General features: G+C 39.4%; 52 protein-coding genes and 1 riboswitch (2 of these 53 running past the window's edge). Of the genes, 10 read left to right on the top strand and 42 right to left on the bottom strand.

The features are described 5' to 3' along the window. A protein-coding gene (locus ACYVQ1_RS02990) for a zinc-ribbon domain-containing protein (RefSeq protein WP_461249768.1) crosses the window boundary here: on the top strand, positions 1 to 2,084 show its 3' portion. Its footprint begins 193 nt before the window's first position; only the last 2,084 of its 2,277 coding nucleotides appear in the window; the start codon falls outside the window, past its left edge; the stop codon is at positions 2,082 to 2,084. A 321-nt stretch (positions 2,085 to 2,405) separates the two neighbouring features. Next, on the top strand, positions 2,406 to 3,476 hold the full coding sequence (gene xerS, locus ACYVQ1_RS02995) for a tyrosine recombinase XerS (protein WP_070847814.1): 1,071 nt from the start codon (positions 2,406 to 2,408) through the stop codon (positions 3,474 to 3,476). Between the two features lie 162 nt (positions 3,477 to 3,638). On the opposite strand, the gene ACYVQ1_RS03000 is transcribed toward xerS, so the two are convergent. The 20 genes from ACYVQ1_RS03000 to pcrA all read right to left on the bottom strand — a co-directional run bounded on the left by ACYVQ1_RS03000 (position 3,639) and on the right by pcrA (position 23,689). Continuing rightward, positions 3,639 to 6,179 carry a M1 family metallopeptidase gene (locus ACYVQ1_RS03000; protein ID WP_461249769.1) on the bottom strand — a complete coding sequence of 847 codons (2,541 nt, stop codon included), beginning with the start codon at positions 6,177 to 6,179 and terminating at the stop codon, positions 3,639 to 3,641. Positions 6,180 to 6,312: 133 nt separating this feature from the next. Next, positions 6,313 to 6,966 carry a phosphate signaling complex protein PhoU gene (gene phoU, locus ACYVQ1_RS03005; RefSeq protein WP_004182526.1) on the bottom strand — a complete coding sequence of 218 codons (654 nt, stop codon included), beginning with the start codon at positions 6,964 to 6,966 and terminating at the stop codon, positions 6,313 to 6,315. Between the two features lie 28 nt (positions 6,967 to 6,994). Continuing rightward, entirely contained in the window at positions 6,995 to 7,753 is a 759-nt protein-coding gene (gene pstB / locus ACYVQ1_RS03010; protein WP_002890956.1) for a phosphate ABC transporter ATP-binding protein PstB, read from the bottom strand. A 12-nt stretch (positions 7,754 to 7,765) separates the two neighbouring features. Then, entirely contained in the window at positions 7,766 to 8,569 is an 804-nt protein-coding gene (pstB, locus tag ACYVQ1_RS03015) for a phosphate ABC transporter ATP-binding protein PstB (protein ID WP_003092580.1), read from the bottom strand. A gap of 10 nt (positions 8,570 to 8,579) precedes the next feature. After that, positions 8,580 to 9,464, bottom strand: coding sequence for a phosphate ABC transporter permease PstA (pstA, locus tag ACYVQ1_RS03020; protein WP_013990602.1), 885 nt, complete (start codon positions 9,462 to 9,464; stop codon positions 8,580 to 8,582). Beyond that, the gene (pstC, locus tag ACYVQ1_RS03025; protein ID WP_002890959.1) at positions 9,454 to 10,368 is read right to left on the bottom strand and encodes a phosphate ABC transporter permease subunit PstC; all 915 of its coding nucleotides are present in this window, start codon (positions 10,366 to 10,368) and stop codon (positions 9,454 to 9,456) included. The genes pstA and pstC overlap by 11 nt, the downstream gene beginning before the upstream one ends. A gap of 2 nt (positions 10,369 to 10,370) precedes the next feature. Beyond that, a complete protein-coding gene (locus tag ACYVQ1_RS03030; protein WP_461249770.1) occupies positions 10,371 to 11,246 on the bottom strand; it encodes a phosphate ABC transporter substrate-binding protein PstS family protein in 876 nt (291 codons plus the stop codon). Positions 11,247 to 11,371: 125 nt separating this feature from the next. Then, the gene (locus ACYVQ1_RS03035) at positions 11,372 to 12,682 is read right to left on the bottom strand and encodes an RsmF rRNA methyltransferase first C-terminal domain-containing protein (protein ID WP_461249771.1); all 1,311 of its coding nucleotides are present in this window, start codon (positions 12,680 to 12,682) and stop codon (positions 11,372 to 11,374) included. 80 nt (positions 12,683 to 12,762) lie between these two features. Next, positions 12,763 to 13,530 carry an inositol monophosphatase family protein gene (locus tag ACYVQ1_RS03040; RefSeq protein WP_461249772.1) on the bottom strand — a complete coding sequence of 256 codons (768 nt, stop codon included), beginning with the start codon at positions 13,528 to 13,530 and terminating at the stop codon, positions 12,763 to 12,765. Then, complete coding sequence (locus tag ACYVQ1_RS03045) at positions 13,520 to 13,801, bottom strand: UPF0223 family protein (RefSeq protein ID WP_461249773.1); 282 nt, start codon at positions 13,799 to 13,801, stop codon at positions 13,520 to 13,522. Before ACYVQ1_RS03045 ends, ACYVQ1_RS03040 begins: the two co-directional genes overlap by 11 nt. After that, positions 13,794 to 14,207 (bottom strand): Spx/MgsR family RNA polymerase-binding regulatory protein, encoded by a 414-nt coding sequence (locus ACYVQ1_RS03050; protein ID WP_004182520.1) that lies wholly within the window; start codon positions 14,205 to 14,207, stop codon positions 13,794 to 13,796. Before ACYVQ1_RS03050 ends, ACYVQ1_RS03045 begins: the two co-directional genes overlap by 8 nt. Before the next feature lie 69 nt (positions 14,208 to 14,276). After that, a complete protein-coding gene (locus tag ACYVQ1_RS03055) occupies positions 14,277 to 15,188 on the bottom strand; it encodes a bifunctional riboflavin kinase/FAD synthetase (protein WP_461249774.1) in 912 nt (303 codons plus the stop codon). Continuing rightward, on the bottom strand, positions 15,185 to 16,066 hold the full coding sequence (truB, locus tag ACYVQ1_RS03060) for a tRNA pseudouridine(55) synthase TruB (RefSeq protein WP_461249775.1): 882 nt from the start codon (positions 16,064 to 16,066) through the stop codon (positions 15,185 to 15,187). Before truB ends, ACYVQ1_RS03055 begins: the two co-directional genes overlap by 4 nt. 119 nt (positions 16,067 to 16,185) lie before the next feature. Further along, positions 16,186 to 17,532, bottom strand: a complete 1,347-nt coding sequence (locus ACYVQ1_RS03065) for a DUF438 domain-containing protein (RefSeq protein ID WP_461249776.1) — start codon at positions 17,530 to 17,532, stop codon at positions 16,186 to 16,188. 1 nt (position 17,533) lies between these two features. Further along, entirely contained in the window at positions 17,534 to 17,767 is a 234-nt protein-coding gene (locus tag ACYVQ1_RS03070; RefSeq protein ID WP_064524432.1) for a DUF1858 domain-containing protein, read from the bottom strand. Positions 17,768 to 17,855: 88 nt separating this feature from the next. Continuing rightward, on the bottom strand, positions 17,856 to 18,476 hold the full coding sequence (locus ACYVQ1_RS03075) for a restriction endonuclease subunit S (protein WP_461249777.1): 621 nt from the start codon (positions 18,474 to 18,476) through the stop codon (positions 17,856 to 17,858). A gap of 126 nt (positions 18,477 to 18,602) precedes the next feature. Further along, on the bottom strand, positions 18,603 to 19,097 hold the full coding sequence (tpx, locus tag ACYVQ1_RS03080) for a thiol peroxidase (protein WP_064524427.1): 495 nt from the start codon (positions 19,095 to 19,097) through the stop codon (positions 18,603 to 18,605). Positions 19,098 to 19,161: 64 nt separating this feature from the next. Then, a complete protein-coding gene (locus ACYVQ1_RS03085; RefSeq protein ID WP_461249778.1) occupies positions 19,162 to 19,917 on the bottom strand; it encodes an HAD-IIB family hydrolase in 756 nt (251 codons plus the stop codon). Positions 19,918 to 19,978: 61 nt separating this feature from the next. Continuing rightward, a complete protein-coding gene (locus ACYVQ1_RS03090) occupies positions 19,979 to 21,259 on the bottom strand; it encodes an O-acetylhomoserine aminocarboxypropyltransferase/cysteine synthase family protein (protein ID WP_037597805.1) in 1,281 nt (426 codons plus the stop codon). Positions 21,260 to 21,379: 120 nt separating this feature from the next. Then, the gene (gene pcrA / locus ACYVQ1_RS03095; RefSeq protein ID WP_461249779.1) at positions 21,380 to 23,689 is read right to left on the bottom strand and encodes a DNA helicase PcrA; all 2,310 of its coding nucleotides are present in this window, start codon (positions 23,687 to 23,689) and stop codon (positions 21,380 to 21,382) included. Between the two features lie 305 nt (positions 23,690 to 23,994). Continuing rightward, positions 23,995 to 24,101: riboswitch (glycine riboswitch) on the top strand. Between the two features lie 95 nt (positions 24,102 to 24,196). Here pcrA and ACYVQ1_RS03100 point away from each other — a divergent pair. The 3 genes from ACYVQ1_RS03100 (at position 24,197) to ACYVQ1_RS03110 (ending at position 28,123) form a co-directional block, all read left to right on the top strand. Beyond that, a complete protein-coding gene (locus ACYVQ1_RS03100; protein ID WP_461249780.1) occupies positions 24,197 to 25,540 on the top strand; it encodes an alanine/glycine:cation symporter family protein in 1,344 nt (447 codons plus the stop codon). A gap of 127 nt (positions 25,541 to 25,667) precedes the next feature. Continuing rightward, entirely contained in the window at positions 25,668 to 27,038 is a 1,371-nt protein-coding gene (gene mnmE, locus ACYVQ1_RS03105; protein WP_461249781.1) for a tRNA uridine-5-carboxymethylaminomethyl(34) synthesis GTPase MnmE, read from the top strand. Positions 27,039 to 27,214: 176 nt separating this feature from the next. Further along, positions 27,215 to 28,123 carry an AraC family transcriptional regulator gene (locus ACYVQ1_RS03110; RefSeq protein ID WP_461249858.1) on the top strand — a complete coding sequence of 303 codons (909 nt, stop codon included), beginning with the start codon at positions 27,215 to 27,217 and terminating at the stop codon, positions 28,121 to 28,123. 35 nt (positions 28,124 to 28,158) lie between these two features. Here ACYVQ1_RS03110 and nt5e read toward each other — a convergent pair whose 3' ends face one another. The 18 genes from nt5e to ACYVQ1_RS03200 all read right to left on the bottom strand — a co-directional run bounded on the left by nt5e (position 28,159) and on the right by ACYVQ1_RS03200 (position 48,962). Next, on the bottom strand, positions 28,159 to 30,405 hold the full coding sequence (nt5e, locus tag ACYVQ1_RS03115) for a cell surface ecto-5'-nucleotidase Nt5e (RefSeq protein ID WP_461249782.1): 2,247 nt from the start codon (positions 30,403 to 30,405) through the stop codon (positions 28,159 to 28,161). Positions 30,406 to 30,515: 110 nt separating this feature from the next. Next, entirely contained in the window at positions 30,516 to 31,169 is a 654-nt protein-coding gene (locus ACYVQ1_RS03120; protein WP_247916015.1) for an amino acid ABC transporter permease, read from the bottom strand. Positions 31,170 to 31,227: 58 nt separating this feature from the next. Then, positions 31,228 to 32,076, bottom strand: coding sequence for a transporter substrate-binding domain-containing protein (locus ACYVQ1_RS03125; protein ID WP_022496381.1), 849 nt, complete (start codon positions 32,074 to 32,076; stop codon positions 31,228 to 31,230). 104 nt (positions 32,077 to 32,180) lie between these two features. Further along, positions 32,181 to 33,632, bottom strand: coding sequence for an amidase (locus ACYVQ1_RS03130; RefSeq protein WP_461249783.1), 1,452 nt, complete (start codon positions 33,630 to 33,632; stop codon positions 32,181 to 32,183). Positions 33,633 to 33,717: 85 nt separating this feature from the next. Next, positions 33,718 to 34,347, bottom strand: a complete 630-nt coding sequence (gene pyrE / locus ACYVQ1_RS03135) for an orotate phosphoribosyltransferase (RefSeq protein WP_002885126.1) — start codon at positions 34,345 to 34,347, stop codon at positions 33,718 to 33,720. A gap of 87 nt (positions 34,348 to 34,434) precedes the next feature. Further along, positions 34,435 to 35,130, bottom strand: coding sequence for an orotidine-5'-phosphate decarboxylase (pyrF, locus tag ACYVQ1_RS03140; RefSeq protein ID WP_461249784.1), 696 nt, complete (start codon positions 35,128 to 35,130; stop codon positions 34,435 to 34,437). Positions 35,131 to 35,330: 200 nt separating this feature from the next. After that, the gene (gene csm6 / locus ACYVQ1_RS03145) at positions 35,331 to 36,611 is read right to left on the bottom strand and encodes a type III-A CRISPR-associated CARF protein Csm6 (protein ID WP_461249785.1); all 1,281 of its coding nucleotides are present in this window, start codon (positions 36,609 to 36,611) and stop codon (positions 35,331 to 35,333) included. Between the two features lie 14 nt (positions 36,612 to 36,625). Next, positions 36,626 to 37,786 (bottom strand): type III-A CRISPR-associated CARF protein Csm6, encoded by a 1,161-nt coding sequence (gene csm6, locus ACYVQ1_RS03150; protein WP_461249786.1) that lies wholly within the window; start codon positions 37,784 to 37,786, stop codon positions 36,626 to 36,628. Continuing rightward, complete coding sequence (gene csm5 / locus ACYVQ1_RS03155) at positions 37,783 to 38,856, bottom strand: type III-A CRISPR-associated RAMP protein Csm5 (RefSeq protein ID WP_461249787.1); 1,074 nt, start codon at positions 38,854 to 38,856, stop codon at positions 37,783 to 37,785. Before csm5 ends, csm6 (ACYVQ1_RS03150) begins: the two co-directional genes overlap by 4 nt. 2 nt (positions 38,857 to 38,858) lie before the next feature. After that, complete coding sequence (csm4, locus tag ACYVQ1_RS03160) at positions 38,859 to 39,758, bottom strand: type III-A CRISPR-associated RAMP protein Csm4 (protein WP_461249788.1); 900 nt, start codon at positions 39,756 to 39,758, stop codon at positions 38,859 to 38,861. 1 nt (position 39,759) lies between these two features. Continuing rightward, complete coding sequence (csm3, locus tag ACYVQ1_RS03165; RefSeq protein WP_461249789.1) at positions 39,760 to 40,422, bottom strand: type III-A CRISPR-associated RAMP protein Csm3; 663 nt, start codon at positions 40,420 to 40,422, stop codon at positions 39,760 to 39,762. Then, positions 40,422 to 40,814: a type III-A CRISPR-associated protein Csm2 gene (csm2, locus tag ACYVQ1_RS03170; RefSeq protein ID WP_002890992.1), complete on the bottom strand. Its 393-nt coding sequence runs from the start codon at positions 40,812 to 40,814 to the stop codon at positions 40,422 to 40,424. The genes csm3 and csm2 overlap by 1 nt, the downstream gene beginning before the upstream one ends. A 3-nt stretch (positions 40,815 to 40,817) precedes the next feature. Next, positions 40,818 to 43,094, bottom strand: coding sequence for a type III-A CRISPR-associated protein Cas10/Csm1 (gene cas10 / locus ACYVQ1_RS03175; RefSeq protein WP_461249790.1), 2,277 nt, complete (start codon positions 43,092 to 43,094; stop codon positions 40,818 to 40,820). Then, positions 43,075 to 43,806: a CRISPR-associated endoribonuclease Cas6 gene (cas6, locus tag ACYVQ1_RS03180; protein WP_461249791.1), complete on the bottom strand. Its 732-nt coding sequence runs from the start codon at positions 43,804 to 43,806 to the stop codon at positions 43,075 to 43,077. The genes cas10 and cas6 overlap by 20 nt, the downstream gene beginning before the upstream one ends. 1,943 nt (positions 43,807 to 45,749) lie before the next feature. Then, entirely contained in the window at positions 45,750 to 46,079 is a 330-nt protein-coding gene (gene cas2, locus ACYVQ1_RS03185; protein ID WP_461249792.1) for a CRISPR-associated endonuclease Cas2, read from the bottom strand. Continuing rightward, positions 46,079 to 47,083 (bottom strand): CRISPR-associated endonuclease Cas1, encoded by a 1,005-nt coding sequence (gene cas1 / locus ACYVQ1_RS03190; RefSeq protein WP_461249793.1) that lies wholly within the window; start codon positions 47,081 to 47,083, stop codon positions 46,079 to 46,081. The genes cas2 and cas1 overlap by 1 nt, the downstream gene beginning before the upstream one ends. Positions 47,084 to 47,222: 139 nt before the next feature. After that, entirely contained in the window at positions 47,223 to 48,179 is a 957-nt protein-coding gene (locus ACYVQ1_RS03195) for a dihydroorotate dehydrogenase (protein ID WP_461249794.1), read from the bottom strand. A 9-nt stretch (positions 48,180 to 48,188) separates the two neighbouring features. Beyond that, on the bottom strand, positions 48,189 to 48,962 hold the full coding sequence (locus tag ACYVQ1_RS03200; protein WP_461249795.1) for a dihydroorotate dehydrogenase electron transfer subunit: 774 nt from the start codon (positions 48,960 to 48,962) through the stop codon (positions 48,189 to 48,191). On the opposite strand from ACYVQ1_RS03200, the gene ACYVQ1_RS03205 reads away from it, so the two are divergent. Further along, positions 48,961 to 49,176 carry a hypothetical protein gene (locus ACYVQ1_RS03205; protein WP_461258404.1) on the top strand — a complete coding sequence of 72 codons (216 nt, stop codon included), beginning with the start codon at positions 48,961 to 48,963 and terminating at the stop codon, positions 49,174 to 49,176. The genes ACYVQ1_RS03200 and ACYVQ1_RS03205 overlap by 2 nt on opposite strands. 125 nt (positions 49,177 to 49,301) lie before the next feature. On the opposite strand, the gene ACYVQ1_RS03210 is transcribed toward ACYVQ1_RS03205, so the two are convergent. The 3 genes from ACYVQ1_RS03210 to ACYVQ1_RS03220 all read right to left on the bottom strand — a co-directional run bounded on the left by ACYVQ1_RS03210 (position 49,302) and on the right by ACYVQ1_RS03220 (position 51,381). Further along, positions 49,302 to 49,850: a DJ-1 family glyoxalase III gene (locus ACYVQ1_RS03210; RefSeq protein WP_461249796.1), complete on the bottom strand. Its 549-nt coding sequence runs from the start codon at positions 49,848 to 49,850 to the stop codon at positions 49,302 to 49,304. A gap of 134 nt (positions 49,851 to 49,984) precedes the next feature. After that, a complete protein-coding gene (locus ACYVQ1_RS03215) occupies positions 49,985 to 50,785 on the bottom strand; it encodes a TraX family protein (RefSeq protein WP_461249797.1) in 801 nt (266 codons plus the stop codon). Between the two features lie 104 nt (positions 50,786 to 50,889). After that, positions 50,890 to 51,381, bottom strand: coding sequence for a hypothetical protein (locus ACYVQ1_RS03220; RefSeq protein ID WP_461249798.1), 492 nt, complete (start codon positions 51,379 to 51,381; stop codon positions 50,890 to 50,892). Positions 51,382 to 51,674: 293 nt separating this feature from the next. Between ACYVQ1_RS03220 and ACYVQ1_RS03225 the strand changes: the two genes are divergently transcribed. From ACYVQ1_RS03225 to ACYVQ1_RS03235, 3 genes are all read left to right on the top strand, one after another. Further along, on the top strand, positions 51,675 to 53,333 hold the full coding sequence (locus ACYVQ1_RS03225; RefSeq protein WP_461249799.1) for an Rqc2 family fibronectin-binding protein: 1,659 nt from the start codon (positions 51,675 to 51,677) through the stop codon (positions 53,331 to 53,333). A 173-nt stretch (positions 53,334 to 53,506) separates the two neighbouring features. Further along, a complete protein-coding gene (locus ACYVQ1_RS03230) occupies positions 53,507 to 55,051 on the top strand; it encodes a hypothetical protein (protein ID WP_461249800.1) in 1,545 nt (514 codons plus the stop codon). A gap of 50 nt (positions 55,052 to 55,101) precedes the next feature. Continuing rightward, complete coding sequence (locus ACYVQ1_RS03235) at positions 55,102 to 56,451, top strand: MATE family efflux transporter (protein ID WP_461249801.1); 1,350 nt, start codon at positions 55,102 to 55,104, stop codon at positions 56,449 to 56,451. Between the two features lie 34 nt (positions 56,452 to 56,485). Here ACYVQ1_RS03235 and ACYVQ1_RS03240 read toward each other — a convergent pair whose 3' ends face one another. Then, positions 56,486 to 57,454, bottom strand: coding sequence for an ABC transporter substrate-binding protein (locus tag ACYVQ1_RS03240; protein WP_461249802.1), 969 nt, complete (start codon positions 57,452 to 57,454; stop codon positions 56,486 to 56,488). 214 nt (positions 57,455 to 57,668) lie between these two features. Here ACYVQ1_RS03240 and ACYVQ1_RS03245 point away from each other — a divergent pair, with 214 nt between their 5' ends. Beyond that, positions 57,669 to 57,671: the start of a DEAD/DEAH box helicase family protein gene (locus tag ACYVQ1_RS03245; RefSeq protein WP_461249803.1), read on the top strand. It continues 2,712 nt past the right edge of the window; 3 of the gene's 2,715 nt are visible here — the first part of the coding sequence; it begins with the start codon at positions 57,669 to 57,671; its stop codon lies off the right edge, out of view.

Below are 57,671 nucleotides of genomic sequence, written 5' to 3' on the forward strand. Positions count from 1 at the left end.
GTCCTGTATGTGAGCTTGGAAAAGTGTTCATAAAAGGGGAAAACTCTATATCTGCAAGGATTCCTAACTTTCTAAGGTACATAAACTTTCATTATGAAAATATAGAAACCATTCAGGAAGAGATTGATAATTTATCTTTTTCTTCAAAGAGGTTATTTCACTTCAAATGTCCTACCTGTCATGTTGGTTGGAAAGATGTAGCAAACACTTCTAAATTAATCAATAAACATAATCAAGAGCTTATTCATGTCGGATGTAATGAAAGTACACATTTTGTACCTTACACTAAAGCATACCCTAATCTTCGGAAAATTTATCTTCCAGGGGAGCAAAACGATGTAGAGTTTAATGATTTGAAGTTAAGTGACAATGTTACAATCCCTAGAAATTGGAAATGCGACAAATGTGACCATATCTTTAAGTTGTCTATTGATCAGCTAATTTCAAGAATCAAAAGATATAGTTTCTATTGTACTAACTGTAAAGCTACATTCGATACCCCAATTAAAGTGAAAGCGAACCCCCTATTACATACAGATAGAAATCTTTTTAAGCAATTTATTCCAACTCATGTAAAAAGTAATATGATTGATAGTTTATCCAACATCTTAGTAAGATGGCAGTGTTTTAAATGTCATGGTCAATATGAATGTAGTGTTGTCAAAAGGCATCTTGAAGGCTGCCCTTATTGTGATAATAAATTGATGTTAAAAGGATATAATACTTTACAAGAAACTCATCCTTATTTAGAGAAATTTTGGGATAAAAGTAATGATAAACCTATTTCTGAATACTGGTATAAGTCTTCTAAATGCATAAATTGGAAATGCCCTTGCTGCAAAGTCAGTTTTTATTGTAGTCCAATTGAAATGATTTTAAGAACCGACTTAGAGAATAGTAATTTTCAAACTTGTCCTAATCGTTGTGATTGGGATACACTTGTTTTTAACAATGATATACTCTATAATTTCCCAAAATTACAGGAAGAATGGAGCGATAAAAATGGATTGCCTGTTCATTTAGCATTGAGCCACATTGAAACAAAAAAATATTGGTGGAAGTGTTCTGTTTGTCAAGGTGAATACCTTTGTTCAATTCCAATAAGAAAAGAAGTAATAGATAGCTGTCCATATTGTAATGATGAACAAGCATTAAAAGGTTATAATACAATTGCAGATACTTATCCTGAGTTGTGTGACCTTTGGAGTAGCAAGAATGTAGAAAAACCTGATGAGGTGACGAAATCGTCAGAAACCGAGAATAAAATATTTAATTGGATTTGTGATTGTTGTGATTTAGAATTTCAGGAGAGATTAGGGATTGTTCTAGGTGTGTTTACAAACAATAATTCTAATAGTCTCAATTCTATATGTCCTTACTGTAATAAAAGAATTCCTAAACCAAATGAAACACTAAGCTATGTTAAACCGTACTTAAACAATGAATGGGTAAAAGAACTGAATGGTGATATTGATACCTTCTTTTATGATTCAAATGCTTTAACCAATTGGATTTGTCGAAAATGTCACAGAAGTTTTAAAGCAAAAATTTCTGATCGCCACAAAAACGACCAATGTTGTCCATATTGTTCTTTTAAGAAGACTGCAAAAGGTTATAATGATCTTGAAACAACACATCCTTGGTTAATTAAAGAATGGTCATCATTAAATAAACAAGAAATGTCTTCAGTAAGGGCAAATTCAACATATAATGCATGGTGGAAATGCCCTGTATGTACTGGAGAATATCAGAAAGTTATTAAAGAAAAATTTTACAGAGAAAATTCTTGTCCATACTGTAGAAATCAAAAAGTATTAAAAGGATTTAACGATTTAGCAACAACGCAACAAAGTCTAATGAATGAGTGGGATTATCTAAATAACTCCTTGATAGTAAGTCCAACTGAAATTACAGAGTTGAGTATTCTGCCTGTATGGTGGATATGTCAAGAAAATCTTAATCACCGTTACAAAATTCAAGTAAAAGAAAGAATGGCATACAAAAAACGCAATAAAAGGTCGTGTTCTATTTGCAAAGGCCACAGAAGAAAGCAAGAACACTTTGTACAGTTTGAAAAAATATAGATAAATAAAAACACTCTAAATTTCATTAAATTGATATTAGAGTGTTTTTTTATTGTCAAAATGTACATTTGAAAATTTTTTAGTTTTCACTTAAATAAAGTACATTTTCAACTGAATTGAGAGTAGTAAAAAATTTCCAGTGTTCACTTAAATAAAGTACATAATTGAGTATAATTGGCTTAAAAAATTTTTTTGGTTATCGTCTTTATAAAGCCTCTAAGAGAAAATTTCCTATAACATCTTTCCGAAAAACTGTAATTTTCTTGAAAGAAAGATAAAGGTGTGATATACTTCTATTAAGTAATTTTGGAGAAAAAACAAATGAAACGTGAACTCTTACTCGAAAAAATTGAAGAATACAAATCTCTAATGCCCTGGTTTGTCTTGGAGTATTATCAGTCTAAACTATCGGTTCCATATTCTTTTACGACCTTATACGAATACCTTAAGGAATATAAACGCTTTTTTGACTGGGTGATTGACTCAGGTATTTCAGATGCTCATGATATTGCCTCAATTGACATCAAAACCCTGGAAAATCTAACTAAAAAAGACATGGAGTCATTTGTGCTCTATCTACGTGAACGTCCGTCCTTAAATACCTATTCCAAGAAACAGGGTGTTTCTCAAACAACCATTAACCGTACGCTTTCAGCTCTATCTAGTCTCTATAAGTATTTAACTGAGGAGGTTGAGGGTCCTGACGGTGAGCCATATTTCTATCGTAACGTCATGAAAAAAGTTTCTACTAAGAAAAAGAAAGAAACTCTAGCTGCGCGTGCTGAGAATATCAAGCAGAAACTTTTTCTAGGCGATGAAACCATGGAATTTCTTGATTATGTCGAAAATGAATACGAAGTTAAGCTCTCAAATCGCGCAAAATCTTCGTTTTACAAGAATAAAGAACGTGATTTAGCGATAATAGCCTTGCTACTGGCTTCAGGCGTTCGACTTTCTGAGGCTGTTAACCTGGACCTTAAAGATATCAATCTGAAAATGATGGTCATTGATGTTACTCGAAAAGGTGGCAAACGAGACTCAGTTAATGTAGCAAGTTTTGCAAAACCTTATCTTGAGAATTATCTTAGTATACGTGATAAACGCTATAAGGCTGAAAAGCAAGACCTTGCCCTATTTTTAACGGAATATCGAGGTGTTCCAAACCGTATTGATGCTTCAAGTATCGAAAAAATGGTTGCCAAATATTCTCAGGATTTCAAGATACGTGTGACTCCCCATAAACTACGACACACTCTGGCAACACGTCTTTATGATGCTACCAAGTCTCAAGTTTTAGTTAGCCACCAACTTGGCCATGCTTCCACTCAGGTCACTGATCTTTATACTCATATCGTCAATGATGAGCAAAAAAATGCTCTAGATAATTTATAATTACCCTAGTCTAACCATTCCTATTTGGAGTGGTTATTTTTTTAGTTTACATAAATTTAATTATGCTAAAACCATTTTATGGCCCTTCTTAAACATAACTAAATTTATGTAAAAATACACGCAAAAAACAAACTCTCCTTCATGGAAAGCTTGTTTTACTTATTAATAATCTTTAAGGGCAGTTTCAACGGCTGCTTTTTCTTTTTCAATCAAGTTTACTCGTGCAGCAATTGTCTTAATTCCCATCAAGATATTACGTTCTAAGGCTTTATCACTTGTTTGTGGCTCGAAGAAAGCAATATATTGATCAAGACGTTCTTGCGTTTTAAAGATTCCTGCTGGGATATTAACAAAGCTATCAAAGCTCATATCGCCACCTAGGGCTGCCTTAATCCAATCCCAGTTATCTTTCGCCCAGTTCCAAACGGTTTCTTGTGCAAATGATTTGCTGAGGAAATTCATATACCATAGGTACAAGTCTTGAGGTTTAACGACATGTTTGTCTTTAAGCTGACCTAGCACGTAGTCGAGACCTTCTTGGTTTTTAAGGTATGAAACTGCTTGAGTCAATTGACGGCGGAAATTACTATCATTTGTTGTTACATATGCATTGACATAGTCTTCAACAAGAGTTAGACTGTCTTCTTGTTTCATTTGGTTAAGGAGAACGAGACCACGGACACTTGCAGGGATGTTTTCAATGTTCTCTTTATTAGCTTGGAAAACACTTGCGGCCGCAAGGACTGCTGGTTGATAGTCTGCTTGAATCAGGTAGCTAAGAGCTGTTTGACGAACCATTTCGTCTTCATCTGATTCTCCATCTTTGGCATCGAAACCAAGACGCTCAAAGTCGTTTTGGAATTGACGACGTACTAAAGCCTTGTAATGCACTTCTGCTTCTGTATCTTCATCGATAAAGCGTTTCAAACCAGCGAGGATTTGAGACTTAGCTTGAGCAATCAAGAAGCTTTCTTCTTTTTCGACAAGATCAAGAAGAGCGACTAGGCTTGCATACGAGATACGGCCACTTTCAGCAAGAAGACGACGTTCTTGCAAAATCTGAAGTTTACTTACAGTATCAAGGTTAGCAAATTCCTCTAAGAGTTGGTCCAAGAGTTCACCTTGATAATCTGTGATGTAATGTGCTGTATTTGCTGTGTTAAGGCGGAGAGCACCATTATTTTCAGCGGCAAGCTGGCTATAATTTGGAATCTCAATACGTTCTTCTGAGAGTGTGTCTGGAAGTCCTTTCCAGTTTGTGTTCAATGGGATTTCCCAAAGTCGACCCTTATCTTCATGTTCACCAATGAAGAATTGTTTTTGACTAAGGATAAGTGTATCATCAACAACTTCTGCAGTAACAACAGGGTAACCTGGTTGCTCCAACCAAGTATCCATGAAACTAGAGACATCTTTACCAGAAGCATCAGAGAGTGCATTCCAGAGGTCACGTCCAATAGTGTTGTTGTACTGGTGTTTTTCGAAGTAAGCTTTAAGTCCTTTAGCAAAGGCTTCATCACCTAACCAACGGCGAAGCATATGCATGAGACGGCTACCTTTGGCATAAACGATAGCACTATCAAAGAGAGTGTTAATCTCATCTGGGTGATTAACTTCCATGTGGACAGACTGAACACCATCTGTAGCATCACGCTGGAGGGCATGAGGCACACCAGTTGTTTGGAAATCTTCGAAGATATTCCAGCTAGGCTCAATGGCATCTACTGAAACATACTCCATCATATTGGCAAAGCTTTCGTTAAGCCAGAGATCATCCCACCATTTCATTGTAACAAGGTTACCGAACCATTGGTGAGCCAATTCGTGGGCAACTACAAGGGCTACTTGTTGACGGCTTGCAGCTGAGCTATTTTCATCTACAAGAAGGTAAACTTCACGATAGGTAACAAGTCCCCAGTTTTCCATGGCACCTGCTGAGAAGTCAGGAAGTGCGAGATGGTATGACAATGGGATAGGATACTTGACTTGGAAGTAGTCTTCGTAGAAATCAATGACACGAACGGCAATATCAAGGGCAAAGTCAACGCTGTTTTCAGCTTGTGCAACTGTAGCGAAGACACCAACTTCAGTACCGTTTTGTGTTTTCGCTGTCTTACCTTGAAGAGCTCCAAAACCAAAGGCAAGGAGGTATGTAGACATACGAGGGGTTGTCTCAAAAGTCCAAACCCCAGTCTCTTCACGCAAATGGCTATTGATTTCAGGCATATTTGACAAAGCGATATCGCCTTCTTCAGCATCAAATTTCAATGAGAAATCAAAAGTAGCTTTAGCTTCTGGTTCATCAACAGATGGGAAGGCTTCACGCGCAAAATGAGATTCAAACTGCGTTGAAATAATTTCTTTTTTCTCACCATTGTAGGTGTAATATGATGGGTAAATCCCTGTCATATTATCTGTAATACGACCAGAGAATTCAATGACAAGCGTCAAAAAACCGGTCTCTGGAAGTTCAATATGGAAGGCTTCGTTAGCATCATCCATTTGGAAGTTTAACGAGTCATTATCCAAGAGAACGGAACTAATGGTAAGGTCTTTTTGGTGAAGGGAGATATGGTTATCAAGGGCTTCACCTGTAATGGCAACATTCCCTGTAAAGGTCTTTTCAGAACGATTAATGTCCAAGAAAAGATTGTAATTTTCAGGGATGAAACTTTCGATAAAACGAGCAACAGATGCTGTCATACGTATATACTCCTAATCTAACTTTTCGTATCGAAACAGACTGACAAATGTTTCGATATTAGACTCTTTTACAAAAGAAAAGGGTCTGAATTATTCAATACAAACCCATTATAACATAGATTGGAAGCTTTGCCTACAGTTCAATGATTTTACCAGATTTGAGGTAGACAACCCACTCGCAGAGATTGCGGGCATAGTCACCGATACGTTCCAAATACATAAGTACTTGGAAATATTCTTTGGCAGCGAAGGCAGCATCTGGATTCTTACGAACACCTTCTACTGTCATGGCTTGAATATCACGGAAATAGTTATCAATGATTTCATCTGAAGCTGCGATTTCATAAGCGCGTCGTTCGTCACTGTTCAAGTAAACATCTAGAGCATCTTCGACCATGTGGCGGACTGCTTTCCCCATTTTCTTGATTTCAGCTTCAATTTCAGTTAGACGCTCTTCACCTTTAATGCGGATGGTTGCTTTAGCGATAGCAACGGCATGGTCACCCATACGCTCAACGTCGCTAGATGCTTTAAGTGCGGTGATAACTGTACGCAAATCACTTGATACAGGTTGCTGTAGAGCAATAATTTCAAGTGATTTTTTCTCAAGTTTGGTTTCGTAGTTATTGACGATTTCGTCATTTTCAATGACTTCCTTAGCCAAATCACGGTCATGGCTGATAAAGGCACGTACAGCTTTCTTAAGCTGAGCTGCAACCTCTGTACCCATAGCGTAAAATTGGTTGTGGAGTTTTTCTAATTCTTCTTCGAAGGGAGTTCGTAACATCATAATTTTTTTAATAATCTGTCCTTTCTTAACCGAATTTACCGGTAATATAATCTTCAGTTTCTTTATGTTGTGGATTTAGGAACATGTCTTTCGTTGATGAATACTCGATGAGCTCTCCATCAAGGAAAAAAGCTGTCCGTTGTGAGATACGACTTGCCTGCTGCATAGAACGAGTGACTAGCAACAAGGTGTATTGTTCTTTAAGGTTATAGAGGGTTTCCTCAATCTTACCAGCGGATATAGGGTCGAGGGCCGAGGTTGGTTCATCAAGAAGGATGACCTTTGGAGATGTGGCTAGCACTCGTGCAATACAGACACGTTGTTGTTGCCCTCCTGAAAGTCCAAGTGCTGAGTCATGGAGACGGTCTTTAACCTCTTCCCAGATTGAAGCACCCTTTAGTGATTCTTCTACTGCTTGATCAAGAACAGCCTTATCTTTGATACCATTGATACGAAGGCCATAAACCACGTTTTCATAGATTGACATTGGAAAAGGATTGGGTTGTTGGAAGACCATTCCGATTTCTTTACGGAGTTCAACGGTATCTGTTCGAGGACTGTAGACATTGTGACCGTTGTATGAAACAGCACCAGTAAGTGTCCATTCGGGATTTAAATCTCCCATTCGGTTGATAGAACGGAGCAGGGTTGATTTCCCGGATCCTGAAGGACCGATAAGGGCCGTGATTTCATTTGGATAGAAATCCATTGTCACATTATTGAGGGCTTTTTTCTTATTGAAATACACCGATAAATCATTAATTGAAATGATTGGTTCAGTCATAAGTGCTCCTTTCTATCCAAAGCGTCCTGATACATAGTCATTGGTTGACTGTAGGGCAGCATCTTGGAAGATTTTCTTGGTTTCATCATATTCGATAAGATCACCAAGGTAGAAGAATGCTGTATAATCACTAGCACGCGCTGCTTGTTGCATATTGTGCGTCACGATGATAATAGAGTAATCTTCCTTAAGTTCAAACATGGTCTCTTCGAGCTGCATAGTAGCTACAGGGTCCAATGAAGCTGCAGGTTCGTCCATGAGGAGAATCTGCGGTTTCACGGCAATAGCTCTTGCAATACAAAGACGTTGCTGCTGACCACCTGAGAGGGTAAAGGCAGATTTATGAAGGTCATCTTTAACTTGATCCCAAAGTCCAGCTTGCTTAAGTGATGTTTCAACAATCTCGTCCAAGGTTTGCTTATCTCTTACACCTTTACGTTCGTGAGCAAAGGTGATATTTCTGTAAATAGACTTGGCGAATGGATTTGGACGTTGGAAAACCATTCCAATATGTTTACGCATTTCATAAACATTGATATTACTTGCGTTAACATCGACTCCTTGATAAAGGATTTGTCCAGTAACCTTAGCAATATCAATCGTATCATTCATACGGTTTAGACTACGAAGAAAAGTTGATTTACCGCATCCTGAAGGCCCAATAAGAGCTGTGATTTTATTTTTCTCGAATTGCATGTCAATGCCTTTGATGGCTTCTTTTTGACCATAGTAAACATGCAAGTCCTTTGTTTCAAGAGCGAGCTCCTTCTCTGGGAAGGTGATAATATGACGCTCGTCCCAATTGTATTTTGTCATGATAACTCCTTTAAGCGGATGTTAATTTCTTATGGAGGTAAGCTCCCAAACGACGTGCACCAAAGTTGAAAATCAGAATGAAAATCAAGAGCACTGCTGCTGAACCAGCAGATACTGCAGTGGCGTCAGGTGTCGTACCTTCTGAGTTGACCTTCCAGATGTGAACAGCAAGTGTCTCTGCTTGGCGGAAAATCGAAATTGGACTAGAGATGCTAAGCGGATTCCAGTCGCTCCAGTTAAGTGCTGGTGCAGATTGACCTGCTGTATAGATAAGCGCTGCTGCTTCTCCGAAAATACGACCAGAAGCAAGAACGATACCAGTAACAATACCAGGTAAGGCTTCTGGAACAACAACGTGACAGATAGTTTCCCATCGAGATAAACCTAGAGCTAGGCCAGCTTCACGTTGGGTATGGTGAACGGTTCTTAAGCTATCTTCAACCGTACGAGTCATTTGTGGCAAGTTAAAGACAGTTAAGGCCAAGGCACCTGATAGGATTGAAAATCCATACTGAAATTGGACAACGAAAATCAAATATCCGAAGAGTCCGACCACCACTGAAGGTAGTGAAGATAGGATTTCAATACAGGTACGGACAAAGTTGGTAAGTCGTCCTTTTTTAGCATATTCTGATAAGAAGATGCCAGCACCCATTGAAAGAGGCACAGAAATAATCAAAGTAATAACCAATAGGAAGAATGAGTTGTAGAGTTGAACCCCAATTCCTCCACCAGCTTTGTAGGAAGATGATCGACTAGTCAAGAAAGACCAGCTGATGTGTGGTATCCCGCGAACCAAGATATAGAGAATCAAGGCTGCCAGGATTGTTACAATAATGCCAGCAATCACATAAAGCGTGCTGATGGCAATTTTATCAATTTTTTTAGCGTTCATAATTTCTCTTTCTCTCACGGGTAATGAATTTCACCAACATATTGAAACCAAGACTCATCAATAAGAGCACCAGGGCGAGAGACCAAAGGACATTGTTTGAAACAGTACCCATGACTGTATTTCCGATTCCCATAGTCAAGACAGATGTCAATGTTGCTGCTGGTGTCGTTAAAGAAGTTGGAATCACGGCAGAATTTCCGACAACCATTTGGATGGCCAGAGCTTCACCAAAGGCACGGGCCATACCAAAGATAACGGCCGTGAAGATACCAGGTTTAGCCGCATTAAGTGTCACACGCCAAATCGTTTGCCAGCGTGTAGCTCCCATGGCCAGACTAGCTTCACGATAGTGACGAGGCACTGCACGAAGCGTATCTGTTGTCATAAAGGTTACGGTTGGTAGAATCATGACGAACAAGACAAAGGTACCTGAAAGAATACCAAAACCTGTTCCACCAAAAATTAAGCGAACAAATGGAACCACGACTTGGAGACCAATAAATCCATAAACAACGGATGGAATTCCGACCAAAAGTTCAATAGCGGGTTGTAGGAACTTGGCCCCTTTAGGAGAAATCTCAGTCATAAAGATGGCTGCTCCAATGGCAAATGGGGTTGCAACCAAGGCTGAAAGTAAAGTCACTACGAATGATCCCAAAATCATTGGTAGAGCCCCGAATTTGCCCTCAGATGGTGACCAATCACCACTAAAGAGAAACTCGACCAAGCTAACTTTATTGACAAAGAAAGTCGCCAGCCCTTTTTGAGCAACGAAAAGTAAAATCATCGCCACGATAAAAACAATCAAAGCTAGGCAAAGGAAAGTGATTGTTTTACCAAACTTTTCGAGGCGTGAATTTTTAGAGGGTGATGTTAATTGTTTCACCAATTCTTCATTTTTCATGCTTACTCCTCACTCTTCTTTGAGACTTTACCATCAGCATCCTTGGTAACTTTCATGCTATGGATGGAAATGTAACCCATTTTTGCGACGACGTTTTCTTGGACTTCGTCACTCATCATGTAATCTAAGAATTGTTTGGTATAGCTATCCGGTTTTCCCTTGGTATACATATGCTCGTAGGACCAAATCGGCCAATCGTTAGTTGCAACATTTTCAGCTTTGGGTTCAAATCCATTTAACTTCAATGTTTTAACAGAATCATCAAGGTAAGCAAATGATAGGTATGAAATAGCACCTGGTGTCTGAGCAACGATTGACTTAACCATACCGTTAGAATCTTGCTCTTGGGTACGGACTGGTGATTTACCATCCATAATCACTGCATCGAAAGTTGCGCGTGATCCTGAGCTAGCTGCACGGTTAATAATAGTAATCTCTAGGTCTTTACCACCAAGCTGTTTCCAGTTTTTGATTTCACCAGTGAAAATCTTACGCAGTTGTTCTGTTGTCAAGTTATCTACAGAGACTTCTTTGTTTGTAATAACTGCAATCCCAGCAACGGCAACTTGAAAGTCAACAAGCTTACTAGCATCAATTCCCGATTTTTCCTCGGCAAAAAGGTCACTATTACCAATTTGAACGGCACCGGATTGTACTTGAGAAAGTCCAGTACCAGAACCGCCCCCCTGAACGTTAACGATATTGTCAGGGTTCTTTTCAGCGAACCCATCTGCTGCCGCCTCCACTAAGGGTTGAAGGGCCGTAGAACCAACTGCTGTAATGGACTGGCCACGGTCAATCCAAGAGGCACAGCCAGTTAAAACCAGCATGGCCATTGCCAGTGACAGAATCACTGCAAGGACTTTTGTTTTTTTCATTTTTGTCCTCCGACATTTTGTAACATAAGTAAGAAAGTGTCTCATAGATATGCTGTTAAAAGACACCTATCTAATTATAACAAGTATAGGATAATTAAGTCATATTAAAGTTTGGTTACAGGTTCTTAAATGTGAAATCTTAATCCTTTAGGATAGTAGTTTTTAACCGTATTTCCAACAACTTTAGCAAACCCAAAACCATTGCCGTCCACTAAAAGCTGATACCAACCGTTAGGATGTGTTTGATCTAGAGTAACCACATTACCAGAAACGTATTGGGCAAACTGGTCTTGACTTAGCTCTATACTTGAAACAACTTCATCAGATGTTAAAGCAATTCCAAGAGCAAAACTTGGTTCGAAACGTTTTTTCTTGAAGACACCAAGATGCAAACCGTTACGAGCGATTTTAACTTTAGAAAGGTCTGGGAGCCCTTTTGGAAGCAGGTAGAGATTGTCCCCAAAAACTTGCAGTAAACCATCCAGTCTAGTTTTAAGGTGTTTTTTTGCAAAATCTTCCCAAAGTTGCTTCTGCTCCTTGTTTAGGTTAGATTTTCCCTCTTTGATACGTCTTTGCTCAGACACGCGCTTATCCTGGAATTTTGCCACAAACTGGCCTTCACCTTTGAAATGGTGTGGATACATTCGAGCTGTTTCTGGAAAATCAATTCCATCACTCATGCCATTCCATTTAGGGATTGCCACCAATTCAAGATCAGGATTATTTTCTAAAATCCAAGCAACAACACCTTCATTTTCCTCAGGAGACCAGGTGCAGGTTGAGTAGATTAATTGTCCACCAGGAGCGAGCATTTTCAAACCGTCTAATAAGATGTCCTTCTGTAATTGTGCCAGTTCATTAGGATACTCCTTATGCCAATATTGGATTGCATCAGGATCCTTACGAAACATTCCTTCTCCAGAACATGGTCCATCAAAGACAATCGTATCAAAATAATTTTTGAAAACTTTGGCTAGTTTATCAGCTGACGTGTTTGTCACAATAACATTTCTCGCTCCAAAACGCTCAATGTTTTCAACCAGAATTTTGCTACGCTTTGGATTGATTTCATTGCTGACCAGCAGTCCTGTATTATCTAAGTAACTAAGAAGATGAGTAGACTTTCCACCTGGAGCAGCTGCCAAGTCTAAGACACGACTCCCCTTGGATGGAGCTGCCACTTGAGCAACCATTTGAGCAGCTGGTTCCTGAGAATAAACTAAACCAGTTGCATGATCGGCAGATTTTCCAGAAATTTTACCGTAATGGCCCCAAGGTGTTTCAGGAATGGCATCAGGAAAGTCCTTCTGTTGCTTTTTCAGAGGGTTGGTACGATAGGCGGACACGGCTTCTTGATCAAATGATGCAAAGAATTCCTCCGCTTCATCTCCAAGGAGCTTATTATATTTTTCTATAAAGTCTGATGGAAATTGCATAGTTTCCTTTCTATCAAAAAACTGGACTAACCAAGAGAACTTACTGTTCTGATTTGTCCAGTATGGTTTTTTGTTTTAAATTAATTTTCTGAGCCCATAATATCCTTGATTTCTTCAAGTCTGTCTTTGGGCACAAGCATCACAGCTTGACGACTAGAATAATCCAGTGGTTCTCCGGTAATGGTCTCAAGGTGATAACCCAATTTTTCTCCCATAATACTTGCTGCAGCATAGTCCCATGGGTAAATAACTGAAAAGTAAGCTAAAATTTGACCAGATAGGACTTTTGACATGCTTAAACCAGCACCACCATAGACACGAACACCCAAGGTCTTATCAATAAGGTCTTTTAAGCCGTGAAAATTTTTAGCATACATGGCTCCATTGCTAGCGACTAGGCAGCGGTCTAATGGTCGACTTTTATAGGCTGGAAGCAATTTGTCATTACAATACACATCAAACTGGCCACCACCATAGAAAAGTTGATCAGCCATGACGTTATAAATGAGACCAAATTTTCCTTGCCCCTCTTCATAGTAGGCAATCATCACACAAAAATTATCTTGTTGGACAATAAAATTGACCGTCCCATCAATAGGATCCAAGACCCAGACATTTCCATCTTTGATATTATGCACCAAGCCATTTTCTTCAGCGAAAATATTGTCTGAAGGGAAGGCAGATTTAATGCGTGCCACGAGTAAATCTTGTGTTTGTTTGTCAATATTAGTTACTAAATCATCAAAAGCCGTCTTTTCTTCGACCGTGATAGTTTTACTTAAACTTTCTTTAATAAAAGTACCGGCTTCTTTGATGATTTCTTTGGCGAAAATCAGTTTATTTTCCAAGTGATACAAATCCTTTATCTTTTGCTTTAGCAGCTTTGACAGCTTGATAGGTTGAAAAACCGCTAGCTTCTTCAAAGGCCTTGTCTAGTTGCTTTTCAGGCGCTTTGCCTGGAACAACGGTTTTATATGCCTTATAGGCTTGCAAGAGTTGGTCACGGTCAACCTTGCTCTCGTATGCTTTTTCTACCTGACTCAAAAAATGAAGCACTGTGGTAATTTCCTCAGTGCTCCATGATGGATCGAGTGGGTAGGAATAATTTCCTTTAGTCATTGTTACCCTCAATTTCAGCTCGAATGGTCGCTTGGCGCAATTCTTGCTTTCTATAATCACGAGGCAAAAAGGCACGAATCTCATCTTCGTTGAAACCAATTTGCATGCGTTTGTTGTCCATAATGATAGGTCGACGAAGAAGATTTGGGTATTCAGAAATCAATTGAATGAGTTCCTTGATGGTCAAATCATCCACATCGATATTCAGCTTCTGAAAGACTTTTGAACGGGTTGAAATGATATCTTCAGTACCATTTTCCGTGTAAGACAAAATCTTCATTAACTCATCGTGAGTTAATGGGCTCGTGATAATATTGTGTTCGTCAAAAGCAACTTCATGATTGGTCAACCAGGCTCGTGCTTTCCTACAGCTGGTGCAGCTAGGTGATAAAAATAAAGTTACCATGCAAACACCCCTTTCACTTTAACATTCCTAATCATTATACATTATTTGATTAGTTTTGGCTACGCTTTCTTAAAATTTTTCCGCGATTTTTTTATCAGCCTCCAGTTGAGCACATAGTTCATCGATATTATTGAACTTAATCATATCACGGATATAATCCAGCCAAAAAACTTCAATTGTCTTTCCATAAATATCGCCTTCAAAATCAAAGATATTGGCTTCAAGACGGAGTTCTGTTCCCCCAAAGGTAACGTTTTTTCCTAGGCTAGTCATGGAACGATAGCGTTTGCCATCAATTACAACATCGGCGACATAGACACCATCAGCTGGTAGAAAAGTCCTATCAATAGGTGCTAAATTTGCTGTTGGAAAACCAATGGTACGCCCACGGGCATCACCATGCACCACGATGCCACGTGTAGAGAATTCATGGCCAAGGAGTTTATTGGCTTCTTTAACCTTGCCTTCTCGTATTAATTGACGCACACGTGTTGACGAAATCTTTTCACCATCACTTTGTTGCTCCTCAATGACATGAACATTACCAGAAAAATTACGGGCTAAATAGTCCGCATCGGTTCGATGGTGTCCGAACTTGTAATCGAATCCTACCACAATCTCTTGAGCTTTTAGTCGTTTAATATAACGGGCAATGAAGTCGTCTGAACTTGTTCGAGCAAAATCACTATTGAAATCTGTCAAATAAAGTTGATCTGTGCCATAGGCTTCAAAAAGATCACAACGTCTCTGAGGTGCTGTGATATGAAGGAGGAGATCATCCGTATACCTTTGAAAAGTCAATTGAGGACTCTCGTTAAATGTAAGGACAGCTACTTCAAGCTGTTTTTCATCAGCAATCTGGCGCGCCTTATCAAAAAGGACCTTATGACCACGGTGAAGAGCATCGAAATACCCTAAGACAAGAACCGTTTCCTTTTCCTGATGGATATCTTTATAATCATTAATAGAAGTTATTTTCATTGACTTAATACTTTTCTAGGTTTATAAACTTGATTTCGCTTTTCCATGATGGCTAGAACCTTGTCTCCTAAAAAGGCCGCAACTAAGGGTTCTTGGCTATCGATAGTAATAAAGCGACCAAATGAAATTTCTTTAGCATCATCCTCATTGACTTGAACAGCTGGTAGGTCCTGAACACCAAATTCGATGGGAAGGAGGAAGGAAGTATCCCCCGCTTCTACCATTTCTGAAATTTGTGAGAGTGTTAGTGCCTTATCTAAGGTTAGACCAGCTGAGGCTGTTCGACGAAGAGCAGACATATGACTCTCGTATCCGAGTTTAGCGCCCAAATCGACAGATAAAGTACGGACATAAGTCCCCTTGCTACAAGCAACACGGAAGGTGAATTTTGCGGTGTTGTTCTCCAATTCAATAGGAGAGGTACGGACAAATTCGGTAATTGTCACTTGACGTTGTGGACGCTCTACTTCTTCTCCAGCGCGGGCGTACTCATAAAGTTTCTTTCCGTTGACCTTAACCGCTGAATACATAGGAGGAATTTGTGTGATTTCTCCCTCAAAACTAGCCATTGCCATATCGACGGTTTCTTCATCTAACTCTGTAACAGGAGTTGTTTGAACGACATCTCCACTAGCATCCTCGGTAGTTGTAGAAAATCCAATGGTAATTTCTCCCTCGTAGACCTTACCTGCTTCTGTCATGTATTCAATAACACGAGTAGCTTTTCCAACCGCTATAGGTAGAACACCAGTAACATCTGGATCAAGAGTTCCGCCGTGCCCAATTTTTTTCTCATGTAATATTTTGCGTAGTTTAAAAACAGCATCATGACTGGTCATCCCAGCCTCTTTTTTTAGATTAATAATTCCTGAAATCATACTTTTAATTATATCAAAAGCAATCCTAAAGAGCTAGGTAGAAACATAAAGAGGCAGAGAGCAAAGTCTCAAACCTCTTAAGTATTATAGTCATAAGCAATCGCAGGTCTGCTAGCTTATTAATCGATATCTCTATTAAGGTCGCTTTCCAATTCAAAGAAAGGCTGAATATCCTGCACATATTCTAGGACACCCTGAAAGTCCCCCTTGTCATCTCTAACAGCTGCATAGGTAACATAAACGAATTTCCCTAAACGTTCAGATTTGAACCACATTGGAACTTGGTCACGCTTCCCACTCTTCAGTAATTCAAAGATTTTCTTGACCTTATCAAGCACTTTTGGCGGATGACAAAGTTCAACGTTTCGTCCAATTTGGCTAGGTGTTCGTTTAAAAACCATTTCATTGGCGGGAACATTATCATTATAGTACTGGAAAATATCGTCTTTATTGACGAAAGTGATTTCCAAAGGAAGATGGTTGAGAATGAGATTGGCCTGCTCCACAGAAAGATAACCATTGCCAAAAGGTTGAGTCGTTTCTCTATCTACGACGGTTTCAGTTTTTGGTTTTGGGGTAAAGCTGATGGTGAACTGCCCTTCGGGAGTGTCAATAATTCGGGTATTGTCCAGACGTTCGTCACTACTTAGTTCAGATTGTTCTTGCGATGTATCAGCATTGACCTCCTCAAAACGTTCACGCTTAGGTTTCCAGACAGCTGTAGGTTTTATTATTGCATAGCCATAGGCATCGCTTTCTTCGGCAATCGAAAGCCAATCGTCTTGCGTGAAGGTTTCAAGCAAAATCATAAGTAAGATAGCCTCTTCTTTGAAAATCATGGCTTCAAACTCTTCTGAGAATGCTTCGAAAGACTTTGAAAATTCTTCTAAATCAGCATCTGGAAGTTCTTTTAGTTTAGCTTCTGCCGCTCGAAAAAGTTTTCGGATGTCATCGTCTACTCCCCACATCACTTTTGGAGGGGAGTCATGGCCGTAACGCTCCATTATTGGAAAGAAAAGCTTTTCTTTACGCGTATAATGATTATGGAATTGACCAAGTAGAGTCATCTGATGCTTCAGTCCATTGAACAGGTCAGATTTAAAATCTTCATTTTCAGGCTTACTAATATTTTCTATGATACGTCGGATACGGAGAATAGCTGAACGTAGGGCTAAATTCTCTTGTTTAAACACATAAACAGGGTGGCCCTCTTGATCAGCGTCTGCCACTTCCACATCTGCAATAGCACCTTTAAAGAGGTTTGCGTGGACATTACAGAGGCTCATTACGTCTTCAAAGGTAACCCCATCTTCTGATGACATCAATTCATGCTCCATCATAGAGATCTCGAGGGCAGATACTCCCTTGAAGTGTTGATTGAAGCGCTCTTGAACACTCTCAGGACTGGCTCCATGGTGCAAATCTAGTAGAATTTCTTTCAGTATTTGAATACGATTATCTTCCATATCAGTCACCAATTACGTCATAACCGTTGAAAATCAAGGTTTGCTTGATTTTATCTAGGGGAATATTAGCTAACTTAGAGCCAGCTTTTAGACTAGTCACCTTACCGACAGTATTTAGCATAGCTGGATTAGACAAGGGCTTGAAACCGAGATCAATCAGTAATTCCTTAACCTCTGGATGCTCTTTAATGATTGTTGCAACAGGTTGTGATAAATCTATAGTGTTGGTAGTCATAATGACCTCCTAATAACATATTTACTACTTCCATTATACACGAGAATAATGAAAAAAAACCAACAAATCTTAGTTTGCTGGCTTTTGATTAATTTCCAAATAAAGCTTCTGTGACATTATGCTGGATATTTTCCCACTCCTGCTCTGCCCTCACCATCTTACGGTGGTAATCAGCACGCCCACGCAAGTAGGCAGCAATTTGATAATCTTGCTTCACAATTGGTATCTCAGGAATTTTGATATCCAAGAGGTCAGCCGTCGATAAATTTAGGACAGCCTTTCCCTTATCAGCATAGTCTAAATAGGCACGACCAATCTCTGTCTCAAGGAAAAACTTGATGTAGAAACCACGGAGTTTTTCCTTAGGTCGTAATACTGTGATATTTGATGAGGCGACAACTTCTCGCTTGCCTTGATCTTCGAAAACAGCAACTTTTTGAACCGTTCCCTTAGAAGCAATAAGGACATCACCGTCTTCTAAAAGAAAACGTAATAATTTCCGGCGTTCTTCAGAAAACGTCTTTAGGTCATCGTAGGCAATGCCGTTGGGTGTCATATCCGATAGATTAATGACAGCGAATTCGCCAGGTTTTGCCTTAGCAGGGACAGCTTTTCCTTTAAATTGATCGACAACATCGCCTAAACGAACAAGTTTGTCTGTATTAGCTTCGTAATCGATAATCAGTTGAGGTCTTTCTTTTTCAGACATTGAATCTCCTTTTTTATATTTTACTATCCATATTGAGTATTGCTATACAATAATAGCAAGAAGCTAATACTTTTGCAAGTAAAAACTGTAAGAAAGGCAAAATAAAAAAGAGGCCTGAGCCTCATTTTATAAGCTTTTAACCGCTGCTACTGCTGCTTCATAGTTTGGATCAGTATTGATATTGTCCAAATATTCGACATAAGTAATCTTATTGTCAGCATCTGCCACTAAAACTGCACGCGCTAACAAGTGCCATTCTTCAATGAGGACACCATAATCTTTACCGAAACTATTATCATAGTAGTCAGAAAGCATGATGGCATTTTCAAGTCCTTCAGCCCCACACCAACGAGCTTGTGCAAATGGTAGGTCCACTGAAATAGTAATAACTACTGTATCGTCTAATTCTGACAATTCCTTGTTAAAGGTACGTGTTTGAGTTGAACAGATACCAGTATCGATTGATGGAACGATAGAGATAACTTTTTTCTTTCCATCGAATTCTGAAAGTGATTTTTTCGTCAAATCTGTTGTGGTCAAGTTAAAGTCACGCAAGGTATCTCCAACTTGAAGTTGTTTGTCTTCTGCTACTGTAACTGGTTTTCCAATAAATGTTGGCATGTTAGTCCTCCAATACTTTTTTTACTATTGTACTGTAAATATAGCAATAAGCCTAAGCATTTGTTTAGAATTTTTCAAATAGTAGTCTAATTTTTTCAGCAATAACTGCATTAATTGCAGGAATAACCTCATCCGCAAAGTTTTTTAGGTAGGGATAATCACCAATTTGCACTCCATATATAGCATTTTTGAAAAGAGAAATATCATTTTGATCATTTCCAAAAGCTACAAAGTCTTTACCAAAGTGATTTAAAACAGTACTAGCCTTGCTCACACCTTTAGGATTAATGTAAAGGCACCTTTCGATATCATGATAACTAAGGTCTAAACATTCCAGTTTGTTTAGATTAAAGATAAGGTCTTCACGTATATCTTCATGCTCTACAAGTGGAATAACAACTTTGATAGGCTCATTAAGTTCATGAACAGGCAAAATTCTTGCTTTGTTTAATGGATCAACATTTGAAAGAAAAGGGATTTGCTCAGGATTTTGAATAGCATAATTAAAGGTATCATCAATAAAATAAGGGAGATTATAAGTATCACAGTAGCTAACAATCGTTCTTAGAGCAGGAGAAGGTATTGTGTATTGTGATACTAAGTGTTCATCTTGGAAGACTTCACCACCGTTTAAGCCAACTACTGTCAGCTTTCTCAATTCTCCCTCTAAAATACTAAGACAGTCTCTGTAAGAGCGTGCTGTTGCAAAAATAATTTCATGACCGTATTTTGGTGCAGTTAAAAGAACCTTTTGTAGGTCTTTTGACATGGTCATCCCATCAAAACATAGGGTTCCATCCAAATCAAAAACAAATTTCATAGGGATAGTATAACAAAAAAACCAGCTAAAGAGCTGGCTAAATCATTTTGTATTGAAATACTTAGATTTTATCAAGGGCTAGTTTTAAATCTTCAATCAAATCATCTGCGTTTTCCAAACCAACTGAGATACGAATTTGATTTGGAGTGACACCACAAGCTAGTAAATCAGCTTCTGCCAATTGTTGGTGAGTTGTTGTTGCAGGGTGCACCACCAAAGATTTTGCATCAGCAACGTTAGCTAAATCTGAGAAGATTTCAAGATTATCAATTACGGTACGTGCTTCGTCTTGTCCACCTTTAACATGGAAAGTGAAAATAGAACCTGGTCCTTTAGGGAAGTATTTTTGTGCCAAATCATAGTAAGGACTTGATGGTAATCCAGGATAGTTAACTTTTTCAACTTTTGGATGATTTTCTAAAAAGTCCACAATTTTCTTAGTATTTTCTACGTGCCGTTCCACACGAAGTGAAAGTGTTTCGAGGCCTTGCAAGAGCAAGAAAGCATTGAAAGGTGCCAAGGCAGCCCCTGTGTCACGCAAAAGTTGTGTACGAAGGGCAGTTACAAATGCTGCTGGACCAACATCACGCGTATAGCTGATATTGTGGTAAGATGGGTCCTCGTCAACCAACTGTGGGAATTTGCCTGAAGCTTCCCAATCAAATTTACCAGAATCGACGATAAGACCTCCAATAGTTGTTCCATGTCCACCGATAAACTTAGTTGCAGAATGAACCACGATATCTACACCATGGGAGATAACATTGATGAGATATGGAGTTCCAAAAGTATTGTCAGCAACCAATGGAATTTTATGACTGTGAGCAATCTCAGCAATTTTTTCAAAATCAGGAATATTGATAAGCGGATTTCCCAAAGACTCAATCAAGACAAGCTTGGTATTATCTTTGATAGCAGCTTCAATTTCTTCAGGATTGTCAACATCCACAAAAGTTGTTGTGATACCATAGCGTGGAAGAGTTTCTTTTAAGAGATTGAATGTCCCACCATAGAGGGTTGTCGCGGCAACAACATGATCGCCAGCATGTGCCAAACCAAGGATAGCATAGGTGATTGCAGCCATACCTGATGCCGTAGCCAAGGCCCCAACACCCCCTTCGAGGGCTGCAATACGTTCTTCAAGTACTGCTACTGTTGGATTGGTAATACGTGTGTAAATATTACCAGGTTTTCTAAGGGCAAAGAGATCTTCACCTTCTTGAGCGTCGTCAAAAACATATGAAGTGGTTTGGTAAATTGGAACAGCACGTGATTTTGTTTCCTTGTCAGGTGTTTGTCCAGCGTGTAATTGTAAGGTTTCAAATGAAAATTCTCGTGACATATGGGTGTCCTCCAAAACAAAAGTTGCCTTCATTCTACACCCAGAAAAGCTAGCTGTCTAATAGAAATTTTTTATCAATGTGATAGGGAGGGCTTATAAAAAGGACCTTTCGGTCCCTTTCTATTTCTTCACAATAGGTGCTACGCTTGCCAAGACTTTTTTAAGTCCAACTTCCGGGAATTTTATCTTAAGTTCCTGTGTCTTGCCACTTCCAGTTACTTCTAGGACGGTACCATCTCCCCATTTCTTGTGGTGAGCGATATCTCCGATTTCCCAATCTGTAGCTGAGTTGCCAGAGTCTGAAGTCTTACCAAAAGGTAGTCCCCCAGTAGCTTTTGAAAATGGCTGAGCGCTAGAACGTCTTTGCGGCTGTGCATTTGCTTTTCTGGTCTGAAGCGCTTGTTGTAAACTCATGCCCTGACCAAATTGTGTAGGCTCTTCCTTTGTAAAACGAACACCAAATGATGAATTGGCTGGACGTGCTAGACCTTGATATTGTAATAAATCATCTGAAATTTCACGTAAGAAACGGCTAGGACGATTATAGCTAGTCTTACCAAAAAGCGTACGCGTATTAGCGTTGGTAAGGAAAAGAATCTCTTCCGCCCGAGTGATACCTACGTAAGCTAAACGACGCTCTTCTTCGAGTTCATCTGGCTCTTCTGAGGCACGTGACAAAGGGAAAACTCCCTCTTCCATACCAATTAGGAAGACAACTGGGAATTCAAGCCCTTTGGCAGCATGGAGAGTCATCAAGGTTACCTCTGCTGCTTCCATATCACCATCGTCCGTATCAGCAATTAAAGCTAAATCGTTTAAGAAACGGCCTAAACGGTCAATTCCTGTCTCGTCTTCCGTACCATCGGTGTTGGTTTCGTCAAAATTCTTAGTAACAGACATGAATTCTTCGATATTTTCAATGCGCGCTTGACTTTCAAGTGTTTGTTGCATCGAAAGAGCATCCAGATAACCAGACTTATCCAAAACAGCCTCTACAGCTTTAGTGATGCTTAGTCCATCTAGCTGATCACGTAGGTTCAGAATCATGTTAGCAAAATCGTAAACGCCCTGAGCTGCTTTCCCCTTAATCGGTGATAACATAATATTAGCTGAAGCATCTAGGAGACTCATGTTTTGCTCATAGGCAAAGGTACGAATCTTTTCTAGTGTCCCAGGTCCAACTCCACGTTTAGGTTCATTAACCACACGTTCAAAGCTAATATTATCAGCAGGATTGGCAATCAAGTTCAAGTAAGAAATGACATCACGAATTTCTTTACGGCTATAGAACTTTGTTCCTCCAACCATGGTATATGGAATATTAGACTTGAGTAAAGCTTCTTCAATGGTACGAGACTGAGCATTGGTACGGTAAAGTACAGCGAAATCCTTGAAGTTCTTACCTTCTTCACGAATAATGTTATCAATAGTTGAAGCAACAAAAACAGCTTCATCACGCTCGTCATTAGCACGGTAATAAACAATTTGTTCACCGTCATCATTTTGAGTCCAAAGTTTCTTAGGACGGCGGTTACGGTTGTTCTTGATAACTTCGTTGGCTGCTTGGAGAATTTTCTTGGTTGAACGGTAGTTTTCTTCTAAGAGGACAACCTTAGCTTCAGGATAGTCCTTCTCAAAATCAAGGATGTTCTGCATGTCAGCCCCACGCCAACCGTAGATTGATTGGTCAGCATCACCCACGACACAGATATTCTTGAAGCGAGATGCTAAGAGTTTTACCAACTGATACTGAGCATGGTTGGTATCTTGATATTCATCCACGTGAATATACTGATACCGCTGCTGATAATAAGCGAGCACATCGGGATTTTTGTCAAAGAGACGCAGTGTCATCATAATCAAATCGTCGAAATCCATGGCTTCACTACGACGGAGCTCTTCCTGATAGGCTTTGTAACATTTAGCAACGATTTGAGTATACATGTCACCAGCTTGGTGCTCATAAGCCACTTCATCCAAGAGGTCATTTTTTGCGTTGGAAATCGTCCCTAAGATGGCACGTTCATTCCACTTCTTAGGATCAAGATTAAGATTCTTGAGAATACGTTTCATCAAAGTACGTTGTTCACCAGGATCCACGATAGTAAAGTTTCGATTGTAGCCGATATGGTCCGCTTCACGACGAAGGATTCGCACGCACATACTATGGAAGGTCGCAATCAAGGTTTCTGAAGTTGCTGGGTTTAAAGCCATAGCACGCTCACGCATCTCACGAGCTGCCTTATTGGTAAAGGTAATGGCCAAAATATTCCAAGGATTAATCATTTTTTCGTCGATAAGGTAGGCAATGCGGTGGGTAAGTACACGTGTCTTCCCTGATCCTGCGCCAGCCATAATCAACAAAGGACCTTCAGTCGTTTGGACGGCTTCAGCTTGTTTGTCATTCATACCAGTTAATAATGGGTTCATCATATTCTCCATTCTCAAAAATAAGCTCTACTATTTTATCATTTTTTGGATGAAAATGCAGACTCTATTCATAATGAGTGTGAAATAACTTTAGCAAATAATCGTTTGTTTTTATTGGGAGGTTGTTTGCTTAAAATGATTGTTATTCCAAGCTTTTCTAGGTTTTGGTGAAAGGCATTCTTAAGTATAATATTCGGTTTTTTATAGTTTTGATGAAAATTAGTGTTGACACTGTTCGGTTTTTTCGATAAGATAGAACCACAATAAAATAAAAACCGAGTGATGTCATCAGGAAGACTGGTGATTGACGGACTTCTGGAGAGATCTTGAAGCAGCCTTAGCTGTAAACAAGACACCGAAGGGGCAAGGGGTAACAACCGAAACTCTCAGGTAAAAGGACAGAAAGCATCGCAAGTTTTTGCTTGTAGTAATAGCTTTGTATTCTCAGAGGTCTGGTTAAGCCAAACCTCTTTTTTGACGTCGCGGTTAAAGGAGATTGTTACATTTATGTTAGACTTTTTTACTACCATTGATGATTTTGTCTGGGGTCCACCCCTTTTGGTCCTTCTTGTAGGAACTGGGATTTACCTTACGCTTCGTCTTGGACTTTTGCAAGTTCTTCGTCTTCCTAAAGCTTTTAAACTTATCTTTGCTGAAGATAAAGGGGAAGGTGATATTTCTAGTTTTGCAGCCCTTGCGACAGCTCTTGCTGCAACTGTTGGTACAGGTAACATTGTTGGGGTAGCTACAGCCATCAAAACTGGTGGACCTGGTGCCCTTTTCTGGATGTGGATTGCCGCTTTCTTTGGTATGGCAACCAAATATTCCGAAGGTCTTTTGGCTATTAAATTCCGTACACTTGACGACCAAGGTAATGTATCTGGTGGTCCAATGTATTACATCACACACGGTTTCTCTGGAAAATGGCAAATATTTGCTAAACCTTTGGCCTACTTCTTTGCCTTTGCAGGTGTGCTTGTTGCATGGTTGGGGATTGGTACTTTCTCTCAAGTTAACTCAATCACCGCCTCACTTCAAAACAGCTTTGACTGGTCACCCAAAATCGTAAGTATCTTACTTGCTCTTATAACTGCTGCCATCATTTTTGGTGGTATCCAATCTATCTCTAAAGTTTCTGAAAAGGTCGTACCATTTATGGCTGGACTTTATATCCTAGCAGCTCTTGTGGTTATCTTTACAAACTTTAATCAACTTTTACCAGTTCTTGAAATGGTCTTCCAATCTGCCTTTACTGGTAAAGCAGCCGTAGGTGGTTTTGCTGGAGCTACAGTCATGGTCGCTATGCGACTTGGTATTGCGCGTGGTGTCTTCTCAAATGAGTCAGGTCTTGGATCAGCTCCTATCGCTGCCGCTGCCGCTAAGACCGAAGAACCTGTTGAACAAGGTTTGATTTCGATGACAGGTACTTTCATTGATACGATTATCATCTGTACACTTACAGGTCTTGCTATCCTTGTAACTGGTCAATGGTCAGGTAGCCTAGAAGGTGCCCCAATGACACAAGCCGCCTTCTCTTCTGTTTTTGGTACATTTGGTGAAATTGCCTTAACACTTTCTTTAGTTCTCTTTGCCTTTACAACAATCTTGGGTTGGTCTTACTACGGTGAACGTTGTTTCGAATTCATTTTCAAATCAACTAAATTCCTTCCACTCTACCGCCTCATTTTTGTGGTTATGGTTGCTCTTGGTGGTTACCTCACACTTGATGTTGTTTGGAAAATTGCAGATATCGTAAACGGCTTGATGGCATTGCCTAACTTGATTGCCCTCCTAGTACTCTCACCAATCATCATTAAAGAAACCAAATCATACTTTGAACGCCACAAATAAACAAAAAGAGCTCAGGCTCTTTTTTCTTGGCTTTATCAGCACCAATCCTTGCGACTACTGCTCTTTTGCGTTACAATGAAATTAAATCATTTTAAAACTTATACAGAAAAAATCCAAAGGAAGAACTATGTCAATTACCAAAGAATTTGATACGATTACTGCCATTTCAACGCCCTTAGGTGAAGGTGCTATCGGTATCGTTCGCTTATCTGGAACCGATGCTATCGCCATTGCTAATAAAGTTTTCAAAGGAAGAAATCTAGAAACGGTTGCTTCACATACTATCAATTACGGCCATATTGTCGAAAATGGGGAAACCATTGATGAAGTCATGATAAGTGTTATGCGTGCGCCAAAGACCTTTACGCGTGAGGATGTCGTGGAGATCAACACTCACGGTGGGGTTGCTGTGACTAATGAAATCCTCCAACTCCTTATTCGTTCTGGAGCTCGTATGGCTGAGCCTGGAGAATTTACCAAACGTGCCTTTTTGAATGGTCGTGTGGACTTGACTCAGGCTGAAGCTGTAATGGATTTGATTCGTGCTAAGACTGATAAGGCTATGGCCGTTGCCGTCTCTCAACTTGATGGATCGCTCAAAGATCTCATTAACAACACTCGCCAAGAAATCCTTAACACCTTGGCTCAAGTCGAAGTTAATATTGATTACCCAGAATATGATGATGTTGAAGAAGTTACCACAGCTCTTGTCCGTGAAAAAACGCAAGAGTTCCAAGCACTTTTAGAAAATCTTCTTGCCACTGCTAAACGAGGAAAAATCCTACGAGAAGGCCTTTCAACGGCAATCATTGGTCGTCCAAATGTCGGAAAATCTAGTCTTCTTAACAATCTCCTACGCGAGGAGAAAGCTATCGTAACAGACATTGAAGGTACCACCCGTGATGTCATTGAAGAATACGTTAATATCAAGGGTGTTCCACTTAAGTTAATCGATACCGCTGGTATTCGAGACACAGATGATGTGGTTGAAAAGATTGGTGTTGAGCGTTCTAAGAAAGCTCTCGAAGAGGCTGACCTGGTTCTCCTTGTGCTTAATAGCTCCGAACCGTTAACAGAGCAAGACCGTACATTACTAGAAATCAGTCAAAATAGCAATCGCATCATTCTTCTAAATAAGACAGACCTACCACAAGCAATCCAAATGGAAGAGCTTCCCGAAGATGTCATTCCAATTTCAGTCCTCAAGAATGAAAATATTGACAAAATCGAAGATCGCATCAATCAGCTCTTCTTTGATAATGCTGGCCTAGTGGAGAAAGATGCTACTTATCTCTCAAATGCCCGTCACATTTCACTCATTGAAAAAGCTCTCGAAAGTCTTGAAGCAGTCAATCAAGGTCTTGAATTAGGCATGCCTGTTGACCTCTTACAAGTTGATATGACACGTACCTGGGAAGTTTTAGGAGAAATTACTGGTGACGCCGCCCCAGATGAACTCATTACACAACTCTTTAGTCAGTTCTGTCTAGGAAAATAAACATAACTAAATTTATGTAAAAAGGATGCTTAGTCATCTTTTTATTTTGCATACTTAAATACAGAAATAAAATTATGTAAACTAAAAAACTACCAATACTATAAGACGATTGACTCATGCTTTTTAAGAAAGAAAATGCTATCATGGTATTATTCTATGATTTTGAAAGGTTAATCATGAGTCAAGCAGCTACTGATAATGATTTTAAACATTTGATAGATTTTGATGATAATCTGCTTCCGTTTCGACTGGCGGAAACTTTGGTCGAAAATGGACGCCCTGATATTCTATTTCATTGGCATCCTGAGCTTGAAATACAGTACGTTTATGAGGGGACAGCTCGCTATCATATTGATTATGACTATTTTGACAGTCAGGCTGGAGATATTTTTTTGATATGTCCTAATGAGCTTCATTCGATTCATCCCATAGATAATCAGTCTCATCATACTGATACCCTTCATTTTCATTTGGATATGTTGGGACAGTCTCTGGTGGATCTGCTTAGTCTCCGTTATCTTCAGCCCTTACAGAATTCCACTTTTAAGTTTAAACAATGTCTAAGACCGTCAGACGAGGGTTATACAGAAATTAAAGCTCTTCTTTTTGAGATTTTTAAGATGATTCGTCAGAAAGATCGTCACTATGAACTTCTTCTCAAGTCAAAACTAGAGGAATTAATCTATCTCTTCTACTTCTATCGCTTTGTAGAGCGAAAGACTTCTGATGATCATTATCGTAAGAATGAAAAAATTCGGGAAATTATTGATTACATTAACCAGCATTATGCCGAAAATCTCACTATTGATAAGTTGTCATTGCTTATGGGGTATAGTAAGACTCACTTTATGACGATTTTTAAGCAACAAACTGGTACCTCTTGTATCGAATTTATCATTCAAGCAAGACTTAATGCTGCTTGCGAAGAGCTCCGTAATAGTGTTAAACCAGTTTTGGAAATTGCTACTGATGTTGGTTTTAACAATTTATCCAATTTCAACCGCCAATTTAAACACTACTACGATCAAACACCAAGTCAGTATCGAAAAACACATAGCAACAACAAGAAAACAAAAAAGAGTTAGCCAAATGGTTAACTCTTTTTTTATCTGCAAACTTCTTAGTATTTCTCTTTACCTTTGTGTTTTCCACTAAGTCCAAAGAGAGTTAGCAACATACCAAGTCCAAGGAGTCCAGCGTGTGAGGCCTTATCACCTGTTGTAGGAAGAACTTCAGTTTGAGCAGAAGCTTCTGCCACTTTTTCTGTTTCTTTAAGTGCTTCGTTTCTTGTTGAAACGAAGAATACTTTACCATTAGGTGTCGTTACTACTTTAGATACAACTGGTTTAGTTGTTTTAAGGTCTTCAGAAACGCTAGATGGAGTTACAGGACTCAATGGATTAAGTGTAGGGTCTTCTGCATTTTCTTTTTTGTTCAAGGCAGCAAAATCAGCACTTGAAATAGAAATGGTACGTGAGTTTGGATTGATAACTGCATACTTAGAAAGCTCTGCATGTGTCAAGTAATCCGCAAAGATGGTATCCATTGAAGGACCTTCTTCACGAGGACCTCCCAACATTGTGAAGCCATCACCACCAGCAGCCAAGAAGTCATTCGTTACAAGGTAGTAAGTTTCATTAGTGTTGAGTGGTTTATAGGTGCCAGTTTCTGGATCAAAAATGTCAATTGACAAGATACGTTTTTCTGCTGGAAGTGTTGTGTCATAATAAACACGAGCTCCTGATACTTGAAGGAAACCACCAGATGGTTCAAGAAGAGGTTGACCATTTTCATCTAGAACAGTTTTACCACTTTCGTCAACTTGGAGAATAGAACCAAGAGATTTGACAAACATATCATGGATATTTTGACCTGTCACTTGAATTTGAGCAACTGAGTTACCAAATGGAAGAACGGCAATGATGTCACCTTTAGTGATTGGTTTGTCTTTGGCAATTGTTTCACGAAGACCACCACCGTTTGTTACGGCAAGGTTAGACTTGTGTGTGAAGGCTGATTGTCCGTAATCTAAGAGAGCATCAGCGACAACATTACCAAGGTTAGTTTCGCGAACACGAACATCCATACGGTCACCGCTAAGTTTAACTGGACTATTTTCGATAACTACTTTTGAAGAATCTGCCTTGTACTTAGCTTGGATATCATCAATCATAGCTTTAACTGTTGGGTTAACTTGATAATTCTTCTTAGCTTCGTCTTGTGAAATCACGCCATGTGACAAGACACGGTCAGAATTATAAACGACGCGGCCGACATTGTTAAGGTAGCTACCAGTTTGGTTGTAAGTGACATTATCGCCGTATGTCGCTGTGTGAAGAGTGTGTGAGTGACCGTCAAGGACAAGAACACGTTTTCCTTTCAAAGGTGCATAGTTTGAAAGAGCTTCTGCCAATGTTGATCCACGCCATTCAACTGGAGTTGTTGTATCTATACCCAAGTGACTAAGGACAATATAAGTCTTGTATTCCTTACCTTCAGCACGAGCATTTGATTCCACTTGGTCAACAACAGCTTTAACCTCAGTAATAGGATCGGTGAAAGAGACACCAGTGATATTACGTGGGTGTGTCTTAGTAGCTGTCTCAGGTGTAGTAACACCAATAACAACTACTTCATCTCCATCAACACCAGGTGTTTTGTCAATGATTGTAGATGGTTGGAAAAGACGTACGCCGTCCACATAAACGTTAGATGTGATGATTGGGAAATTGATTTGTTTGCTCAAACGACGCAATTGGTCAAGGCCAAAATCGAACTCATGGTTACCCACTGTCATGGCATCAAAACCAACAGCATTCATGACGCTTGCCATGTCCTCACCCTTAGAGCTGTTTGAGATTGGAAGACCTTGGAATGAGTCCCCAGAGTCAAAGACAAGGGTTGTTCCTTTTGAACGAGAATCATTGACGATACCAGACAAAAGGGCATCACCAATAACTCCGTTACGATCATCTTCAACCATACGACCATGAACATCGTTGGTGTGAAGAACAGTTACAGTGTCGTTGCTGGCACTTGTGCTAGCATTTGTCACGACTTCTGTTGTAGGAGTTGCGGCTGCAGTTGCTGTTTCACTGGCTGTGGCAACTGGTGTCTCGCTTGTTTCAGCTGTTGAAGCAGTAACAACTGATGTTGAACTAGCTACTGGAGCTGCAGACTCGCTTGTTGCAGTTGTTGCTGCAGTAGATGTCGCACTGGTAGTTGTCTCTGTAGCTACCACTTCAGTGCTTGGTGCTGTTACAGATGTATGAGCTTCTACCTCGTCAGCTTGGACAGCATTAGCCAAGATGGCAGTTGAGACGAGTAGGGTTGATAGTGTCGTTGCAACGACTGTTTTCTTCTTCATTCCAAAAGACCTTTCTGATTTTTAAATCGCTTTTATTATACCACATTTATAAGATTAGAATTAAATAAATTACAATGTTTTATTAGATATTCAAACAATTTTTTCAAAAATCAATAGGTAGCTAAACGTTTTTCAAGATAGCCTTCAAGCAGTTCTAAAGTAAAACTCAAAGTCCAGTAAATAAGGGCGATTAGGATATACATAGACATGTAGTCATACTCACGCCCACCGATAATCTTAGCATTTTGGAAAATGTCAGGTACTGTAATCATAGCAGCCAATGAGGAACTCTTAACCATATCAATAATAACATTACCAAGAGGGGCTACTGCTATACGCATAGCCTGAGGTAAGATAATCCGACGGATAATAGACTTCTGAGGAAGACCAAGAGAGCGAGCTGCTTCCCACTGCCCCTTATCTACGGCAACTATGGATGAACGGAAAATCTCTGCCATATAAGCGGCACTAACACAGGAGAAGCCAATAAAGGCACAAAGAAGGGCAGGTAGCTGAACACCAACATAAGGCAAACCAAAGTAAAGAATGAAGAGCACGACCAACATAGGAACCCCACGCATGATGGAAATATAAATGCGGGCTGGATACTTTAACCAAGGCTTTTGAGACATTCGCATAAAGGCAAGGATGATAGCAAAAACACTCCCAACCATAAAGCTTAAAAGCGAGATTCCTAAGGTATAAGGCAGACCTGATAGGACATAAGGAATGCTTTTTAGAATCAGTGAAAAATCAATAATCATAAGTCTTACTTTCTAAACATTTCTTTAGCAAATAAGCGATCCAATTGGATCGCTCATATTATTCAACATCAGAGATATCAATCTCAGTATAGTCAACTTTTGTTTTCTTTGTAACATCTTGACCAGCAAAGAATTTCTCTGAAATCTTGGTAAGGGTACCATCTTTCTTCATGTCTTTGATGGCTTTGTTGACCTTTTCTTGAAGGGTTTTATTCTTCAATGAGAAGGTAAAGCTTGTTGAGTAAGGGTTACTGTAGATACCGTCGTTGATCTTAACTGGGTACTTGTCTTTGATAGCGGCTACTGCCATCTTTTGCAAATAGTAATCGTTGACGATAACGTCTGTACGCCCATTTACCAAGTCTTGCATGTAAACGTCATTGGTAACATTATCATATACGACGAGTTCAGCACCCATTTTTTTGGCAATCTTCATGTACTTTGTACTTGCAGCACCGGCTGCCTTTTTGCCTTTGAGATCCTTCCATGAAGAGATTCCAGAATTATCCGATTCACGAACGACCATTGAAGTGAAGGAATACTTGTATGGTTCAGAACGCAAGAATTTTTTGACGTTCTTGTTGTCGTCTTCGAGTGAGTAGTTAGCGATATCGACTTGCCCACTATTTACAGCAGTAAGCATGCCATCTACACCCATCTCAGTGAATTCAATTTTCAACTTAAGACGTTTTCCAACTTCTTTGAGAATCTCAACGTCATAACCAGTCAAATTATTCTTATCATCGTGATAGGTTTGTGGGTAAAGTGTTCCAGCAGTCGCAACCTTGATGCTACCACGTTTCTCAATCTTTTCCCAGTTCTTCTCACCTGTACTTTGTGACGAGCAGGCAACCAAAAAGACCGCAGCCAAAATTAAGCTAAAAACGGCGAAAAATCTCTTTTTCATCTATGTGTGTCTCCTTGAAAAATTAAGTTAAGTTAAAAACTTATAATCTAAGCCTACACTATTTGAAAGGGTTTCACAAAATATTGAACTGAAAATAATAATGTTTAGCTAAAAAGCGAACCTTCTTCCATTTGTTGGGCCAAGTGTAAGAGGAGGTCTTCTCTTCCCTTGGCGGCTGTCAGTTGAACACCAAGGGACAGCCCTTGCCCATCACGATAGACAGGTAAAGAAATCGATGGTTGTCCCGTCAGGTTAGCTTGTTGGGTGAAAGGAGTCCAATCTAAACTATCCGCAAACATATCCCAAATAAGTTCTTGTTGTTTTGGCCAATCAAACTCAGACATATGCTTGAGTTGGTTCTGTAGGCTTTCAGAGAGGGCAAACTGCCCATGCTTAGGTGCCACATCCGCAACTGTAGGAGTCAGAAGAATATCGTAAGACTCATGAAAATTCGCCAACTGATGGCTATACTGGTCCCACTGAGTTAGGACTTTAGAGTAAACTTTGGCAGGAATCTTTTGCCCAGATTGAAAAATAGCCCAAGTCATTAACTCCATATCTTCAAGCGTCATCTGACGTCCCAAACCAGCCTCTATACCATCAAACATGGCAGCCGTCTCAACACTATTCATGATGTAGTAAGACTGCATAGCTTCAATCCCATTCAAGGGCTGATAGGTGATTTCATGGACATGATGTCCTAGACTTTCTAATGCTCTAGCAGCCTTTTTTATCGCCGCAATAGCAGATTTTGACACCTTACCACCAATAGGAGATACCGTCGAAAAAGCTATCTTCAAAGGTCGAACTGGTTGTCCAAAAGAATCTTTGTCAAGTTTGGGCAAGATAAAGGGACTTTCCATCTGACACGTCTGCATATGATAAAGCAAGCGTTTTGTATCTCGAACAGACTTAGTCAAAGCAAACTGGACAGAGGCTCCCTGCCATCCACGGAACGAAATTGGACCGACTGGAATCCGCCCTCTTGTAGGCTTAAGACCAATAAGTCCGTTAAAGGAAGCTGGAATACGAATAGAGCCACCACCATCACTAGCTGGGGCCAAAGGAGAAATGCCAGAGCTCACAAGAGCAGCCGCACCGCCACTTGAGCCACCAGCATTACGCCTCACATCATCAGGTAGATTGACAGGACCATGAATCTGAGCATCACTGATATTTTTGAAGCCAAACTCAGGAGTGCTAGAACGTCCTAAAATAATAAAGCCCAATTCCTCAAGTTTCTTAACATAATTATCCGTTTCCTTAGCACGATAACTTGTAAATAGTCGAGAACCCGCTGTTGACGGCTCACCAGCTTGCTCCTGACCTAAATCCTTTAGGAAAATTGGGACACCAGCAAAAGGTTTATCTGAAAAGCCTCTAGTTTCTGCTTCTTCTAAAGCTTTCTCGTAACGTTGACTGACGATAGCATTGATTTTAGTATTCGTCCTCTCCGCTTCACTTATAGTATCCTTTACTAGTTCTCGGGGACTGACCGTCTTATTTCGCACGGCCTCAGCCATTGCCGTTGCATCTGACCACTCATTTACTGACATCTTATATTCTCCCTGCTTCTATTATTTCCTAAATTATACTAAAAAAAGCAAAACGCCTGAAACGTTCCGCCTTCAATCATGATATTTAGTCTTGCCAAGTTTCTTGGTTTTCTTTAAATTTTTTCAAGAGTTGAAGTCCGTCTGCTGTGATGTAGCCTTGCACTTTAGCCACTTTGATCAACTCAGTGTAGTTTGAAAGAGTGACCAATTTCACGCCAGCATCAGCGAAGTTTTTCTCAGCTTTTGGCAATTCGTAAGTGAAGATAGCCACAACACCGATAACATCAGCCCCTTCACGCTCTGCAGCTGCTACAGCATCAAGTACTGATCCACCAGTTGAAATCAAGTCTTCAACAACAACCATTTTTTCGCCTTTAACTACACGACCTTCGATTTGGTTACCAGCACCGTGATCTTTTGGTTTGCTACGGATATAGGCAAATGGAAGGTTCATCTTGTCTGCAATAATCGCACCGTGAGGAATACCCGCAGTTGCAGTACCAGCAATCACTTCTACTTCAGGAAATTCTTCCTTAATTTTTTCCACAAAACCATTTTCGATAAGTGTACGAGTTTCTGGGTAAGACAAAGTAATACGGTTGTCTGTGTAGATTGGTGATTTGATTCCTGATGCCCATGTAAATGGTTCTTCAGGTTTAAGGTAAACAGCCTTGATATCAAGCAAGTCAGATGCGATTTGTGTTGCTAATGTCATAATTATTATCCTCCGTAAAGCGTTTTCTACTCTTTATTATAACCTAATTCAATCTATTTTCCTATGAAATAAGGTCTTTTTGAAAATTTATTGACCGATCCATTGAGCCTTGATGTCGTGATAAGCTGCTACTGGATCATCAGCTTGTGTAATTGGACGACCAACAACAATGTAATCTGAACCAATTTGACGCGCATCGGCAGGTGTCATGACACGTTTTTGGTCACCAACCGCTGCTCCCGCTGGACGAATACCAGGTGTCAAACAAACGAAGTCTTCATTTGTTGCTTCTTTGATTTTTGCAACTTCGTGTGCTGAGCAAACAACACCATCAAGACCTGCTTCAGCAGTCTTTTTAGCATAATGAACCACTGATTCTTGAAGTGTCGTTTGGATATTTTGGAAATCACGCATCTGCTCTTCAGAGGTAGAGGTCAACTGAGTTACAGCAATCAAGATTGGACCTTCACCCAAGCCTTCACGCGCAGCCTTCATCATTTCCACACCACCAGCCGCATGCACATTTGTCATATCAACACCAAGGTTAGACAAAACACGCATTGCAGATTTGACAGTATTTGGAATATCGTGAAGCTTAAGGTCAAGGAAAACACTATGTCCAAGATCTTTAACATAGCGAACAATCTCTGGACCAGCCGCATAGTAAAGTTCCATACCAATCTTCACATAGAGCTTTTCATCAGCAGGAAACTTAGCAAGGAATGCCTTCACATCCTCAAAAGTCGGGAAATCAAGGGCAATAACAGGACGATTTTCTCTCATTTCTTATATCCTTTCACACAAAAAACCTCCGCCAGTCAGCGAAGGTTGCACGAAAACAGGGCAGTCCCTACCCTTTAGTGATGCCGTAACATCTCAGTACACCTTTCTCGCCTCTCTGGACTCGATTAAAGGTTCAGTTCAATTTGTTCTATTATAGCGCTTTTATAAGGAAATGTCAAAGGGGGATGACACCCAAATATCTATTCAAGCATCTTTATAAGCTCTTCATTTTGTTTGTCATAATAGTTAAAATAGCTTGAATCAATGTCCAAACAATCAACAAGAAGCAATCGCAAGTTTTCAGAAAGTTGTTTTAGCTTCTTACGACTTAATAATCGCGTATCAATTTCTGACAAACCGTGAGCAACTTTATTTCGTTCACTATTTAAATTTATAATGCCATTAATCGCCGTCTGAAGCTGAGAATCATAGTCATAAAACTCAAGGATATTCAAGTAAGATAATAGATTAAGTGTTGATTGTACTGAAAAAATGCGTTCATCAGTGTCTTCAATACCCCTAGATTTTTTCATTTTCTTATCAATATCATCTAAAATTGCCTCACAATCAGGAAAATTGGGATTAAGTTTTGGCGGATTACCATCAAATACGATTAAGCCCTCATGATCTTTTTTAATAGTTTCTTCGATGACAAATTCAGCTAGTGATTTTGCTTTAATTAAGACATCTGCAATATGCTCACGTTCTTTTAAAACATCAATCATCAAATAGTAATTCAATGCCTTCTTTTGGGAATCATCGAGAGGAAACGATAGGATATCAGAAAGAATCGATTGGTTTTTGAAAACACGAGAAAAATCGCTTATTTTCTTACGAATCTTTTTAATATTAGAAAGTGATTTAGTATCTTCTTTTCGATTGATTATCGCTTCTGCTGCTTGATAATCAAAGGAAGCAATTAAACTTCTAAGATGACGTTTGACTAATGCTTGAGTAAATTTCTCAGATTTATCTTTAATACTTCGGTCAACAAAATCTAGACTATTATCTTGATTTTCAACAATAAGAGCCTCTATCTCAGAGTCTGTCAAATCTTTGTACTCTCTGTTTGCTCCATTTTTGGGAGTAGCAACCTGAATAGCTTGAGTGTTATAGTCATTGATACGGTTAAGGGCAAAGAGAGCAGATTTAATTTGTGGTGTACCCGATGACAAGTTCAATATGATTTCGTCATCGTTATTAGTATACTTTTGAATAATCAGCCCCATAACTTCATACATTTTATCGAAAAGATGGACTTCGTCGTTATTCAAGGTTGTAGAGTCAATTTCAATGATAGGATTATAGCCTTCGATTGAGAGCAAAACCTTATTTATCAAATCTTGTTTGACCATCATTTCTTGACTATATACAAGGACAATCTTGTCAGGTCTATAATTTCTTGCGATATGAAGTAAAGCTGAATCGTGATTATAACTTATAGGATCGGTTGTTCCTACAGCTGAGATTAAAATTTTCAATTTGGATTACCTCTTTAGTTCAACTTAGTTAATAATTTCTTATTCAAATCCTGATAAAAATTAAAATCACTCTGGCTAAAATGGTATTGTTCTCTAACTAGAGTTTTTAAGTTTTTCATAGCTATCCCCAGTTGTTTAACTGCATCTTTATCCAAAGGATTTATGCTGTGAGCTACCATATTTCTAGAGGAATTCATTTTAATAATCGGATCAATTGTTCTCAAAAGTTCAAATTCTCTCTTAGTTTTTAAGAGTTTACTATAATCAAAGATACTTAGATAATCTTTGTTTTTATCTTTACGATAATTCTTGATTAAACCTAGATATCTATTTTCAATATAGTCTTTCAAAATAAATTCCGTTAAGTTTTTAATTCGAATAAAACTTTCACTAACGTTACCTCGTTCTCTTTGCAGCTCAATGGTCAAATAGGCACTAAGAATTTTTTGTTCTTTTTCCTTCAATTTTTTATGCTGTAACCCCTGTGGAACATCTTGTTTTTTTAGACACTCTACAACATCATGTATTTCTTCTCGAACACTTTTTAAATTCGGAAAATCGGATAATTGGTCTAGAATATCTAGTGCCGCCTTATAATCAAACTTCTCGATAAAATCCCGAGCAGTTTTCTTCAAGAGAGCCTGACTAAATTTTTCAGCATTATCTTCAATCGTTCGGTCAATAAAATTGACTTTATTATCTTCATTGACTTCGATGAGTTCATCAATGTCCTCATCATTATCATGACCGATGTTCTCATTTGAAGCATGTTCAGGACTCGAAACTTGTACCGCTTTGACATTGATGCCATTTAAACGGTTAATCACAAATAGAGCAGATTTGATTTGAGGTGTTGCACTAGAAAGATTCAAGATAAATTCATCTTCTTGAGTATAGTATTCTTGCAAAATATCAGAGAAACGTTGAAACATCACATCAAAAATATGAACCTCATTATCACTAATAATGGAATCATGAATTATGAGTTCAGGCTCATAATTAGGAGCAATAGAAAACAAGGCTTTTTCAATATTACCTTGTTTTTTTGCAGTATGTTCTGAAAAAATCAATATAACTTTTTCGGGACGATATTTTCTTGCAATATGAATTAAGGCGCCATCATGAAAATTTCTAAAAGGGTCTGTGTCACCTACAGCTGATATAAGTACTCTCATTTATCAATCTCCTTAATCATGAAATTAGCTTTTCCCATTTCATAAAAGGACTCGTGGTTCTTGATTAATGAATGATTACCAGATGGAATCTTAACTGTTTTAAGAGGTGCTTTTGTGAGCTTAAGAACTCCTTTTTTAACCATTTTAGTTTTCATTCGACTGTATCGTCTTTGTAAAATACCATCAGCCTGCTTAAATAGGGTCTTTGTCCAAGCACCGCTCCCTGCACCTAAATAAATTGGGTATTGTAGATTGGCTTGAATCTTATCATCAGGAAATTCAGATAGGAAAAATGCCTTATAGTCTTTATAAAACGCTTGTGCTCTCTTACCTAATTCTTCAATCAATCTTCCAGCTTCATCAGTGGTTGTTGTAATCTCAAATTCAATTTTTGTTAATGGAGAAATTGATTCTCTATACAAAGGGAGTGGTTTAGCTTTATTTGTTTTCGCTGAATAATCCCATTTCTGCACTAAGATAAGACTCTTATTATCAAAAGGCTTACTATCACTCACACGAATTGCGTTAAACAAATCATCGTATTCTTTTCCCTTTTTTGGTCCCCAAGGGATAAGGTTCTTATTCTCTTTCGGAAATCTTCCAAAGTCATTTACAGCATTTTCATTATTCCATTTAGGGGTAGTATTCATTAAAATGGTACGAATAGCACCTTTTAGTGAACTACCAGGAATGTAGGGATTTCCAAATGCATCTCGAATAAACTTATTAACTTCGTTAATAGCTCCGGCTGAATTAGGATTTCTGTCCGATTCTAAACCTGTTTCAGAGATACTATAACCTCCAAAAGAACGTTCTGCAATTCGGTTATCATTTAAGAAGGAAATAAGACGATTATTACGTGCGTTTGGACGAGTTTGAATTAGAAATGCTTCAAACTTTTCAGCAAGCCTCTTCTCCACCATTTTATTATAGAATTTCCCCATGTCAGGAAAGTAAAACTTCTTATTTTCATAGATAAATTCTCTAGAGGTATATTTCTCTCCATTACCAATATGAATTGGAGCAAGTGTCAGGAGGCTAAATTTAAATGTTCTATAGTCATTTTTCATTTTTATACCTCCAATTTAAAGAAGAGTGGTTTAGCATAATTTAAAACAGCATGAGGGAAATCAAGTGGTCTCACATCAACAATCTGACCTTCAAATGTTTTACTAAAAGTTGAACCAGAAGCAAATTTGTAAAGATCCTGCTTACGATAATTCTCATTGGTAGCATGACTAAATGCAAAACCACTTGATTTAGTTAATAAGTAATGGCCATCTTCCATTGCTTCTTCAAGGTCAGCAACTACAGGAAGTGCTGTCGTAAGTGTCATCACTTTATCGGAATGATTCTTAGTCAGTCTATCTGATAATTCTAGTGGGATATTTTGAATATCTAACTCAAAACGCCCATAACCACTTGAACGCTTTCCACCAAGACCAGAGTACTGAAGACTAGTCATTAACTCATTAAGCAAATCAGATTCGTTTGCGATGACGTAAAGCGACGTATCATTTGAAAATCTGGTTGTAGCAACCTGATAGAGATTGCCATCCTTATGTGGTTGATTTTTTGTCACAGTATCAATGATAGCATGCTCTTCATTTTCAAATAAATCTCCATTGAGGTAATCGTCAACATTTTCTAGAGCAAGAAATTGCAGTTTCTTAGACAATTTAGCTTGACGGCGAACCTCTTTGACATCAACTGATTGGTCAATTTGGTCATGTTTGGGATAACCGATAGGCTTTGGCAAAAAGGGACCAAATTGAAATGGAAAAGCATCTGTGAGCGTGAAATCATCTTGGTTGGCTTCCGCAAGAAATGCATCGAGTTTTCCCATTTTTAGGGCTTCTAGCACTAGGGCTGAGAAGATACGGTCTGCTGAGAATGTTAATTTTGAGCTATCAAGAGTGCCCGAACCAAAATGAGCATTCTGAAAGGTCATAATATACAATTTATAGGTCATATTAGACCTCCGCAGTTAAAAGTTCATTTAATGTTTTAACATCATAATTACCAAATACGGTAGTAGCTTTGAGGTTTTCAAAAGCAACCTTACCGTAACCTCGAGATCCAGAACCACCAAGATAATCAAGTTCAAGCAGTTTTAATCCATCTCGAATCACTTTGAAATCTTCCTCAACTTGATTTTCATTCTCATCTGTAATTTCATAAATCAACTCGAAATCAAAGGTACTGTTACGAATAGCACGTTCAATTTGTCTTGGTGTAGCTTCGGCAGTGATACGGTCAATTGTATTTTCAAATTTTACTTCTGTATAACTTCTTGCACCAAGCGAGTCTAACTCATCAGCGTTTGACAAGAAGGCATCACGAAAAATCAAGCGTCCCATTTTAAATCGTTTATCTTCACTATTCCCAAATAAACGGCTAAGGACATCACTGTCGTCGCTTGGTTTCTCAGCTACCTTTTCATTATAAACCTTGGCAAGAAGAGTTCTCATTTTTCCTTTGAGACTTGAACCAGGAATGATTGGTAGGTTAGTAATAGGATCTTTAATAACAGGTGAATCCATAGCACCAATGGCTGCAAAAGCATTACTAGCCCCAATATGAAGGCCTGTCTCTAAACGAATTTGAGCTGAAAATTTAATCTTAGCGAATGTCATTAATCTTTACCTCCATAAAACTTGAAATAGGCGACTAGTGCTTCCATATATCTACAAAATCTTTGAAGTGTCTCTCTATCTTTAATTTCCTTAAGCGCTTCAAGAATTTGGCCTTTTTCTACCAAATCCTTAACAGGGAAGAATGTCTGTCTATTAACTTTTACAGAGTTTCTTCCAGACTGATAGACAAATTGTACTCTTAAATAGGAAACATCATTTATTAATTCATCAAACTTTCTTTCTTTACTTCTATCATATAAAGAACTACATAAGGATAATAAATTTCTGATTTGTGACGTTGTTAGTAAATAATTCCCTTTATTATCCTTTTCAAGTAATGAAATAGCACGTTCTGCTTTATCAACATAATTCTCATCAGTTAAAATTGCCATGTATTAATCCTTCCTAATTTCATAAACATAGAGAAGCAAAGCTAATTCCGCCTCTTTACGTTCTGATTCACTGTTTGTATACCATTTGAAGAATAATTTCTTGAATTGTTTGAACTTATCTCTTTCTTCTTTGTCTGTTAACTCTTCCAGACGTGTCAAATAGTAAGCTAATCGGGCAACATTCATCTTTTCTTCACTCTCGTAGTTTCGAAGCAATTCAATCAATTTATAAATGAAATTCTTGCCTCGTTCATCTTGGTGATTAAAGAAATAGCGAATCTGCTCTAACTTATCGTCGTAAACATTAGTGATAAACTGATCAAATTTAAAGGTATAGTCGGAACTAAAGAGTGAAATACTATCTTTCTCATTGCCTTTAGCTGCTTCTTCTAACTCCCCTGTTTGATGTGCCATCAAGCTAATAGGGGTCTTATCAGCAAACAGACCGATACCAGCCGAGAGTGTTAGTTTTCCATTTGTCCATTTAATGAAGTTCTGACGGAGTTCAACAGTAAAGGCAATAATATCTTGCCAAGATCCAATAGCAAAAACATCGTCCCCGCCGGCATAGATAATAGAGAGCTTCTTATCACTAGCAAATTGGTTAATATAAACCTTGAAGAAAAGACTCATGCTTCGAGAGAAAGTGGCTGAACGTGATAGGGTACTATACTGCCCATTTCCTTGTTGGGAGAAGCCGGCCATAAAGGCTGCTCCCAAATCATCCACGTCAAGACGTACAACAGCTAGACGTTTAATACCTAACCCATTTTCGTTTTTAGATAAGGCAGCATAATTGTATATTTCATCACACTGGTAATCTCCAACAAAAACATGGGTTGCCTTAACCGTACCAGCTTTATAGTCATTTTTGACATAGACACGGGAAAAATCATCTTGGCTGAGCTCTTCAAATGCAACACCTTTAAGACAGGCGTTCGGTCCAATAGGAAGCCCCTCATTTTCAGTGATAATGAAATGGTCATGGGCAATCTCTTTAGAAAATTGATACAAGCCTCGACAAATGTCACACACTTTTTGGTCATGATAAGAAACTAAATTCTCAACGGAATGACAAATCTCGCACTCTCTTTCAGAAGATTTACCGCCCCTGTTCAACAACATAAGGGTTTGATAATCATACCTTGAAATTTTTTTCTCAGAAATCATGCGACTAGCCTTTTGATAGACCTGTCTATAGCTTTCAGGTGAGTTCAGTTCGCTCATGATATCCTTAGCCGCAAAGCTTCCCCAACCAAAGGCAACATATAATCTGGTTTGGAAATTAGCCAATAAAAATTGATTGAAATCTTTTTCAAATTGAACAAGTGTTTCTACCGTTTTTTCAGTATTGGCTAGGACAAAGTAAGCATGTCCCCCACCGACATAGAGCAAATTAGCCCGGTTAAGGCCTAGTTTATCAAGTAAACTATCTGCGATATACTCGCTCATAAAGTCAAGATACAAAGATCTAGCCTTCAATTGTTTAGCAGCACCACTCGTCGCTATATTGTAGATGAAGTCTTGAATCCCTGATAGGTCAAAGCTAGCTAGGAGAAAAGCTTCTTCCTCATAAAAAGCTGATGCTTTAGTAAACAAGTCCTCCTTATAGTTATGACGACCTTTGTCTTCCAAGTAATCATAGATGGCTAGAGCAAAAGCTGCCGTTAGACGACTATGCTCAGCAAGTGAAATATCAGCAATTTCCTTAGTATTAGTCGAAGAAGGCACAAAAGAGAGGGTTGCTTCGAACAGATTTAACAGAGAATCAATTTGTGCTTGATTAAACTCAAATTCTGCCAATTCATTTTTGATACGAGTCGCAATCGCCGCATAATCACCTTTTGAGAAAGGTTCATAGGTTGCCGACGCAAAGTTAGGTTCAGATTTCAAGTTTAGAACCGTCGGTTTAAAGTAGCGTTTATCCGTTTGAGCCCCAAAAACATTAAAAATATCAGCCTGATTTGTATAGGTATCCCAAATCTTAGCTGATGCTTCCTCATCGCTCTCCTCATTTGACTGTCTTCTGTCGATACCTGATGCGATGTTATCAGCGATATAAGTTATGTAAGCGAGATGGTCATTGCTAAGTTTATCACTCTGGTAGTTAGCCATGTGATATCTAATTTGATCGGAAATAACCTGATTATCAGCAATCTCATCAAACCAATCCGCGCCTATAAGGGCGTGTTTTTTTCGTTCTCCTGTCGCCCTTTGAATGACCTTACCGATATCATGCAAAAGAGCTCCGTAAAATAAATCAATCTTTTCTTTCTTCAAGCTTTATCCCTCCCATACCGAGACTCGTTTTCATGCCAAGACCTGAATATTCACCGAATGTTAGAAGCATTTTGACATAAGCTTTTAGAGTTTGAGCGCCTTGTACTTTAAATGTTAACCTTCCTCTAAAGGCAGGAATTCTTTGCCCGTGCACCCTGAAATAACTGGTCTCCAAGCGATAATTCGTGATAGTGCTGTGTTCAGATAGGTAATCTAAGGTATCCTCTTCAATTTCAGGTTGATTTTCAACCAACCTTCCATACTTTTGCATCAAACTTTGAAAAATCAAACGCATAGACGGGAAGATGACGTAGGAACCTTGAGATTTGAAACCGGTCGGAGTCTCAAAAATGATTGAAAAATAGGGTTGATTGTCCTCACTATTGAAAATCTCTAGCAGTTTATCTGCCCCCAACTCCTGAATCTCAACTTTTTCGACACTGAGTTTAGGCAAGTCGTTTAAGGACACTTCTTTAATCTGTAATAAGGTCATAAAAACCTTATCCTCGAGGTCATCTGTGAGCAAATGTACAACCCACTGCGTGTTTTCTTTCCCTTGGATTACCTTAGTCGCATAGGGATTTGTTTGCTGCTGATGCAGATAATCAACATAGTCACTATCCAACTGCTCCATCAAGAAGCCATGAAATTTAACAGCCAAATCTTGTGCAGGATGGTCGATCCTTTTAAAAGTAAATACTAATTTTTTCATTCGACTCCTTCATCTTTGTATGAAAAAACCCCAAAAGCTGAAAGTACTTTTCACCTCATTGGGGCGCCCTTAATGTGCTTTTAGTCTAACACTTTCTGGAAGCGGTGTCAATACTGTTTTCAAAATTTTCAAAAAAGTCCCCTCTCGAGGTAAATAGGTTTATAGCTCACCTCTACCTGAAGCGGATGAACCGCAACCTTTGAGTTTCCGTCCCCCTTTCAAGGTGAATAGGTTTATATCTGAAGAACGTGAGCTCCCACCATTCGAAGGCGGTGTGATGTTTCCGTCCCCTCTCAAGGTAGATAGGGTTATATCAGTAGATAACGGTTCTACTGATACAGAACCAACTAATTTCCCTCCCCTCGCTAGGGGATAGGCTTATATCCAAGTGAACCTTCAAAACCAAGCGAAAGTAAGGTGTTTCCGTCCCCTCTCAAGGTAAATAGGGTTATATCAATCGAGTGAGGTTATTATGGCGAAGACCAGAAAGGAAGTTACCGTCCCCTCTCGAGGTATATAGGTTTATATCTCGTTGCTGACCGTGATCAAAACGCTGTATTAAACTTGTTTCCGTCCCCTCTCGAGGTATATAGGTTTATATCCAAGAGGCACGTAGACAAGGGTTTGATGGCGGTTTGTTTCCGTCCCCTCTCGAGGTAAATAGGTTTATATCAGTCCTACTGCTACAGAACCCACTAAACCAGTTAAGTTTCCGTTCCCTCTCGAGGTGGATAGGTTTATATCTCAAAGGTGTTGACTACGTTGAAACACGTCTCGCCATTGAGTCTCCGTCCCCTCGCGAGGTATATAGGTTTATATCCGTACTTCACCAAGTACAAGCGAGGCGCCTGCGCCTAGCACTGTACCCTTTCCGTCCCCTTTCGAGGTATATAGGGTTATATCTAATTAAACTCCCATAGTTTAATGGTAAAACACCCGGTGTTTCCGTCCCCTCGCGAGGTAAATAGGGTTATATCAATCGAGTGAGGTTATTATGGCGAAGACCAGAAAGGAAGTTACCGTCCCCTTGCGAGGTGAGTAGGTTTATATCCATATACGCATGTTGGAAACTCGCTTAACTATGTTAGCTTCCGTCCCCTCCCGAGGTTTATAGGTTTATATCAAAAACCTTGTTGTTGAAATGCCAAAATAAGAAAGGAAGCTCCCGTCCCCTCTCGAGGTGAATAGGTGTATATCCTCTATTACGAAACTAACTACATGGAGAACCCAGAAGCGTTTCCGTCCCCTCGCGAGGTAGATAGGTTTATATCTCACGATCTCAAGAAGGAGGCTAAAGCCCACCACGTTTCCGTCCCCTCGCGAGGTAGATAGGTTTATATCTGATCGACACGATCCTCTATACGGAGATAAGATCCGAGGGTTTCCGTCCCCTCTCGAGGTAAATAGGTTTATATCCACACTTGCCGGCTTACTAGGGTACAGTAAGGATGAAAGTTTCCGTCCCCTCTCGAGGTAAATAGGTTTATATCCGGAGCAGTTAGACCTTGTGAATGGCACCACACAGTTTCCGTCCCCTCTCGAGGTAAATAGGTTTATATCTCTATCGCTTCAAGCCAAAGAATCACTTGAACACATGTTTCCGTCCCCTCTCGAGGTAAATAGGTTTATATCCAAAGTTTACAAGGGTGTAGTGGACTACATTCGGTTTCCGTCCCCTCTCGAGGTAAATAGGTTTATATCACAACCTAACTTCATCAGCAACGAGCAACATGACACGTTTCCGTCCCCTCTCGAGGTAAATAGGTTTATATCGCAAGAGGGAAACTGGAACAAAGCACCGTTAAAAGTTTCCGTCCCCTCTCGAGGTAAATAGGTTTATATCCCCATATCTTGTGCTCTAGACAGTTGCTAGAGACACAAGATGTAGGACCTACTGGAAACACTATCTATATTGTACCATATGATTGAAGGCCTATAAAGGCTTAGAAGAAGAGAATGTCATCTAATTTTTCGGCACTATTATAGGGGCTAAAACTAGTCACCTCTTCTTTAGTTGTCACATATACGATTATGCTATCTTCTTCATCGGCCTTATAGAAGCTCTCGATATCCTTAAGGAGAGACTGATAATCATTTCTTGACAGGTCGACCTCGAAACAGGATTTTTGCACCCTCACGCCATAACCCTCAAGTAATTTCGAGAGTTTAAGTCTACGTTTGTTACTTCGAATATCATAAATAATCAGACAAAACATGGTTTTTTGTCTCGCAAACTCACGTTCTTCTTCGCTGAGATTAAAGTAAAGTCCCATTAATGCCCTCCTGTGTAACTTGTCTCATACAGACTAGGGTCAAGTTCTCTAAAAGCCCTAATCAAACTCTTGATTTGCCTATCTGCTGTATAGAGAAAAGAATAGCGTTTTTTGTCTAATTCAATATACTGATGGACTTCTAATATTCTTGAACGTAAAGCCCGTGCAAAGATTTCTCTACCTTCATCCGTGAGTATGAAGTCTTGATTCTTATTTTCAAAATGACTTAAAAGAAGTTTACCATTTCGTATCAACTCCATAAGCGTATTATCGACGATGATAGGTCTCCATTCTTCCATTAAATCACTAGCCAAGGTCGCATGATGCTGATGATGCTTGTGAATTACCCCAAATCCCAAGCTTAGCCCGTTTTTCTTAATGAGCCCCATAAAGCACGAATATAAGATACTATAGCCAAAATTGAGGGCACTGTTAAAACAATCCTCCGCAGGCCGTCTACTCCTACCATTAAAATGAAAATCATCAGGAACCAGTAAATTCAGATAGTAAAAATAGGATTTTGCAAGCCGACCTTCGTAACCCATAATTTCAGTAATAGAATAAGCTTTCTGAATATCATTAACACTATCTTCAAACCTAGAATAATCTAAGGTACCCAGCAGACCGTCCGTATCAAACTCTCTAAGCAAGGCAATTTGATGCCTTACCTTGGTCCTAGCAATACTCCTTGCAACCTCTAAACGGAAATCCTCTTCAAAATAAGCCTTGGCTTGCAACTCTTGCTTTTGAAATTCGTCCTGACTGTGGGATTCAATACTAGAAATAAATTGACCAACATTTGAGAAATAGTAAACATTCACCTTGTTCTTTGATAAAGCTTTGATGAGTTGGGTGGTCAGTTGTGCATTACCAAAAAGTAACACATTATCAACGAGTGAAATGGACACTTCTTTGACAATCTCTTTATTATCATTTTTAATGATAATTCTTTGTTCGGATAAGGACAGGTAATAATTGGACCTTTGAATATATAAATCGCTCATAAGCTACCTCAGGGTATTTTATGGCATATATTATATCACCACAATTCTAATCGTCAATATATTCTAATATTTTGTGTAAAAAAATGAAGCCCTAACGATAGGACTTCGATTTTTATTTATTGTAAAGAGATTTCTTTCCTTATTTCCCCAACAAGTCTGTTCGAACTTCTTTACGTAAGTCTTCGAGTGTTGTGATGCCGTACTTGTCCATGACTTCTGGTAAGCGGTCGATGATTTTAGGGCAGGAATAGGGATCTGTGAAGTTGGCTGTTCCGACACCGATGGCTGAGGCACCAGCGATGAACATTTCGATAGCTGCTTCGGCACTGTCCACGCCACCCATACCGATGATCGGAAGGTCTGATGCTAGAGCAACTTGACGGATGAGTTTAAGGGCTACTGGGAAGACAGCTGGCCCTGACATGCCACCTTGACCGTTGGCAATGATAGGTTTGCGAGTAGCCAAGTCATAGCGTGTACCGACCAAGGTGTTAATCATGGTAAAACCAGTCGCACCGGCATCTTCGACTGCCTTGGCAACACTTGTGATGTCAGCCACGCTTGGTGTCAGTTTGACATAGACGGGCACATCAGAGTGAGAGACACTGGCTTTTACGGCTGCATAGGCAAGCTCTGGAACTTGTCCGATGAGAAGACCATTATTGCCATGGTCCACGTTTGGACAGGAGATATTAAGCTCGATAGCTTTGACGTTACTGGCTTTGGAAATCTTGTGAGAGACTTCCGCATATTCTTCGTTAGAAAATCCAGCTACATTGGCAATGATTGGCAGATCAGGATAATGCTCCTGCAACCAAGGGAGTTTTTCAGACAAGACAGCATCAACACCAGGATTTTGCAGTCCAATGGCATTAAGCATGCCTGATGGTGTCTCAGCCACACGGGGTGTTGGATTACCGAAGCGAGGGTTGGCAGTCGTTGCCTTAATCATGATAGAACCTAGTTTGTCCAAATCATAATACTTAGCGTACTCTTGCCCAAAACCAAAGCAACCTGAGGCTGGGATAATAGGATTTTTCAAGTCGAGCCCTGGAAGGCTAATAGCTAAACGATTTTCTGATTTAGTCTCTGACATGGTAACCTCCTAGACGATGACTTTTCCGGTAGGGAAGACTGGCCCTTCCTCGCAAACACGAAGATTTTTGGCATCTGATTCTCCTTTTACGTGAACCACACAGGCATAGCAAGCACCCATACCACAAGCCATGCGAGCTTCCATGGAAACATAGGCATGAGGATGATTTTCAAACTTGCTATCGACATATTTAAGCATGCCTGGAGCTCCGCAACTGTAAACGGCATCTGGAGTCCAGTCGAAACCATCAATAACCGTCGAAACGTAACCCTTGATACCGTATGAACCGTCATCAGTGGTCACATAAACATCACCACAAGCCTTGAGCTTGTCCTCCAAGATGACGGCATCCTTATTGGCAAAACCAATCACAGACACGACTTCCACACCTTTAGCCTTCAACTGTTTAGCCGTCTCAACCAAAGGTGGCACCCCGATACCTCCACCAACGAGGAGGGCTTTCTGCCCAGCATCGACAACGGAAATATCATAACCATTTCCCTGAGGGCCCATAGTATCAATGGTTTGACCAGCTACCATCTTAGACAGAATGGCTGTCCCCTCACGTTCCACACGATAGACAATGGTTGCCTCTTTCTTGTCGTAGTCAATCTCTGAGATGGAAATCGGACGACGAAGGAGCTTACTTGGGTCTGGCACCTTGAGGTGGACGAACTGCCCAACCTGCATATCCGTAACCATCTCTCCCTTTAGCACCATCTCAAAAATACGAGGTGCAATCTCACGCTGACTTACAATGGTTAAATCTTCAACTAAAATCATGACAACCCTTTCTAAACTGCAAACTGTCATCAAAAAAACCTCGCCACATGGCAAGGTCGCACAAAAAATCACAGGAGAACCCTGTTTTTTCACCTGTCCGACCTTTCAAGCCTCTCTGGACTTATTTAAAGGTTATTTTGTGATTATTATAACCGTTTTCAAGACGGATGTCAAAGGAGAAAAGAAAAAACCAAAGCTTATAAAATTAAGCTAAGGTCTATCCAGCCTATAACTAGGCCCCCTGTTTGATACGTTCTCTATCATCTCATAGGGGAAAATAAAATGTCAACATTCCTAACAAGAGGTGCTAGAGTTCTTGAACAAGAGCCCTAAACAACATTATTTAAACAATCTGTCGTAAACCATAGTATGAGCCAACTGCTGACCATCGCCACCCAACAGATCGACCAAGGCATAAGCAAAGGCTAATGCTGTTCCAGCACCACGGCTAGTGACAATATTGCCATCCACGACAACTAAGTCAGTTTGATGATCACCAGATGCAATTTGTTCCTCTACGCCAGGGAAACATGTGAATTTACGCCCTTCAAGAAGACCAGCACGTTCGAGAACAATTGGTGCAGCACAAATAGCAGCAATATATTTTCCTACTTTAGCAGCCTCTTGAAGAGAGGCAATCAAAGTTTCGTTGTCGCGTAGATTAGTTGATCCAGGCATACCTCCAGGAAGGACCACCAAGTCATAATCCGCAAAATTGCCATCAAAAACGTCATCCATAGCAACTTGAATCCCATGTGAGCCAGTTACTGACGCACTCTCAAGTCCAAGCATGCTACAGTCAAATCCTGCTCGGCGGAAGACATCCACTGGGCTCAAGGCTTCGATTTCTTCAAATCCGTCCGCAAATACTACTGCTACTTTTGTCATGATATACCTCCAATTTACTTATCGCATGATTCTATTACGCCTTAAATTATAGCAGTTTTAGAAGCAGGAAACAAACTATAAAAACGGACTTTGGGCGTAAAAAAAAAGACAGCACAAGGACTGTCTTTGTCATTTTATCTAAACAAACTTGCTAGGATCCACAAGAGGTAAATATGGGTTGGATAGAAAATATAGAAGAAATTCTTGTTACCACTACCACGCTCACCATTATAGAAATACATAGGAATCGCAGCAAAGACCATCATCCACTGCACACCTGTCGGATCAAAGAGATGGGCAATCATTGAAATAACAGCTAAGACAATGATTTGAGCGATGCGATTGGTTCGGAAGATATAGAATAGCAAACCAATAAGAACCATCACAAAGCCACCTTCAACCATGATAATACTTGGAACTAGTGACAAGATAAAGGCAACAATCTGCACAAGGAGTGGATTTGCATGTGGCGTTTCAAATATGCCTGCAAGAATTACAACTGGAATAGATGAAAGAATCGGCAAGAGAAAGACACCAATCCCTTGAATCAACTCCTTGTTCGATTTATCGCGAAGCCCCTTAGCCAACAAATCCCAAGAACATATAAAAATCCCTGTAATAAAGAAGGTTGAGAAGGCATTATTGGTTAAACCGATACTACCATTATGAAAAATACTACCAATGATGGCGTTGCCAATGGTCATAAACCAACTCATGTAAAGCAACCGCCTGAGAAAAGCCATACGATCGTGTGTATAGTGAAAACTATCAGCAGCAAGAAAGAGGAAAATCGGGAAAGCCAGGCGTCCCAACATCGTCAACCATATAGGTGCCCCCATACTCCCGAACATCTGATAGATTTGGTCCAAAAACATAAGTGCAACAGCTAGGTATTTTAAATTAGTCGCATTGCATATCTTTTTTATATCGTTCATTTAATGCTCCTTTAATTTTCAGCATATTAAATGATACCATAACTAAGATATAAATTCAAAATAATGTGGGAAGAAATATCCATAAATTTATTAAAGTTTTATTCTTATAAAATTCCGTTTTCGTAAAGTTCACGTTGAACTGCTTTTTCAATTATTTTGTCTTTGAAAGTGGAAAAATATACTTCAAGACCCTTATCAGTCATTACCGTAAGATATCCTTCTCCGTTCGGGGCCGTCTCATTTCTAATTAGAGCGAGATACCCTTTTCTAACGTTATTTCTCATTGAAATTTTACCCATTTTAAAACTATCTTCTAAAATGTCAAGTATAGATCCAGTAGATTCTAGAAGTTTCTCTTCAATAACGTAAGTCAATAAAGCAGCAAAATCATCAGGTTCCCCTGGATTACCAAAAGGATAAATTTCAATTATTCCAAATGGTGAGGTCTCTTCAGTTGAAATCAAGTTTTTTATTTCTGTCTTAAAGTCGACTGTTGATTCAATTATACTTTTAGTAAGTGGAGTATCGTTTTCATACTCATAGGAGAAATCTTCTGAGTAACTACGGTAGCAAAAGCTATGATATAATTTTGTCAATTTATGTTTTCCTTTCTTAGTTAACAATCTTTTTACTTATTACTTTTTAAAAGCTTTTAGGGTGGTAGTCTAGCTAGCATAATTAACCTTTCTATCTTTGATAGCACTACATTATCAAAACTCATTAGTAGTTGTAACCCAGTGCCCCCTCTTAACTATTTACTTGAAATGTGAATGAATATGAATTACTGAAAACAGCCTATTCTCCCCAAGCATTTCTAGAGGCTTTATGCTATAATGGATAAGCGTTTTATGCTTTATCACAACTAAAATAACAAGAAAGGAAGTACACCATGTCTTTTGACGGCTTTTTTCTTCATCATATGACGGCTGAGTTACGTGAGCAGGTACTTTACGGGCGTATCCAGAAAGTTAATCAGCCTTTTGAACGTGAGTTGGTCCTGACCATTCGTAACAATCGTCAGAATTACAAGCTTCTTCTCTCGGCTCACCCTGTCTTTGGACGTATTCAGACGACCAAGGCTGACTTGCCAAATCCACAGAATCCAAATACCTATACCATGATTATGAGGAAATACCTTCAGGGAGCGGTTATCGAGGATATTCAGCAGGTAGAAAATGATCGTGTTCTGGAGATTTCCGTATCAAACAAAAACGAAATTGGTGATAGCGTTAAGGTTACTCTTGTTATGGAAATCATGGGGAAACACTCCAACATTATCCTTATTGACAAAAACGAGAGCAAAATCATCGAATCTATTAAGCATGTTGGTTTCTCACAAAATAGTTACCGTACTATTCTGCCTGGGTCTACCTATATCGTTCCACCGAAGACGGACGCCAAGAATCCTTTCGACATTGCAGACGAAAAGCTCTTTGAAATCCTACAAACCGAGGATTTGTCAGCTAGAAACCTTCAAAAACTTTTCCAAGGTTTGGGGCGTGACACGGCCAATGAATTATCAGCTTTACTTGAGACTGATAAGCTCAAGAATTTCCGTGCCTTCTTCAATCGTGAAGTGGAGCCAAACTTAACGGCAAAAGCATTTTCAGCTGTAAGATTCTCTGATAGTCAGGTCCAACCTGAGTTTGAAACCTTGTCTGCCCTTTTGGACTACTACTATTTGGACAAGGCGGCGCGTGACCGTGTAGCTCAACAGGCTAGTGATTTAATCCATCGTGTGCAAAATGAGCTGGAAAAAAACAAGAAGAAACTTGTTAAACAGGAAAAAGAGCTTGCGGCGACTGAAAGTGCTGAGGAGTTCCGCCAAAAAGGGGAACTGTTGACTACCTACCTTAGCATGGTTCCAAATGACAAGGATAGTGTCGAGTTAGACAATTACTACACTGGTGAAAAGATTACGATTCCCCTAAATGTGGCTCTAACGCCTAACCAAAATGCGCAGCGTTACTTCAAGAAATACCAGAAGCTCAAGGAGGCTGTTAAGCACTTGACTGGTTTGATTGAGGAAACCAAACAGACCATTGATTATTTAGAAAGTGTTGAATTCAGTCTTTCTCAAGCCAATATGGATGAAATCGAAGATATTCGTGAGGAGCTTGTTCAGGCTGGGTTTATGAAGCGTCGTTCAACTGACAAACGCCACAAACGTAAGAAACCTGAACAGTATTTAGCTTCTGATGGCAAGACCATTATCATGGTTGGTCGTAACAACCTGCAAAATGAGGAGTTGACCTTCAAGATGGCTAAAAAAGGTGAGCTCTGGTTCCACGCCAAGGATATCCCAGGTAGTCACGTAGTTATCAAGGACAATCTTAACCCAACTGACGAGGTCAAGACCGATGCGGCTGAATTGGCAGCCTACTATTCTAAGGCTCGTCTATCAAACTTGGTTCAAGTGGATATGATTGATGTTAAGAAACTCAACAAACCAACGGCAGGTAAGCCTGGATTTGTAACTTATACGGGACAAAAGACCTTACGTGTCACACCGACTGAAGAAAAAATCGATAGCATGCGGATGAAGTAAACTACTTTATAAAAACAAACTCTCTTGTTGCTGATACAAGAGAGTTTTTCTATGATGTTATTAGCGCAATTTCTTTCAGTGATGAATGAGATTTTTCTCAAGTTTCATTACTTTTTTCCGACGACTGTGCTAAACTATAAGGGTAATTACCAATATTAAAGGAGACTTTCAGTATGAAGGCTCTTATGTCATATACGAGTTCTGTTTTAGAATGGTTAGGGCGCTCTGTGGGGCTCTTAGTCTTCGGGCTATTATTTGTGACTGCTTTGCTCATTCGCACGACCATGATGACTGGATACTTTGAGTGGGCAGAGATTAGTAGCGTGCCCTGGTATGTTTATGTTTCAGGTGGTGTCATTCTGCTTTTGACACTTCTCTGGCGCAAAATCTTAAAGGAACTGACAACAAAACAGATTTTCATCTTTTTTTCCGTTTGCTTTATGATTTTTGGCCTACTTTTGATTTTTCTGACGAGTTTTGCTGGTCGAGACGATGCAGGTACTGTCTTTAAAGGGGCGGTCCAGTTCAATGCTGGCGACTTCTCCTTAATAAAACCAGGAGCCTACTTCTACCGCTATCCGCATCAGTTGGGGTTGCTCAGTTTTGAACGCTTGGTTCTCTATCTGATTCCTTTACCAGTTATCTCTGTTTTCTATGTATTGAATCTTGGCATGGTCATTGGTATGAACTATGCTACTTGGAAAATCACGGATGAACTGTTTACGAGGCCTTTAGTTAGTCGTTTGGCTGTCATCATGAGCTTTGGTTTCTTGCCTCTAGTCTTTAACATTATGTTTGCCTATGGACTTATGTATGGGTTGTTCTTTTCTAGTTTTGCCATTCTCTTCTTTCTACGTTATTTAAGACGTGGTAAGGCTAGGAATGCGATTCTTTCAGTTGTCATGCTATCTTTGGCCTACTGGGTAAGGAGCAATAACATCATTCTCATCATTGCGCTATCTGGTATTTTGATACTATTGACTCTGAGAGAGAAACGTTACCGCTATTTGCTTTTAGTCTTAGCTTTCTTTGCCTTTCCTATAACCTTGCATAAGGCGACAACCAGTTACTATGAGATTACCACTCATCAAAAAATTCCTGGAACACCTCAGATTGCTTGGCTGGCCATGGGCTTACAGGACAAACCCGATTCTAAACGAATGCCAGGATGGTATACCGGCTATGTCCGTGACATTTATGCTAAGAAAAAGGGCAATATCGAAAAGATTGAAAAAAGCGCCAATCATCTTTTTGATAGACGTGTTCAATATCTTCTAGCACATCCCGATGAGGCCAGTTGGTTTTTTAGCACCAAGTTTATCAGTTCCTGGACGGAGGGAAGCTTCCAGTCCATCTGGAACGGTCCAAGTAAAGACAAGTTTCAGCCTTTGTGGAATAGGTTTGCGACCTCTATCTATCACGATGGGACCCTGCATCTCTTTTTTGTGACCTATATGCAAGGCTATCTCCTAGTCCTATATCTTGGTGGTGCGTTCTACTATGCTTTCACTTATAAACGAATGGGAGATGGAGCAACACTAGGCATCTATGCCTTCCTCTATCTCTTTGGTGGCATCCTCTTTCACCTCATATCAGAGACTAAGAGTCAGTACACCCTACCTTATATTTACTTACAAATTCCAATGATTGCGGCAGGCTACAACCATATGACACAAATGCTTAGCCGCCATCTAAAAAATATGCAAAAGTCATCCTAGGATGGCTTTTTAACATTGTTTCACAATTACAATCTTGCTATAATAAGTCTATGAAAAATACGTCAGTTGATCTTTTACGAGGCCCAATTCTGAGGTCTCTTTTAATCTTTGTCTTGCCTATCTTAGTGTCCAATATTTTCCAGCAACTCTACAATACTGCTGATGTCATGATTGTGGGTCGTTTTCTAGGTTCAGATGCCTTGGCTGCTGTAGGAGCTTCTTCTGCTATTTTTGATTTGGTTATCGGCTTTGCTCTTGGCGTTGGAAATGGTATGGGTGTTGTTATCGCACGTTACTATGGTGCCAAAGACTTTAGGAAACTTCGTCAGTCTGTGGCGACCACTGTTGTCATCGGTCTAGGCTTAAGTGCCTTGGTTATGATTTTAGGACATTTCGTCCTCTATCCTTTGCTTAGATTTTTAGGAACACCTACTTCTATCATCGGACAATCTCACCAGTATATTTCTATGATTGTCTCCTGTGTTGGGGTAACTTTGGGTTATAATCTGTGTGCAGGTCTCCTCAGAGCGGTTGGTGATAGTCTGACAGCCCTCTATTTTCTGATTTTTTCAGCTCTAGTCAATATCGTTTTAGACCTTTTCTTTATTACACAACTCCATCTTGGTGTTCAATCAGCAGGCTTAGCGACAATTATCTCACAGGGACTTTCAGCTATCCTCTGTCTTTACTATATTAAGAAAAAAGTGACCTTCCTTCTACCAAGCAAGTCAGACTTTGTTCTTGATTCAAGCCTTTATTTGGACCTTTTTGGACAAGGGATGGCCATGGGACTTATGAATTCTATTGTTTCAATTGGGACTGTGACCTTACAATATGCCATTAACGGCTTTGGACCTCTTATTATCAGTGCTCAGGTTGCAGCAAGGCGTATCATGTCTTTCGCAGTTCTCCCTTTGACCTCACTTGCTGCTGTGGTGACCACCTTCACCTCACAAAACTTCGGGGCCAAACAGTTTAAACGCATAGTGGCTGGTTTAAAACAATCTTGTCTTGTTTCTATCACTTGGTCTGTCATTGCTTGTGCCCTTCTCTATATAGCAAGTCCCTTCTTGGCTGGTCTTATCTCTGGTTCTGAAAATGCTGTGATTATTGACAACGCCAGTCGCTACCTCCGTATCAGTTCTCTTTTTTATCCTATTTTAGGAATGCTTTTCATTTTTAGAAATAGTCTCCAAGGCCTAGGTAAGAAACTCACTCCCTTAACCTCTAGTTTCATTGAGCTTTTTGGAAAAATTCTCTTTGTTCTTTTGGTTATTCCTTCTATGGGCTACCTTGGCGTTATCCTATGTGAACCTTTGATTTGGATTCCTATGACTATTCAGCTCTATTTTTCTTTGAGAAAACATATCAGACGCTTGTTCGTCAAGAACCCTTTTTGAACATAGAAAAACGACCATGACGGTCGTTTTTAGTTTAATTCAATCCCCATTCATCAGCTATTTGTTTCATAATTGCTTCTTGCGAGACAATGCCAAATCCAAGCATATAAGTTGAATAATCTGCATAGATAACCTTATTATTTTGAACAGCTTTAAGGTTATTCCAGACAGGGTTATTTTTAAGTTTGTTATCTAGGAGTTCTTGAGAATCTGCTTGAACAATCAGGAGGTCCGGATTAATGTCTTTTAGTTTATCTGGATTGATAACTTGGAACATATCATCTGGATTGAAGGTTTCAGCACGATTGAAATGATAAGTATCATACAGATAACCAAAATGCCCGTAAGCGTAATAACGGATGTCATTGTCTGTCACGCGCAGATACATGAGTTTTTGATTGCCAAACTTAGCTTTGACATTCTCTGCGAAAACAGCCTCCCTAGCATCCACTCTATCCAGGTCCTTCTTCATCTCATCACGTTTGTCGAAGATTTCTGCCACCTTTAATGAGGTTTCGTGATAGTCCCAGTTTTCATCAGTGTTAATCTGGTAGCCAACAGTTGGTGCAATTTCAGACAGCTGCTCGTAGAGGTCTTCCTGCTCGCCGGTCATAAGGATTAAATCAGGTTTTAACTCAGCAATCTTATCCAAATCTGTATTGCCCTGCCAACCAACTGAAACCACCTTGGCATCCTTGTATTGTTTCTTAAAGAGGGTTGAAAATTCTTGACTATCAGCTTGTCCAGTTGTCGCACCCACAGGAGTAATATCTAAAGGATTCAAGATTTCACCATAGAGGTTGTCGAGGATAACAATACGTTTTGGAGCTTTTTTCAACTCTGTCGTACCAAAATCATGGACAATCGTCTTCTCCTTAAAAGTCTGACTTGTTTGATTTGACTCTGCATTATGTCCAGATGTCATGTCTGGCAAGTAATATAGTAAAAGACCAGATATGATGGCCAGAATGGCTAATAAATAAAGAAGATTTATTTTTTTCATGGCAACTCCTCGATAAGATCGGATTAAATCGTTACTTTAAAGTTATCTTAAAACTTCTTTAATGTCAATCACTACTTGTTAGTTTAAGCAAAGAATAGTTGATTCTGTAATATTACTGATTTTAATAATAGATTGTTTTGAATGTTCCATAGGTAGAGCAATATTTTGGAAAATTAATCTATGTTATAATGATTAGTAACATTGGAGGGAAATTATG

This window comes from Streptococcus parasalivarius (assembly GCF_054785155.1).

What these genes read in the sequence shown, in the direction of transcription:
- csm2 (WP_002890992.1), bottom strand. Translation starts at nt 40,814, where the DNA reads ATGGCAATTTTAACTGATGAGAATTATGTTGATAAAGCAGAACGTGCT.
- pyrF (WP_461249784.1), bottom strand. Translation starts at nt 35,130, where the DNA reads ATGAGAGAAAATCGTCCTGTTATTGCCCTTGATTTCCCGACTTTTGAG.
- ACYVQ1_RS03035 (WP_461249771.1), bottom strand. Translation starts at nt 12,682, where the DNA reads ATGCAATTTCCATCAGACTTTATAGAAAAATATAATAAGCTCCTTGGA.
- ACYVQ1_RS03205 (WP_461258404.1), top strand. Translation starts at nt 48,961, where the DNA reads ATGACAACCCTTTCTAAACTGCAAACTGTCATCAAAAAAACCTCGCCA.
- cas1 (WP_461249793.1), bottom strand. Translation starts at nt 47,083, where the DNA reads ATGAGCGATTTATATATTCAAAGGTCCAATTATTACCTGTCCTTATCC.
- pyrE (WP_002885126.1), bottom strand. Translation starts at nt 34,347, where the DNA reads ATGACATTAGCAACACAAATCGCATCTGACTTGCTTGATATCAAGGCT.
- ACYVQ1_RS03085 (WP_461249778.1), bottom strand. Translation starts at nt 19,917, where the DNA reads ATGAAATTTGTTTTTGATTTGGATGGAACCCTATGTTTTGATGGGATG.
- pstB (WP_002890956.1), bottom strand. Translation starts at nt 7,753, where the DNA reads ATGACTGAACCAATCATTTCAATTAATGATTTATCGGTGTATTTCAAT.
- csm6 (WP_461249786.1), bottom strand. Translation starts at nt 37,786, where the DNA reads ATGAGAGTACTTATATCAGCTGTAGGTGACACAGACCCTTTTAGAAAT.
- truB (WP_461249775.1), bottom strand. Translation starts at nt 16,066, where the DNA reads ATGATTTCAGGAATTATTAATCTAAAAAAAGAGGCTGGGATGACCAGT.
- ACYVQ1_RS03130 (WP_461249783.1), bottom strand. Translation starts at nt 33,632, where the DNA reads ATGTCAGTAAATGAGTGGTCAGATGCAACGGCAATGGCTGAGGCCGTG.
- pstB (WP_003092580.1), bottom strand. Translation starts at nt 8,569, where the DNA reads ATGACAAAATACAATTGGGACGAGCGTCATATTATCACCTTCCCAGAG.
- ACYVQ1_RS03090 (WP_037597805.1), bottom strand. Translation starts at nt 21,259, where the DNA reads ATGTCACGAGAATTTTCATTTGAAACCTTACAATTACACGCTGGACAA.
- ACYVQ1_RS03240 (WP_461249802.1), bottom strand. Translation starts at nt 57,454, where the DNA reads ATGAAAAAAATAAATCTTCTTTATTTATTAGCCATTCTGGCCATCATA.
- ACYVQ1_RS03100 (WP_461249780.1), top strand. Translation starts at nt 24,197, where the DNA reads ATGTTAGACTTTTTTACTACCATTGATGATTTTGTCTGGGGTCCACCC.
- ACYVQ1_RS03030 (WP_461249770.1), bottom strand. Translation starts at nt 11,246, where the DNA reads ATGAAAAAAACAAAAGTCCTTGCAGTGATTCTGTCACTGGCAATGGCC.
- ACYVQ1_RS03120 (WP_247916015.1), bottom strand. Translation starts at nt 31,169, where the DNA reads ATGATTATTGATTTTTCACTGATTCTAAAAAGCATTCCTTATGTCCTA.
- ACYVQ1_RS03200 (WP_461249795.1), bottom strand. Translation starts at nt 48,962, where the DNA reads ATGATTTTAGTTGAAGATTTAACCATTGTAAGTCAGCGTGAGATTGCA.
- csm3 (WP_461249789.1), bottom strand. Translation starts at nt 40,422, where the DNA reads ATGACATTCGCTAAGATTAAATTTTCAGCTCAAATTCGTTTAGAGACA.
- pstC (WP_002890959.1), bottom strand. Translation starts at nt 10,368, where the DNA reads ATGAAAAATGAAGAATTGGTGAAACAATTAACATCACCCTCTAAAAAT.
- ACYVQ1_RS03000 (WP_461249769.1), bottom strand. Translation starts at nt 6,179, where the DNA reads ATGACAGCATCTGTTGCTCGTTTTATCGAAAGTTTCATCCCTGAAAAT.
- csm5 (WP_461249787.1), bottom strand. Translation starts at nt 38,856, where the DNA reads ATGAAAAATGACTATAGAACATTTAAATTTAGCCTCCTGACACTTGCT.
- cas2 (WP_461249792.1), bottom strand. Translation starts at nt 46,079, where the DNA reads ATGGGACTTTACTTTAATCTCAGCGAAGAAGAACGTGAGTTTGCGAGA.
- ACYVQ1_RS03070 (WP_064524432.1), bottom strand. Translation starts at nt 17,767, where the DNA reads ATGACTACCAACACTATAGATTTATCACAACCTGTTGCAACAATCATT.
- tpx (WP_064524427.1), bottom strand. Translation starts at nt 19,097, where the DNA reads ATGCCAACATTTATTGGAAAACCAGTTACAGTAGCAGAAGACAAACAA.
- ACYVQ1_RS03045 (WP_461249773.1), bottom strand. Translation starts at nt 13,801, where the DNA reads ATGACTAAAGGAAATTATTCCTACCCACTCGATCCATCATGGAGCACT.
- ACYVQ1_RS03235 (WP_461249801.1), top strand. Translation starts at nt 55,102, where the DNA reads ATGAAAAATACGTCAGTTGATCTTTTACGAGGCCCAATTCTGAGGTCT.
- ACYVQ1_RS03210 (WP_461249796.1), bottom strand. Translation starts at nt 49,850, where the DNA reads ATGACAAAAGTAGCAGTAGTATTTGCGGACGGATTTGAAGAAATCGAA.
- ACYVQ1_RS03050 (WP_004182520.1), bottom strand. Translation starts at nt 14,207, where the DNA reads ATGGTAACTTTATTTTTATCACCTAGCTGCACCAGCTGTAGGAAAGCA.
- pstA (WP_013990602.1), bottom strand. Translation starts at nt 9,464, where the DNA reads ATGAACGCTAAAAAAATTGATAAAATTGCCATCAGCACGCTTTATGTG.
- ACYVQ1_RS03110 (WP_461249858.1), top strand. Translation starts at nt 27,215, where the DNA reads ATGAGTCAAGCAGCTACTGATAATGATTTTAAACATTTGATAGATTTT.
- ACYVQ1_RS03075 (WP_461249777.1), bottom strand. Translation starts at nt 18,476, where the DNA reads ATGTCTGAAAAAGAAAGACCTCAACTGATTATCGATTACGAAGCTAAT.
- ACYVQ1_RS03195 (WP_461249794.1), bottom strand. Translation starts at nt 48,179, where the DNA reads ATGTCAGAGACTAAATCAGAAAATCGTTTAGCTATTAGCCTTCCAGGG.
- mnmE (WP_461249781.1), top strand. Translation starts at nt 25,668, where the DNA reads ATGTCAATTACCAAAGAATTTGATACGATTACTGCCATTTCAACGCCC.
- ACYVQ1_RS03065 (WP_461249776.1), bottom strand. Translation starts at nt 17,532, where the DNA reads ATGGAAGATAATCGTATTCAAATACTGAAAGAAATTCTACTAGATTTG.
- ACYVQ1_RS03055 (WP_461249774.1), bottom strand. Translation starts at nt 15,188, where the DNA reads ATGAAAATAACTTCTATTAATGATTATAAAGATATCCATCAGGAAAAG.
- ACYVQ1_RS03215 (WP_461249797.1), bottom strand. Translation starts at nt 50,785, where the DNA reads ATGAACGATATAAAAAAGATATGCAATGCGACTAATTTAAAATACCTA.
- phoU (WP_004182526.1), bottom strand. Translation starts at nt 6,966, where the DNA reads ATGTTACGAACTCCCTTCGAAGAAGAATTAGAAAAACTCCACAACCAA.
- ACYVQ1_RS03225 (WP_461249799.1), top strand. Translation starts at nt 51,675, where the DNA reads ATGTCTTTTGACGGCTTTTTTCTTCATCATATGACGGCTGAGTTACGT.
- ACYVQ1_RS03230 (WP_461249800.1), top strand. Translation starts at nt 53,507, where the DNA reads ATGAAGGCTCTTATGTCATATACGAGTTCTGTTTTAGAATGGTTAGGG.
- nt5e (WP_461249782.1), bottom strand. Translation starts at nt 30,405, where the DNA reads ATGAAGAAGAAAACAGTCGTTGCAACGACACTATCAACCCTACTCGTC.
- cas6 (WP_461249791.1), bottom strand. Translation starts at nt 43,806, where the DNA reads ATGAAAAAATTAGTATTTACTTTTAAAAGGATCGACCATCCTGCACAA.
- csm4 (WP_461249788.1), bottom strand. Translation starts at nt 39,758, where the DNA reads ATGACCTATAAATTGTATATTATGACCTTTCAGAATGCTCATTTTGGT.
- pcrA (WP_461249779.1), bottom strand. Translation starts at nt 23,689, where the DNA reads ATGAACCCATTATTAACTGGTATGAATGACAAACAAGCTGAAGCCGTC.
- xerS (WP_070847814.1), top strand. Translation starts at nt 2,406, where the DNA reads ATGAAACGTGAACTCTTACTCGAAAAAATTGAAGAATACAAATCTCTA.
- ACYVQ1_RS03125 (WP_022496381.1), bottom strand. Translation starts at nt 32,076, where the DNA reads ATGAAAAAGAGATTTTTCGCCGTTTTTAGCTTAATTTTGGCTGCGGTC.